Source organism: Bacteroides sp. 1001302B_160321_D4, assembly GCF_015667765.1.
GTDB lineage: Bacteria > Bacteroidota > Bacteroidia > Bacteroidales > Bacteroidaceae > Bacteroides > Bacteroides xylanisolvens.
This window is the reverse complement of sequence record NZ_JADPLO010000039.1, coordinates 1-57,671: the sequence shown is the minus strand read 5'-3', so window position 1 is coordinate 57,671 and position 57,671 is coordinate 1. Positions and strand designations below refer to the sequence as shown.

48 protein-coding genes and 3 pseudogenes (1 of these 51 running past the window's edge) are annotated in these 57,671 nt (G+C 40.9%); 12 read left to right on the top strand and 39 right to left on the bottom strand.

Translation table 11 applies throughout. The features are described from left to right. From KFO40_RS15540 to KFO40_RS15440, 21 genes and pseudogenes are all read right to left on the bottom strand, one after another. A protein-coding gene (locus KFO40_RS15540) for a CBS domain-containing protein (RefSeq protein WP_211146559.1) crosses the window boundary here: on the bottom strand, window positions 1-130 show its 5' end (the start). 359 nt of this gene lie to the left of the window's left edge; only the first 130 of its 489 coding nucleotides appear in the window; the start codon lies at window positions 128-130; its stop codon lies beyond the left edge, outside the window. A 97-nt stretch (window positions 131-227) separates the two neighbouring features. Further along, the gene (locus tag KFO40_RS15535; protein WP_211146558.1) at window positions 228-1,103 is read right to left on the bottom strand and encodes an N-acetylneuraminate synthase family protein; all 876 of its coding nucleotides are present in this window, start codon (window positions 1,101-1,103) and stop codon (window positions 228-230) included. Between the two features lie 11 nt (window positions 1,104-1,114). Next, window positions 1,115-2,230, bottom strand: a complete 1,116-nt coding sequence (locus KFO40_RS15530; RefSeq protein ID WP_211146557.1) for a glycosyltransferase — start codon at window positions 2,228-2,230, stop codon at window positions 1,115-1,117. After that, window positions 2,227-3,288 (bottom strand): sugar phosphate nucleotidyltransferase, encoded by a 1,062-nt coding sequence (locus tag KFO40_RS15525; protein WP_211146556.1) that lies wholly within the window; start codon window positions 3,286-3,288, stop codon window positions 2,227-2,229. The genes KFO40_RS15530 and KFO40_RS15525 overlap by 4 nt, the downstream gene beginning before the upstream one ends. Window position 3,289: 1 nt before the next feature. Further along, window positions 3,290-3,850 (bottom strand): hypothetical protein, encoded by a 561-nt coding sequence (locus KFO40_RS15520; RefSeq protein WP_211146564.1) that lies wholly within the window; start codon window positions 3,848-3,850, stop codon window positions 3,290-3,292. Then, window positions 3,840-4,376, bottom strand: coding sequence for an NUDIX hydrolase (locus tag KFO40_RS15515; protein ID WP_211146555.1), 537 nt, complete (start codon window positions 4,374-4,376; stop codon window positions 3,840-3,842). Before KFO40_RS15515 ends, KFO40_RS15520 begins: the two co-directional genes overlap by 11 nt. 5 nt (window positions 4,377-4,381) lie before the next feature. Beyond that, window positions 4,382-5,590, bottom strand: coding sequence for a UDP-N-acetylglucosamine 4,6-dehydratase (locus tag KFO40_RS15510; RefSeq protein WP_211146554.1), 1,209 nt, complete (start codon window positions 5,588-5,590; stop codon window positions 4,382-4,384). Between the two features lie 3 nt (window positions 5,591-5,593). Further along, window positions 5,594-6,862: an O-antigen ligase family protein gene (locus KFO40_RS15505; protein ID WP_211146553.1), complete on the bottom strand. Its 1,269-nt coding sequence runs from the start codon at window positions 6,860-6,862 to the stop codon at window positions 5,594-5,596. A 9-nt stretch (window positions 6,863-6,871) separates the two neighbouring features. Further along, window positions 6,872-7,834: a glycosyltransferase family 2 protein gene (locus tag KFO40_RS15500; RefSeq protein ID WP_211146552.1), complete on the bottom strand. Its 963-nt coding sequence runs from the start codon at window positions 7,832-7,834 to the stop codon at window positions 6,872-6,874. Between the two features lies 1 nt (window position 7,835). Further along, window positions 7,836-8,522: a LicD family protein gene (locus tag KFO40_RS15495; protein WP_211146551.1), complete on the bottom strand. Its 687-nt coding sequence runs from the start codon at window positions 8,520-8,522 to the stop codon at window positions 7,836-7,838. 28 nt (window positions 8,523-8,550) lie between these two features. Next, a complete protein-coding gene (locus KFO40_RS15490; protein ID WP_211146550.1) occupies window positions 8,551-9,135 on the bottom strand; it encodes a gamma-glutamyl-gamma-aminobutyrate hydrolase family protein in 585 nt (194 codons plus the stop codon). After that, a complete protein-coding gene (locus KFO40_RS15485; RefSeq protein WP_211146549.1) occupies window positions 9,132-9,857 on the bottom strand; it encodes a 2-C-methyl-D-erythritol 4-phosphate cytidylyltransferase in 726 nt (241 codons plus the stop codon). The genes KFO40_RS15490 and KFO40_RS15485 overlap by 4 nt, the downstream gene beginning before the upstream one ends. Window positions 9,858-9,866: 9 nt before the next feature. Continuing rightward, complete coding sequence (locus KFO40_RS15480; RefSeq protein ID WP_211146548.1) at window positions 9,867-10,583, bottom strand: sugar phosphate nucleotidyltransferase; 717 nt, start codon at window positions 10,581-10,583, stop codon at window positions 9,867-9,869. Window positions 10,584-10,595: 12 nt separating this feature from the next. Then, the gene (locus KFO40_RS15475) at window positions 10,596-11,516 is read right to left on the bottom strand and encodes a phosphotransferase (protein WP_211146547.1); all 921 of its coding nucleotides are present in this window, start codon (window positions 11,514-11,516) and stop codon (window positions 10,596-10,598) included. A 53-nt stretch (window positions 11,517-11,569) separates the two neighbouring features. Beyond that, on the bottom strand, window positions 11,570-13,105 hold the full coding sequence (locus KFO40_RS15470; RefSeq protein WP_211146546.1) for a hypothetical protein: 1,536 nt from the start codon (window positions 13,103-13,105) through the stop codon (window positions 11,570-11,572). A 334-nt stretch (window positions 13,106-13,439) separates the two neighbouring features. Beyond that, window positions 13,440-14,354 (bottom strand): annotated as a pseudogene (locus KFO40_RS15465) (3-hydroxyacyl-CoA dehydrogenase NAD-binding domain-containing protein); the annotation flags it as partial. A gap of 32 nt (window positions 14,355-14,386) precedes the next feature. Further along, complete coding sequence (locus KFO40_RS15460) at window positions 14,387-16,807, bottom strand: GumC family protein (RefSeq protein ID WP_211146545.1); 2,421 nt, start codon at window positions 16,805-16,807, stop codon at window positions 14,387-14,389. Window positions 16,808-16,817: 10 nt separating this feature from the next. Continuing rightward, window positions 16,818-17,651, bottom strand: coding sequence for a polysaccharide biosynthesis/export family protein (locus KFO40_RS15455; protein ID WP_004309251.1), 834 nt, complete (start codon window positions 17,649-17,651; stop codon window positions 16,818-16,820). Between the two features lie 47 nt (window positions 17,652-17,698). Further along, a complete protein-coding gene (locus tag KFO40_RS15450) occupies window positions 17,699-19,627 on the bottom strand; it encodes a polysaccharide biosynthesis protein (RefSeq protein ID WP_120080185.1) in 1,929 nt (642 codons plus the stop codon). Between the two features lie 326 nt (window positions 19,628-19,953). Continuing rightward, complete coding sequence (locus KFO40_RS15445) at window positions 19,954-20,544, bottom strand: UpxY family transcription antiterminator (protein WP_211146544.1); 591 nt, start codon at window positions 20,542-20,544, stop codon at window positions 19,954-19,956. Window positions 20,545-20,692: 148 nt separating this feature from the next. Continuing rightward, entirely contained in the window at window positions 20,693-22,201 is a 1,509-nt protein-coding gene (locus KFO40_RS15440) for a DUF3078 domain-containing protein (protein WP_004312723.1), read from the bottom strand. Between the two features lie 188 nt (window positions 22,202-22,389). Here KFO40_RS15440 and KFO40_RS15435 point away from each other — a divergent pair, with 188 nt between their 5' ends. The 4 genes from KFO40_RS15435 to KFO40_RS15420 all read left to right on the top strand — a co-directional run bounded on the left by KFO40_RS15435 (window position 22,390) and on the right by KFO40_RS15420 (window position 29,493). After that, window positions 22,390-24,015 carry a CTP synthase gene (locus tag KFO40_RS15435; RefSeq protein ID WP_004317909.1) on the top strand — a complete coding sequence of 542 codons (1,626 nt, stop codon included), beginning with the start codon at window positions 22,390-22,392 and terminating at the stop codon, window positions 24,013-24,015. Window positions 24,016-24,072: 57 nt separating this feature from the next. Next, window positions 24,073-25,926 carry a membrane protein insertase YidC gene (gene yidC / locus KFO40_RS15430; RefSeq protein ID WP_211146543.1) on the top strand — a complete coding sequence of 618 codons (1,854 nt, stop codon included), beginning with the start codon at window positions 24,073-24,075 and terminating at the stop codon, window positions 25,924-25,926. An 84-nt stretch (window positions 25,927-26,010) separates the two neighbouring features. Beyond that, window positions 26,011-27,342: a multidrug efflux MATE transporter BexA gene (gene bexA / locus KFO40_RS15425; protein WP_015530976.1), complete on the top strand. Its 1,332-nt coding sequence runs from the start codon at window positions 26,011-26,013 to the stop codon at window positions 27,340-27,342. Between the two features lie 48 nt (window positions 27,343-27,390). Beyond that, window positions 27,391-29,493 carry an alpha/beta hydrolase family protein gene (locus KFO40_RS15420; RefSeq protein WP_044130186.1) on the top strand — a complete coding sequence of 701 codons (2,103 nt, stop codon included), beginning with the start codon at window positions 27,391-27,393 and terminating at the stop codon, window positions 29,491-29,493. Between the two features lie 175 nt (window positions 29,494-29,668). Here the strand turns inward: KFO40_RS15420 and KFO40_RS15415 are convergent, their stop codons facing one another. The 4 genes from KFO40_RS15415 to KFO40_RS15400 all read right to left on the bottom strand — a co-directional run bounded on the left by KFO40_RS15415 (window position 29,669) and on the right by KFO40_RS15400 (window position 32,792). Continuing rightward, window positions 29,669-30,175, bottom strand: a complete 507-nt coding sequence (locus tag KFO40_RS15415) for a flavin reductase family protein (protein WP_211146542.1) — start codon at window positions 30,173-30,175, stop codon at window positions 29,669-29,671. Window positions 30,176-30,193: 18 nt separating this feature from the next. Continuing rightward, a complete protein-coding gene (locus tag KFO40_RS15410; RefSeq protein WP_211146541.1) occupies window positions 30,194-31,192 on the bottom strand; it encodes an MBL fold metallo-hydrolase in 999 nt (332 codons plus the stop codon). 154 nt (window positions 31,193-31,346) lie between these two features. Then, a complete protein-coding gene (locus tag KFO40_RS15405; RefSeq protein WP_008016256.1) occupies window positions 31,347-32,444 on the bottom strand; it encodes a PspC domain-containing protein in 1,098 nt (365 codons plus the stop codon). Between the two features lie 21 nt (window positions 32,445-32,465). Then, window positions 32,466-32,792 (bottom strand): PadR family transcriptional regulator, encoded by a 327-nt coding sequence (locus KFO40_RS15400; protein WP_004312715.1) that lies wholly within the window; start codon window positions 32,790-32,792, stop codon window positions 32,466-32,468. Window positions 32,793-32,957: 165 nt separating this feature from the next. On the opposite strand from KFO40_RS15400, the gene KFO40_RS15395 reads away from it, so the two are divergent. Then, the gene (locus KFO40_RS15395) at window positions 32,958-33,455 is read left to right on the top strand and encodes a GNAT family N-acetyltransferase (RefSeq protein WP_211146540.1); all 498 of its coding nucleotides are present in this window, start codon (window positions 32,958-32,960) and stop codon (window positions 33,453-33,455) included. Window positions 33,456-33,527: 72 nt separating this feature from the next. Here KFO40_RS15395 and KFO40_RS15390 read toward each other — a convergent pair whose 3' ends face one another. The 3 genes from KFO40_RS15390 to uvrA all read right to left on the bottom strand — a co-directional run bounded on the left by KFO40_RS15390 (window position 33,528) and on the right by uvrA (window position 38,678). Then, on the bottom strand, window positions 33,528-35,087 hold the full coding sequence (locus tag KFO40_RS15390; protein WP_008022801.1) for a peptide MFS transporter: 1,560 nt from the start codon (window positions 35,085-35,087) through the stop codon (window positions 33,528-33,530). 97 nt (window positions 35,088-35,184) lie between these two features. After that, window positions 35,185-35,664: a Cys-tRNA(Pro) deacylase gene (gene ybaK / locus KFO40_RS15385; protein ID WP_015530970.1), complete on the bottom strand. Its 480-nt coding sequence runs from the start codon at window positions 35,662-35,664 to the stop codon at window positions 35,185-35,187. A 188-nt stretch (window positions 35,665-35,852) separates the two neighbouring features. Continuing rightward, window positions 35,853-38,678, bottom strand: a complete 2,826-nt coding sequence (gene uvrA / locus KFO40_RS15380) for an excinuclease ABC subunit UvrA (protein WP_117809203.1) — start codon at window positions 38,676-38,678, stop codon at window positions 35,853-35,855. Window positions 38,679-38,836: 158 nt separating this feature from the next. On the opposite strand from uvrA, the gene KFO40_RS15375 reads away from it, so the two are divergent. Together KFO40_RS15375 and KFO40_RS15370 are read left to right on the top strand one after the other, a co-directional pair. Further along, window positions 38,837-40,603, top strand: coding sequence for a LysM peptidoglycan-binding domain-containing protein (locus KFO40_RS15375; RefSeq protein ID WP_055234755.1), 1,767 nt, complete (start codon window positions 38,837-38,839; stop codon window positions 40,601-40,603). Between the two features lie 7 nt (window positions 40,604-40,610). Then, window positions 40,611-41,345 (top strand): porin family protein, encoded by a 735-nt coding sequence (locus KFO40_RS15370; protein WP_004312709.1) that lies wholly within the window; start codon window positions 40,611-40,613, stop codon window positions 41,343-41,345. Window positions 41,346-41,633: 288 nt separating this feature from the next. Here the strand turns inward: KFO40_RS15370 and KFO40_RS15365 are convergent, their stop codons facing one another. The 5 genes from KFO40_RS15365 to KFO40_RS15345 form a co-directional block, all read right to left on the bottom strand. Then, window positions 41,634-42,077 carry a DUF4293 domain-containing protein gene (locus tag KFO40_RS15365; RefSeq protein ID WP_004312708.1) on the bottom strand — a complete coding sequence of 148 codons (444 nt, stop codon included), beginning with the start codon at window positions 42,075-42,077 and terminating at the stop codon, window positions 41,634-41,636. A gap of 106 nt (window positions 42,078-42,183) precedes the next feature. Next, a complete protein-coding gene (locus KFO40_RS15360; protein ID WP_004299989.1) occupies window positions 42,184-42,519 on the bottom strand; it encodes a DNA-directed RNA polymerase subunit omega in 336 nt (111 codons plus the stop codon). A gap of 14 nt (window positions 42,520-42,533) precedes the next feature. Further along, the gene (locus KFO40_RS15355; protein ID WP_004312707.1) at window positions 42,534-43,337 is read right to left on the bottom strand and encodes an outer membrane protein assembly factor BamD; all 804 of its coding nucleotides are present in this window, start codon (window positions 43,335-43,337) and stop codon (window positions 42,534-42,536) included. A 422-nt stretch (window positions 43,338-43,759) separates the two neighbouring features. Continuing rightward, window positions 43,760-44,185 (bottom strand): amino acid-binding protein, encoded by a 426-nt coding sequence (locus tag KFO40_RS15350; RefSeq protein WP_008022809.1) that lies wholly within the window; start codon window positions 44,183-44,185, stop codon window positions 43,760-43,762. Between the two features lie 130 nt (window positions 44,186-44,315). Beyond that, a complete protein-coding gene (locus KFO40_RS15345) occupies window positions 44,316-45,614 on the bottom strand; it encodes a phenylacetate--CoA ligase family protein (protein WP_008022811.1) in 1,299 nt (432 codons plus the stop codon). A gap of 135 nt (window positions 45,615-45,749) precedes the next feature. Here KFO40_RS15345 and uvrB point away from each other — a divergent pair, with 135 nt between their 5' ends. Continuing rightward, on the top strand, window positions 45,750-47,780 hold the full coding sequence (gene uvrB / locus KFO40_RS15340) for an excinuclease ABC subunit UvrB (protein ID WP_008643821.1): 2,031 nt from the start codon (window positions 45,750-45,752) through the stop codon (window positions 47,778-47,780). Window positions 47,781-48,123: 343 nt separating this feature from the next. Here the strand turns inward: uvrB and KFO40_RS15335 are convergent, their stop codons facing one another. Continuing rightward, window positions 48,124-48,825 (bottom strand): SGNH/GDSL hydrolase family protein, encoded by a 702-nt coding sequence (locus KFO40_RS15335; protein WP_008016251.1) that lies wholly within the window; start codon window positions 48,823-48,825, stop codon window positions 48,124-48,126. Between the two features lie 345 nt (window positions 48,826-49,170). Between KFO40_RS15335 and KFO40_RS15330 the strand changes: the two genes are divergently transcribed. From KFO40_RS15330 to KFO40_RS15320, 3 genes are all read left to right on the top strand, one after another. Further along, window positions 49,171-49,977 carry a KilA-N domain-containing protein gene (locus KFO40_RS15330; RefSeq protein ID WP_008022818.1) on the top strand — a complete coding sequence of 269 codons (807 nt, stop codon included), beginning with the start codon at window positions 49,171-49,173 and terminating at the stop codon, window positions 49,975-49,977. A gap of 3 nt (window positions 49,978-49,980) precedes the next feature. Then, window positions 49,981-50,457, top strand: coding sequence for a hypothetical protein (locus KFO40_RS15325; RefSeq protein ID WP_074705229.1), 477 nt, complete (start codon window positions 49,981-49,983; stop codon window positions 50,455-50,457). A gap of 271 nt (window positions 50,458-50,728) precedes the next feature. Beyond that, window positions 50,729-51,157, top strand: coding sequence for an Hsp20/alpha crystallin family protein (locus KFO40_RS15320; protein WP_004300008.1), 429 nt, complete (start codon window positions 50,729-50,731; stop codon window positions 51,155-51,157). 162 nt (window positions 51,158-51,319) lie between these two features. Here KFO40_RS15320 and KFO40_RS15315 read toward each other — a convergent pair whose 3' ends face one another. The 5 genes and pseudogenes from KFO40_RS15315 to KFO40_RS15295 form a co-directional block, all read right to left on the bottom strand. Then, the gene (locus KFO40_RS15315) at window positions 51,320-52,435 is read right to left on the bottom strand and encodes an ABC transporter permease (protein ID WP_087317737.1); all 1,116 of its coding nucleotides are present in this window, start codon (window positions 52,433-52,435) and stop codon (window positions 51,320-51,322) included. Window positions 52,436-52,523: 88 nt separating this feature from the next. Then, on the bottom strand, window positions 52,524-53,627 hold the full coding sequence (locus KFO40_RS15310; protein ID WP_055234764.1) for an ABC transporter permease: 1,104 nt from the start codon (window positions 53,625-53,627) through the stop codon (window positions 52,524-52,526). A gap of 2 nt (window positions 53,628-53,629) precedes the next feature. Beyond that, complete coding sequence (locus KFO40_RS15305) at window positions 53,630-55,099, bottom strand: ATP-binding cassette domain-containing protein (protein WP_211146539.1); 1,470 nt, start codon at window positions 55,097-55,099, stop codon at window positions 53,630-53,632. A gap of 17 nt (window positions 55,100-55,116) precedes the next feature. Further along, window positions 55,117-56,028, bottom strand: a pseudogene (locus KFO40_RS15300) (HlyD family secretion protein). 16 nt (window positions 56,029-56,044) lie between these two features. Continuing rightward, entirely contained in the window at window positions 56,045-57,304 is a 1,260-nt protein-coding gene (locus KFO40_RS15295; protein WP_141409353.1) for a TolC family protein, read from the bottom strand. Between the two features lie 173 nt (window positions 57,305-57,477). Between KFO40_RS15295 and KFO40_RS15290 the strand changes: the two are divergent. Further along, a pseudogene (locus tag KFO40_RS15290) lies at window positions 57,478-57,671 on the top strand (type II toxin-antitoxin system RelE/ParE family toxin); the annotation flags it as partial.

Sequence of the window (57,671 nt, the reverse complement as noted above, 5' to 3'; positions counted from 1 at the left end):
TTACACCAATCACGTTGCTTTCACTATTAACAACAACCAAAAAGCCTTTAGTGTTCTGATTGATGATTTTCAGTGCGTTCAGAATAGAAGTATTCTCCTGAACCATGTAGATTTTTAAATTCTCGTTCATATTTAGTGTCCTGTTTATAGTTTAAGTGTTGAACTGGCTGGTGGTATCGAACCACATACACACAGTACTACCTATACAGCCAGTTATCCGTTAGTATTTAGAAACCCTTAACCTGATTCTTCTTGAGCTTGTTACGCTGAACCATCTCAATATCAAGGATGTCGTTCTGCTTGTAGGTGAGTGCCTTTGCAACTGCACGACAGTCACGACAGAGCTTACGTACGCCATCAGGCTCGAGAGATGCTGCATGGTCAGTACCCTTCCAAGTACGATCGAGAGTGTAGTGACGCTCAACCCACTCTGCACCAAGTGCGACAGCAGCAGAGTCAACGGCAATACCGAGGTGGTGACCGGAGAAACCGATAGCCTTTACGCGATCAGCATAAGCCTGACGCATACGAGTGAGCTCGAGGAGGCAGATGTCTTCGAAAGGTACAGGGTAGCCAGAAGTACAGTTATAAAGAACAACGTCCTTAGCACGACCGTTCTTCTCAAAGAAACTTACAATCTCCTCTTCCTCTTCCTTGGTAGTCATACCAAACGACAGGTGAATCTCGCCACCGAAGTTGTCGCAGAGGTACTGGAGCATAGGTTTGTTGAGGTTACATGCTGAAGGAATCTTGATGAGCTTAGGCTGGAGAGTAGTAATCTCCTTAGCCGAAGTTACATCCCAAACAGATGTAGAATACTCAATACCGAACTCGTTGCACCAAGCCTGAAGCTGCCGATGCTGCTCGAGGTTGAACTCGAGGAACTCACGGTGTGCGCCATAAGTTGGGCCGTACGAGTTAGCAGGATTTGGGTGAGGAGCATTGTACTCTTCTGGGGTTAAAAGCTCTGTGTTACAACGCTTCTGGAACTTGACAACATCTGCCTTGCAATAGGTAGCAGCCGTCATGATTAACTCTTTGGCGATGTTCATGTCACCCTTGTGGTTGCAGCCAATTTCTGCAATAATCTTGGGAGCGTTCATAATTGATTGGATTATTTTTTTATGTTTGTATAATATTCTACTAATTGATTTGATATATTACGAATACCACAGAAAGCAATAAGCTTTGTAATATCAACTTTCGCTCTCTGGTCTGATGAAATAAGCAATTTCTGAATTTTATTAACCCAAACAGATGCATCATCAGTCAAATTTGCATAGTCAATGATTGATGTTTGTTTGGTTTCTTTAGGCACTGCACTTGATGCAAGTACAGGTAGTCCAGCAGCCTGTGCCTCTATTGCAACCAAGCCAAACCCCTCGCGTAAAGAAGGAAATAAGAACAGGTCCATTGCTGAGTAATAGGGTGATAAATCTGGTGCACTTTCAACAAAAACCACCTTATCTAACAATTTACAATCCTTGCACTTTTTAATAATTAGATCCTTAAGATCACCTTTACCGACTAAGAGAAGTTTTGATGTCGGATCTATTTTGACATACTCGCTAAAAACAGAAATGATAAAATCATGGTTTTTGTCAGTTGCGAATCTGCCAACATGTCCTATTAGATGACAATCCTCTTGTATTCCTAATGTTTTTCGAATCTCTAATCTTTTGGATGGATTAAATGCGAGAGAATTTGCATCTATGCCGTTTACCATTACATCAAAGTCGCGATCATTAAACATCCATTTTCCTGCCAAATAAGAATCTGCTAGACGAATATCGCAGTAATTGGACAAATGTTTTGCTGACCATTTGCATAGTCTTAAGAAATTCTTTGAACCATTTGCAACACCTTGTGCGTGTGAAGTTGCAACAACATTAGCTTTTGTAAACCATTTGCAAAGTAATGCATATAGCAAAGCAGTAGGATTACTTATATGAAGATGTACTACATCATAGTGATTTTTCCATACTGTTTCTACAAAAGCGAATGGTCGTAAAAATTTTCTCAAAGGGGATGGGCTTTGCGTAGGAAAACAGCAGGTGATAACGCCTTTAGCTGATTTAATTTTCTGGACATTGAAATTTTCAGAGGGTGGCGAATCTACTAAGAACTCAACATCGACCTTTGTTCTGTCCATAAATAAGAATTGTGATATTGAACAAGACTCAATACCTCCAGTTCCTATGCCGACAATATATAGTGCAACTTTTTTCATAACACATTAATTATTTTCAAATATTCTGGCCACTCACCCATATCGCGCCATGCCTTTTCTCCTACAGGAAAACAACCTACACGTCCACCTCGTGCTTTTACTTTCTCCATTAGATGTGTGATATGGAAGAATTCACCTTCCGGAATTTCATCAATCAGATTAGGATTAAGAATATATACACCTGTATTGATCATATACGTTGTCTCGGGTTTCTCTTTTAACCCCGTCATGATTCCTCCATCACCTGTTTCTATTACACCATAAGGAATACGGAAACTCTTGACTGCAGTAACAATTGTTATATCATTATGATTATCTTGATGATAATAGTAAACATCACGATAGTCCTGATCAATAATAATATCACAGTTAGTTACGAAGAACGGCGTGGTTATCTTTCCCTTCAAGAGCGACACACTTCCAATTGTTCCGAGCGGTTTGTCCTCTTCAAAGAATTCAATCATATACTTATGTGGAAGTTGATCAAGATAGAAACGCATCATGTCGCTCTTATAGTTAACAGACATATAGAATTGTTTACTACCCATCTTCTCGAACTGATCCATAATCTCTTCTAGGATGGTTTTGTCTCCTACAGGAATCAACGGCTTAGGTATGACATTGGTAATTGGTTTTAATCGAGTACCTTTGCCTCCTGCCATAATAACAACTGGCAATTCTATCCTTTCTCGTTCAGGTATCTCATCATTTCCAAAGAGGTCATTCCATAGAATGATATCCTTTAATGAACCAGCAGAATCAACCACTGGCATACATTCTATCTTAAGCCTGTACATTACTTCCTTTGTCTTCTCAATTGGATCAGATGGAGAAGCATATATTTTTCGCTTCTCAAGAATGTTGGTTACAGGAAGTGACAGATTGCTATTTTTGATAATAGCGCGTTGAATATTACCTATGGTTAGGATACCAATAAACTGTTCATCATCATAGACAAAGAGCATTTTGTGGTTTATTGCACCCATCAACTGTAGGGCCTCTATAACAGTCGCTTTTGAACTGATGGTTCTTTCCTTTATATGTTCTATATTATTCATACTACTTAACTACATCTGCGGGATTAATTTTTGTTTCGGCAGGAATTATTGTATCTGGACAGATTGTACTATTTGCACCTATATAAACATCGTTTCCTATATGAGCCCTCCCTAACACTACAACATTAGGTGCAATGATTGAAAAATCACCTACTTGAACATCATGCATAATGTTCGCATTGAAGTTGACTTTACAGAAATCTCCCAATTCTACATTTGATGAGATGTTGACACCAGATTGGATAACAACGCCCTTTCCAATCTTAGCGGTTTTAGATATAAATGCTCTTGGGCTAATAATGGATGCGAAATCAAATCCAATATTGGAATAATAGGATGCTATTTTTCTTTTTATCTTCGATGAATCTGGAGATATAACAATCTTACAATCGCTATGTTTCTCGAATATTTGTTTTGAATCAGCATCAGAACCTAATACAGGGTAGCCCATGTACACTGGTTCGGTAATACTGTCAATAACTCCAATAATCGTACATTGACAGAGCTCACACAACTCGATCGTTTCGTGAAATGCTCCAACAATTATTACCTTATTTTCCATATTTATACAAGTATTTCCATAATGGAGCAACCAAATCAGCTTCTATAATTTGTTCAGATTCAATCAACTCTCGGACTTGGTCTATAGAAACTAATATGATCTCAATATCCTCGCTTGACTCAAGGGTAGGTGCTGCAAATTGCACAACACCATCAGCGATGAAGCAATGAGCCATGTTATTCATCCCACTTGAATTAGGAGCAAAATGCCCAAACTCATACCATTTACCCCCACTGTAACCGGTTTCTTCAAGCAACTCCCTTTTAGCAGACTCAAGAGGCTGCTCGCCATCATCAACACAACCTCCTGGAAGTTCAACACATACTCGCTGAAGACCTTGTCTATATTGTCTTTCAAGTACAAACTTGCCTTCTGTAGTGATAGCAATGATACTTACCCAATCCCTTGATTCGATTATATAGAAATCATCCATTTCATGACCAGATGGCATGCGGACATGGTCCTGCCGCACTGTTAGCCATTTGGTCTTAAATGGATAAAAACTTGAGAGAGTTTCCCATTTCATCGGTATTACATCTTCTGATCAAGGTTCTTGCCCTTCTCTTCATGCTCAAAGTTAGGGATGAACTTCTTGATGGATTCTACAACTTGTGCTTTGGTGAAGTCTGCTGATGCAAAGATACCTTCAAGCTCTGCGAAGAACTGGTTGATCTCAGGCATAGGTCTGCGAGTGGTTTCCTCTACCACGCCAAGAGCAGAGAAACGCTCCATGTTGATCTTCTCGCCAGGGATATAGAACTCTTCGTATGCTTTCTCGCCAGTGGTATCAGACTTGAAGTAAATGACCGGATAAGAATCGCTCTCGTAACTCATGTTAGCTGCATACTGCTTTGCCTCAGGGTCGTTGCTGCACTCCACCTTGGTGAAGCCTTCTGCCTTGACGAAATCATCGCAAATAGCTGAGAAGGTGAGCATTTGATCTTCACCAAGTTTTGGGAAGAATACCTCACCACCATTGCCGAGGATACAAGCGAGCATACAAATCTGACCAGATTCCTCAGGTGAGACGAAGTAGCGCTTTACATCAGAAGGTGCTGCCAGAGGCTGCTTCTTCTGGAGGCGATGAATCCAACCGTCAGGCAATGAACCGTTGGAAAAAGCTACATTGGCGAAACGTGCGGTTGTGACCTTGAAGTGCTGGTTGTATGCCATCACAAGATCCTCCATGACGCGTTTGCTGGCACCCATGATGTTCACAGGGTTTGCAGCCTTATCGGTTGACACGCAGAAGAAATGCTTTGGTGGATATACTGTGAGCAGATCCATAAGTTTCTTTGCCTTGATATCGTTGTTCTCAATGAGTGCCTGAACGGAATACTTGTCCTTCTCCGAACGAACATGCTTATGAGCTGAGAAGTTGGCAACAATGTCGAAACCTTTCTCCTCACGGAAGATACGCTCGAAGATTGGGTCAGCAAAGTTGAGTGTGTAGCAACGGAACTCGTCAGGACAATAGAGTCCTTCGGTAGAGCGCACGTCACGCACGAGTTCTGCAAGACCATTCTCGTTGAGGTCAACAACCACAACCGAAGTTGGTTCGAATCGCAGAACTGCCTTGATGAATGACGAACCGATGGAGCCTGCCCCACCAATCACACACACCTTCTTACCCTTGATTTCCTGAGTAAGCTTCTCCTTGTTTGCCTCGATATCTCCGGCAAACATGCTGATAGCACGCGAAGTGACTGAGTCAGCAATAAATTTATCTAAGTTGAACATGACTTATGATGTAATTATTTGTTTCTCATTATTGATATCTAAATATCCAGCAATTGCTACTACAACCAAACAAGACCATAAAGCAGGAAAAGAATAAGCACTCAGATTGAACATCATTGCAGCAAATAATCCAAAGAAAAGGAATGATTTGAACTGAGTATGTCCTATACTAACTTTAATATTCTTAAAAGACACATATATAAGATAGGCATCAACAAGAGTTCCAATTATGCCAAATTTGTAAAGCAATTCGAGATACGTATTATGTGCAGCATCCATTCCCTTCTGCATAACAGCTCCATGACCTATAAGAAAACTGAAGGAATCTCCAAAAATTAATTCTTGATAGTAACGCCATAAGTCAGAACGACCTGTAGTTAAACTACTTGCATCTTGTCCGCTCTCTAATCGTTGGAACATAATATTAAGCATAGGCATTATTTTATCAAGAAAATAAGGTAGAACAGCAATGAATACTATACCTAGAAATAATCCATATTTCATCTTGCTCTCTGCTGCTTTAATTGAATACAATACTAGAACAACTGCACTAATATAGAATGATTTTGAAAGTGTTTGCATACCAAAAAACAGCACAATCAATAAAAGTACATAGTTTATTATTCTTGACTTTTTTCTCATTAAATTTATTATCAGGAATATTGCAATAATGGATATTACTGTATAAAAATTTGGGTCGTATGATAATCCAGAAAAACGTATTGTTTCATATACCTCATCAGCAGTAAGCATTTCCGCAAGCCTTGTTCCTTCTTTAAACATACCTAATATACTAGATAATATAAAAGAGATAATAAAACTATGCTGCACCAACAAACCTATCTTATAAGTCACTTGCAATGATGCACAAAATATACTAAGCAAAGCGAGGAACATTGACATCAATGCAATATTAATTCCCGAACTAGTAGCAATTAGATGCGTAATAAAATATATAATTAAAATTCCAACAAACTTGTTTTTTGGGAAAACAGGTGATTGGAAAGATCTAAATAGATAGGCGCTCGTAACAAAAAATAAAAGGTTATACGAATTATAGTTAAATAAATATGCGAACAACGACATATAAATCATTGATGGTAACAAATAATCATTCTTGCACTTGAATATATATATACAATAAGAAAATGTTACCGCTAAAGCGATTATGTCGCTACCTGTAGCAAAATTGTAAAACAAAGCTAAAGACATAATAACCATTGTTAAATAGTATATTATATCCGATTTATATTCCGCAAATTTAAAAGTCATAATTATATATTAATGTATGATACGATCCTTCTTTCTTGGGAATAGTCCAATATATGTAAGCAAAATTCTAAACTTTTCCACACATGAAACCTCATAATTTGTGAATAGACGCCACTCAACTCCAGGATAAGTTTGCTTCCATTGCTTAAAGTATTCTGGTTTATACACTAATCCCCATATCATGAAGCGTACACTCCATCTAACGTAATCTAAGGCAGATACTATATCTTGATCAGTTGCATGTTCATGATAGAATTTGCAAACTAAGTCTGCATTTTCCTTATCTTGATCATATTTACGGAGCGTCTTCACTTCTGTAACATCATGAGTCATAGATAGTGGGTTGATATAATATTTATAAAAAGTTTCGGGTATATAAGACATTGTTTTACAAAAATAAATTAATTGCAAACAAAGCCCCATATCCTCTCCAACCCCATATTGAGGGTATAATATTGTATCATCATAGACTGAGCGCTTGAACATCTTATTTACTACAGACCATGAACTACGCATATACATCATATCTTTTGTGAACTGATGCACGTTCTCGGTCTTAGCAGCCTTTATTACAGAAATCGGGTGTTCACCGTCCGTACACTCTATGTCAAATACTACCACATCTGAGTTGTTTGTCTTTGCTTTATTGTATAGCAATTCACATGTTCTTACATCTAACCAATCGTCCGAGTCACAATGAAGAATATACTCACCTGAAGCTGCTTGCAATCCTGTATGTCGAGCAACTGGCAATCCACCATTTTTCTCATGATGTATAATATTAGTTTGCTCCTTACGATTTGGATAATTACTAATCACATCAAGCAACACTTCAATAGAATTATCTGGAGTGCAATCATCTACAAAGATGAACTCCAGATCATCAAGAGTCTGTTCAAAAAGACTACGAGCGCAACGTTCTACGTATTTTTCGACCCCATATATAGGGACAATTATGCTAACTTTTGGCATACTAAGATTTTAATAGCATTTCAGCAGGTCTTTCCTCGTAGGAATATGTTGTAAGATTGGTTGCTTCTTTATCCCTGTTAAAACTTGCATTTGGTATCATAAAGTTTGGACCGTAGTGAAGAGTCAAATAAGAAGCTGTATCTTCTGGTATTAGGACATCTATACCTTTAAATTGAATCTTTGTAAACTGTGTGTCAGGTACGGTAATCTTTTGTACCCAGGCACGAAGTTTTACATTAAAATTCTTTTTATCTAACAGATGGTATAAGTAGCAGTATCTATTGCTACCCTCCTTCTGAAAGTAAAAAACATCTATGGAGGTGTTTCCATATTTATAGCATTCTTCTCTACTTCCATCAAAAGGACAGTTAAATTCTCGAATTAAGCTAAAACCGGCCTTTGTTAACGCAGAATTAATTCTCTTTGCGTCATCAATATATGCACCCGTATCCAAATCGCAATCATGTGCTATGAAATCATGCTCCCTATAACAGCCAAGCAAGGTGCCAAAATCTAGCCAAAAAGTAATTCCTTCCCGATTTAAGGTTTCTGCGTAATGCTTTAAGAGACTGACAGCCTCAGCCTTAAAGTATGCATTTCTTTCCTCTTTGCTTTTTCTAAGTTTTTCATCTTGATACTTTCGCCACAGTTTGTAGCAATAAGTTTTTTTTAATATATTTTTCAACATAGTTATCTAAATTAGTAATCAATAATTGCTACACCACTCTTTCCGGATGCCATTGCACCCCATAAATATTATTACCTTTATAGGCTTCAATCACCCCATTCTCCTCATCCCAAGCTAATGGCTCAAGACCTTGGGCAAGACCATCCGCAAATATACCATCTTCGTGGTAGGAGTTGACCATAATGTTTTTGCCGTCCATCACAACTGGATGCAGCTCGCGAACAAGTCTTGCGACTTTGAGATTGTCAAACGAGCTGGTGTGACCACCAAGATAGGCATTGATCTTCTGCATACCCCTGCAGATGCCCATGAGAGGGATATTGCGTTCGAGAGCAATGTGAATGAGATCATCTTCGACTCGATCGCGATTGTCCTGACGCTTTCCTTCTTTCTCAAAGTCGTATGCGGAAGGCTTTAGGATGCCACCACCAGAGAGAACCACCATGTCAATATGCATTTCAAAGAGCGGTTCTACATCGGTAATGTAGTTGGACACAGGCATAACCAAATATCCTTGCTCTGTAAAATAACGCACATAGTTTGCTTCGAGCGAATCTATTGCATCACCATGTTGATTGACATCTTCGCGTTGGGAAATTAGAAGTCTTTTCATTTGAGTATAATTTCGCCTTTTTTCAACTTCTCTTGGAGCACAAAACCCGTGAAGAGGTCAATATCCTCTTTGGTAGTTATCTTGATATTGGTCTGATCTCCTTTTGAGAAATAGATTGGGATATTGAGTGCAGCCATGAAGTTTGTGGTGTGAGCCTCCAATTTCTCAAACAAGCCTTGCTCTTCACAATCAGCATACATTTTTGTAATGTGCTTGTATAGGAATGAGTGAGGAGCCGTAATAGATATGAAAGAATCACGATCTATCACCCCATCAGCATGGTCGCCATCGTTAGTGCCATACAATAGAAATGGTTTGCATGATGAAATAGCATTGCCATTCTCTTTGCATACTCGTATATTATCCTCAATAATATCTTGGCTAACAAAAGGAGCCGCAGCCCAATGAATCTGAATAACATCATCTGGATTAGCTATACCCTCAAACCCCTTCACACCATTGATGATAGAGTGTTCATAATCATGTCCACCCTCAACGATCTTTATTACCTTTGTGATACCAGCTTTACAAGCAATCTCTGCCAACTGATCTTCAAACCCCCTGACACAAACCAGTTCAATGCCGTCAATCAAAGGACATTCCTGGAAACGTCTCATGGTATAGGCAATCACTGGTTCACCAAGGACTTCGATGAACTGCTTAGGGATACCAGCACCAACACGGTTGCCAACACCTCCAGCCATTAATAATAGGTAATTCATTTCTGTTCCTTAATAATTAGCGTGATGAATTTGTTGTGCTTTCAGCAAGTCGTCAACAGTATCAACTTCGCTCCATTGCTTGCCAGCAATATCTTCACTAAACAATTGGAAATCGTTGAACATGATCAATTGAACAAGCGAGTCTTCAAAGAACTGACCATACATGTTGTTTTCAATCATGCTGTCAATCTCTTGTTTCATAAGTCGAGCTGAAACAGCATCAAGTTTGGTCATACAGCAATACTGTGCAGAGAAATTCTCAAGCTTCTTGCTCATAACCAGAATCCGCTTATCTCTGATAACAGCATTGTAGTTACCTGGAACTGCACATGATGAGTCTGTCAGTACATACGGATAATTCGTAGGCTTAACAAGGTAATTCTCTATGATATCATTGTCATATACCACATCGCCATGAACGATAGTCACGTTCTCCCTCTCAAGGTATTGACGAGCGAACCACAATGATGAGATTGAGTTGGTTACCTCATAGAATGGATTGAGTACAAACTTGCAGTTCTCCTCACTCAAGTCCTGCTTAACCATATCGGCAAGATGACCAAGAACTACAACAATCTCTGCATCCTTGTCATGCTTGCGAATGGTACGCTCCATTCGTTGCAATACAGTTGTATTCTCATCGAGACGGAACGATGTCTTTGGGTATTTAAGAGTAAGAGGTTGAAGGTTACTACCCTTACCTGCTGCTAATATAATATATGTCATAGTGTAGCCTCCTTATTTTTCATTATACATTTCAAGTGCAAGTTTGCTGAAATCGCGGGCATAGGTGTACCACCATGTTTTGTGAATTCCGACCTTCTGTCCCTTGGATTCCTTAAGCATAGTCCAATGCATATAGAACCAACCTGTTAGTGCAATATACGCATAGAAATGGCGCTTCTGCTTGTTGGTAGGCTTATGACGATAATAGGTAAAGAGAATTCTGTCAATATCTTCAATTGTATGTTCGCCACCACAAACATAACTGCCAATATCAAATCCAGGGTCGCCAAAACCACCATACTCCCAGTCGATGAGATATATTTCCTCATCATTTATCAAGAAGTTGACATCACGTGCATCACCATGGATATTGCAGAGCTTGATGCCATCGGTCTTTGCTAACTCATGAAGTTGATAACACCTATCACGAACTGCTTCGAATTCGTCAAAATGTCCATACTTGTCAGGATCTATTTGAGCCTTGATACCTTCGGCTTTTTGAATCACGTCAAAGTTCCAACGAACCTTACAAGGAGCATCGTGCAACCTGCGGAAGAGCATGACAGCACGCACCATATCATTGAGATTGTGATAATCAAAATCTCGATGCTCCACAAATCGGCCAATTCTCCAACCTTCATCTACATCCATAGCTACAAGGGTTGTATCAATGCCAATGTCTGATACCACCTTCTGCATGATTGTCTCTCGCCCACGTTCCACAAGGGCATCAGAGCCCAAACCAGGATGACGATAGATGTACTTGCCTCCTTTCAGTTTGAAAGAAAGCACGATGTTTGTCATTCCTGCTTGCACAGGAGTGAGGTCTTCGATGTCTTCTGCATTGCAAGAAAATACTTTTATTATATTCTCGAATACTATCTTCCGCATTTCTTGTGTGAAAATACCACCAGTTGTTTGAATATTATCCATAAAATACTTATTTACTTATCAAAATATAGATAATTACGTTGCGATTCATATAACTATTTGTGTCTTGCACTAGTGACCATAGATTTAATCAAATTCTTTTCTGTATTATTTAAACCTAAAAAATAGACTGATATACACACAGCCAGAACGGAAGTAACTCCTTCAATGAAGAATCGCATAAAACCTAGTTCAATATTACTCTTTATTATGTATGGTATCCAGATCGTTGATATTATTACAAAGGTGATAGGACACAATACTTTAGTTATATAATCTTTTATTGAGTACTCGATCAAACCCTTTAGGATTACCAAGGCAGCAATTTGAGCAAGAGTCATAGATAAAAAGACCATCCATAACGCGAACTCAGGGCATAGACCTAATTGCAATCCGAAATATGCCAATGGTATTGAAGATAACACAGTGACTGATGATATGAGCTGATACTTTCGCATAATACCAGTTGCATGAACTACTGCTGATATTGCCCCGTTAAGGTTGTTCATCATAGATGTCATAAGGATAATTACGACAAACACAGAAGCATGTTCTGGTACATTATTACCTAACCATAAATGTAACACATAATCTATCTCGTAACAAATAGGTAATGCTAGTAGATATAAAAAGAAACAACTCAATTTACTTATACTATAAGTTAGGTTCATTACCCTTTTTGTATCACCTTTTGAATAGGATTGAACAACTTGTGGCCTTACAGGAATTGTGATATTTGACACGAATCCCAAAATACCAGAATTAACTTGTGCAGCTACCCCTCTTGCTGCATTTACTACTGGCCCAAAAAATGCGTTCAGAACTAAGTTTATTCCCTGTTCCTTCATAACACCACTTAACGAACCAAATATATTCCATCCTGAAAACCCTATCATTGACTTAAACAAATCCCTATGAAATGTTTTGTCAAATTGAATTTCTTCAAATTTCCGTTTTGAATACCCATAATATAATAAGAAATTAACAATACTGATAAGCATAACTAATAACCCGTATATTATCAATAAATCTGCTGAAATGAATGGTAACACCAAAACTATGGCAAGTTTCAAAAATGCATCCAATACACTTACAATAGCATAAAAATCCATGCGTTCATGGGCCATTATAGCAGCTGCATACGGAGCTTGCATTATTACGAAGACTAAACTGATGATTGAGAATTGGAAAATCCATTGGGCTGCGACAAAGCGCTCAGGCGGTATAACCATCTTATAATGCATATACCATAATCCGAAACTCTCAGTGAGGATTACGATAATAATGGTGAGAAGGAATTGTATGAGTAATGAAGTATTATAGACTTTCTTTGCTCCTTCAACTCCATTTTTTCCAAGTTCAAAATTGAAGAAACGCTGAATGCCATTAGACATTGATGTATTGAGGAAGGCAAACATGCTCACAAAACCGCATACAACATTGTACACACCGTAATCCTCCACACCTAGTGCATTAAGAAGCACTCGTGTAGTGTACAGCGTAATACATAGCACTATCACCATACGTATTGACATAAATATGGAATTGCGTGCTATGCGTTTATTTGCCGATGTATTATTTGATTCTACCATTTGTAGTTATGTTTATGTATCTTTAGACCCTCACCAACAAATTATTGTGAGAACTCCGCTTGCACCTGAACGCAATGAAGAATTATTCATTTATGAATGTTAGTGTAGTTTTTTGGACGCTCATTTGTTGTCAAAATTGAATTTGTATCTCAACGGGAGATCGAACCCCAAATCACATGGATTTTACCTGAAATTGAGTGTAACTGCAAAAAATGTCCGCAGAATCGAAAAATATCCTATTTTATGGTACTAAATTGGTACTAAATCAAAAATCGAACGTATTTCTATGTTTGTAATGTATTGATAATCAGGCTGCTTTTATAACTGCCCAAATCTGGGGAACATCCTGATAGTTGGCAAGAAGTTGTTTGGTATCTTTCGGCAGGCAATAACCGCCATAACCGAATGAGGGATTGTTATAATGTGTCCCGATACGGGGGTCAAGACCTACGCCCTCAATGATGGCTTTACTGTCCAATCCTTTCATTTCAGCGTATGTGTCAAGTTCATTGAAATAGCTGACACGGAGAGCCAGGTAGGCGTTGGCGAAAAGCTTGACTGCTTCAGCCTCTTTCATGCCCATGAAGAGTGTATCAATATTTTCTTTGATAGCCCCTTCCTGCAAAAGGGCGGCAAATATTTTAGCTGCTTCCTCCAACATAGTGACATCCGTAACGGAGCAGATCGCCTCATTTTCTTCCGCAAACTCCGGACGATCGATGATCTTCGGATAACCTACGATGATACGGCTCGGATAAAGGTTGTCATAAAGAGCCTTGCTTTCACGAAGGAACTCCGGTGAGAACAGCAGGTTGAACTTATTTACTCCTTTTTGGGCGTACTTTACATAAAGGTTACGGGTATAACCCACAGGAATCGTTGACTTGATGACCATTACGGCATCCAGATTCACCTCAAGCACAAGGTCGATGACCTCCTCCACACGACTCGTATCGAAATAATTCTTCACAGGGTCATAGTTTGTGGGGGCGGCTATTACCACAAAGTCGGCGTCAGCGTAGGCTGATCTCCCGTCCAAAGTGGCTACAAGGTCAAGCGGCTTTTCAGCCAGATACTTCTCGATATAATCATCCTGGATAGGAGAAACCTTATTGTTCAGTTTCTCCACTTTTTCCGGGATTACATCCACAGCGGTTACATGATGATGTTGTAATAGTAACGTCGCTATGCTCAGTCCCACATAGCCCGTGCCGGCTACTGCGACCCGAATCTCTTTGAAATCACGCATATTATGTTTGATTTGGATTTATCAATAGTAGTTTATTCCTGACCAGTATGTTTTTCTCCATAACCGTAGCCATAACCATAACGCTTACCATAGCCATAATACTTGCCATATTTACCATAGCCATAATAATAGCCGTACTTCTTTTTCTGAAGATCCAAGCCGTTAATGGCGATACAGAGGTTAGGCAGTTTGTTGTTTTCCATAAGCTCATTGATCAAAGTAAACTCTGCCTTACGAGTATAATCGGCACGGCATACGTATACCGATAAATCAGCGGTACGTCCTATCAGCAAGGTATCAGTTACCATACCCACGGGAGCCGTATCCAGAATCACATAGTCAAAATTAGCCTTCAATGTTTCGATGGCTTTTTCCAAGCTGTCACGGGCCAATAATTCCGTTGGATTGGGAGGAACTGCTCCACCGGGAAGAATAAACAGATTCTTGTTGATATCAGAAGGCTGTACCCAATCCATCAGATTAACAGCTGGATTAATCAAAAATTGGGTGATACCTTGTTCTTTTCTGGAAAGATTGAAAACTTTATTCAATCCCGGTTTGCGAATGTCAAGACCTACTATCACAACCTTTTTCCCTAACAAAGAAAGACTAATAGCCAAATTAGATGATACAAAAGACTTACCTTCACCACTGATAGTAGATGTCACCAAAATCACATTCTTGCCATTTTCAAGCATAAACTGAAGATTAGTACGTACATTACGGAATGTCTCGCTCATCAGGTTATTCTGATTCTCAAATACAGCTATAGAACCGGACTTTTCATCCGCCAACGGGATATCGCCAATAACAGGAAGAGAAGTTAGTTTTTCAACATCAGCACGGCCCTCAATCTTGAATTTGGTCAAGCCAATCAGATAAATAATACCTACCGGAAATCCTACTCCTAATACCAAGGCGGCAAGATAGACCATCATCCTCTTAGGAGAAACCGGATTGTCGTCCGCTAACGCTTCATCAATAATCTTGGCATTATTTGCTGTAGCTGCCAAAGTGATGGCATTCTCTTCACGTTTTTGAAGTAACATCAAATAAAGACCGGCCTTAATTTCCTGCTGCCGGGCGATACTTACGAACTGGCGTTCCTGGGTCGGAGCGTCATTAATGCGACGGGAATAGCGGTTCGCCTCACGGGCAAGGTCTTCTTTGGTTATCTGCAATCCTTTCAATGTAGCATCCAGCGTAGCCTGTACATTGCTCCGCATCGCACGGATACTAGTATCCAAATTTATGATCGTCGGATTATTCTCGGTTGATGTACGGAGCAAACGCTTTCTTTCAACCAACATTTCATTATATCTGTCTATTGCACCAGCTGATGCCGCATCCTGTAATCCAATATTACTTGGTAAGACCTCATATTCATTACCTTGCATATAGCGTTGCAAATCCATCACCAAATTGATTTGAGTCTGGTTTTCCACACGCTTCTTTTCATATTCAGCATTACCGGTTAAGGCTATTTGTGCCTCACTGCTCAAATCTGTAATTCCGGCACTACGCTTGAAGTTCTCCAAGTCTTGTTCTGTACTTCCAAGTTCCTTGGAAATAATGCCGATACGTTCGTCGATGAATTCTGCGGTTTTTTGGGCTACCTCATTCTTGTCATTATTGGCATTGATATTGTACATTTCAAGGAGTTTGTTGATGAAGTCCTTGCCACGTTGGGTATTTGAGTTCTTTAACGAAAGAACAGCTACAGAAGTGGTTTTTGATGTAGGGGCTATCGACAAGGACTGGATATATCCTTTGGCCACAGACATCGGCCGGTTTATAAAAGCTTTTATATGACGCTCTTTACTTTCCTCCTTAGCCTGATTGGTCGTCAATGTATCCTTGCTTTCAAAAAAGGCGACCGTCCCCTCATCGGTCGGGAAAACAGCAGGTAATTTATCGAATTGTTTCCGATACTCTTTGTCTTTCACCGTTATCAACGCATCCATCCCACCATTGGGAAATAAAGTCATCTCCACTTCCATTGGTGCAGACAGTTTTTCCGCCTCCTGTGGAGTCAAGCTCACCACTACGGGCGAGGTACGGTAAAGTTCCCTATTAGGAAACTCATCTTCATCCTTATAAGTCACAAACAGTCCCAGATTGTTGACCACTTCACGGGCAAGAGACTTTGATTTCAGCACCTCGATTTCATTGTCTACATTGTTCGACGAGGAAACGAAGCCGTCCAGTCCCATCTTTTCCAGTTCGGAGGACATGCTCGCACCACCGCCCTTCTTATCATCCTTGATTAAGACTGTGGCAGTTATATCATAGACAGGAGTGGCCAAACGCAGGTAGCCCCATGCGCAGGCGATACAGATTATTACAGAAACCACAAACCAAGGCCAATGGATCAGGTAACGGAAAAGGATTTCCTGAATATCCACCTGCTCTTCCGGTTGCTCACCCCGGTTCTCTCTTTTTTCCCCAATCATATCTATATTACTATTTGAAAATTGTTACTAATAAACTTGCCAATGATACCAGAATAGAAGTAGCGGAGAACCACAAGCTGGTACTGTTACCTATATCGGAGTTACGAGCTTTTGCTTTATTAGGAGTCACATAGACTATATCATTCTGCTGTAACCAATAATAAGGAGAAAGAATTGTCTCCGCCTTGTTTAAATCCAATGTCACAATTTCCTGTTTGCCATCAGCACCTTCACGAATCAGTTTTACATTGTCACGAACTCCCCAGACCGTCATGTCACCGGCCATGGCAAGAGCTTCCAACAAGTTGACTTTCTCATTGTTGATAGTAAATGTACCTGGACGGGCAACCTCACCTAATACAGAAATTTTATAGTTTACCATACGGACAGTAACTATCGGAGTCTCCTTTATGTAAGGTTTCAGTTTGTCTATTATCAGTTGTTCAGCTTCTCTTTTCGTCAGTCCACCTATTTTTAATTCACCCAGAACAGGAAAATTGATCTTGCCTTCATTATCTACCAGATAAGGTTGTAAAACAGGCTGGGTAGTCAATTGGGTGCTGGCAGTAGCCGCATTAGCAGGAGTTGCCACCGTCAAGTTGAACGGAACTGCAAGTTCCGGACTAGTACATGAGACTACGATAGTAAGTAAGTCTTTAGGCATTATCTTGGCATCATATAAATTTTCCTGTTGATTGGTGTCCTTTACAACTCCCGCATCCTGCAAATAAGGTACTTTCTTATAGGACTGACAGGAAGCAAACAGAAATACCGCTATCAGACAGGAAAACAAACTTCCATACAAGCTTCGTACATTCAAATGCGTGCGCAATGATTTATTCATAATAAATGATAATTTATTTATAGAATCTTTTGTTGATTATTCCCTATTTATTCTTTATCCAGTACTTCAAATCGCGGAGAATTTTTTGATTTGAACTCCGGAACTATTTTCTTCATCAACCGCACGGTATCCATGATCTTTACCGCACGCGACAACCTTTCAAACTCTGCATAAGTATCAAGAATATCAGCATATTCATACCGACGAACTTTGGCGATCATGATTTTCTTATTCTCTGTCGGAATCGTATTTTCTTTATCGCTCAACACCTCTTCATACAATTTTTCACCCGGACGTAATCCCGTGAATTCTATTTTGATATCTTCACCCGGACGATAGCCAGCCAATTCGATCATACGAGTCGCTAGATCAACGATCTTGACAGCTTTTCCCATCTCAAAAACAAAGATCTCATTGCCCTCACCCATTGTGGCGGCCTCCATTACCAAACGGCAAGCTTCGGGAATGGTCATGAAGAAACGAATAATATCGGGGTGAGTAACAGTTACCGGCCCACCATTCTCTATCTGTTCTTTAAAACGAGGAATGACAGAACCGTTACTACCCAATACATTACCAAAACGGGTAGTGATAAATTTTGTATGACCTTTCACTTTTCCTTCACGGATAGCGCATCCCAGACTTTGAACATAGATTTCTGCCAAACGTTTGGAGCAACCCATTACATTAGTAGGATTTACAGCTTTATCCGTAGACACCATAATCATCTTTTCTGCATCATATTCCACAGCCATGTCAGCCACCTGACGAGAACCGGTTACATTGACAAGCACAGCCTCACAAGGATTTTCTTCCATCAAAGGCACATGTTTATAAGCAGCAGCATGAAAAACAATTTGAGGATGATACAATTCGAATACCATACGAACGCGTTCCTTCACACGCACATCACCAATCACCGGAACAAAATCTATATTTGGATATTTTTTCTCAAACTCAAGACGGACATTATGCAAAGGTGTTTCTGCAGAGTCGAACATGATAAGTTTCTGAATTCCCATCTGCACTAATTGACGGCAAAGTTCACTGCCAATACTGCCTGCCGCACCAGTCACCAACACCACTTTTCCCCTGAATTCTTCTGCAACCTGACGAAGGTTGATATTAATTTCGGCACGACCCAACAAATCCTCAATCTTAATAGGACGTACCCACTGATGAAAGTTTCCATCAGAATCCGCCTCACTGATAGTAGGAGCTATCAATGTCTTAAGTTCATTGTTTTTACAATATTCCAGAAGGCGTTTTTCTTCCAGGCGGGTATCTTCATAACGGGCAAACAGAATCCCCTTAATTCCGCGCTTCCGCATGATATAATCAACATCCGATTCATTTTCAAAGTAATAAACGGGAAGATCTGCCAATCGGCGTCGGCTGTTATTTTTACCATATACATAAAAACCGGTTACTTTATAATGTGCACTATCCCTAAGACGTAACTTCAAGGCTACACTCTCTTCATTAGTACCATAAATAAGAATACGTGTGTTCTTTTTATTCACCCAATCCAATAAAAAATCATAGACGATTATCAATGATACACGAAAGGTCGTCAAGATCACTAAAGTCAATAAACCATCAAATAGAAGATAGGATATTTTATAATTATATGGCAATTGGGTCTCATATATAACTCCAAAAGAAATAATGACCAAACAGGTAATTTTAAATAAAACGGCACACATGATACGCCAAAGTTCACGTGCCTGTGAGAAACGAATTGTATTACGATAAGTATGGAATAATAAAGAGCCCGCAACACTTGCTACCAAAGAAACGCAAGCAAACTTACAAAGCATCCAGTCGGTCATTGGAACATGCGCCATATAATGAATTACCGCATAAGCGACCAACGAACATAATACAGAAATTGCCGTGTCAATACCTAAAATAACCCAATAACTGAAATAATTTTTGCGGGCATATTGCACTATGCCCTTCAATGTTTTTTCCATTATAGTATAAATGAATAAAATAATATTTCGAAATTTGATTTATCTGATTGATTATGATCAGTACAAGGACTATGACTACGATTTCCATGTTGGTGTAGCCCAACAAAGAATCCCTTCATCTTTCGATACGTACATACATTTCTACACTATATCTTTTGTAAAGATATAATTCATAATACTTTATGGATTTTTATTTTTGAGAGAGGTCATCGATAAATATATCCACTGTTTGGTTACCGATGTCAGATAGACTGCCTGCTATTTTACAGACTTTCATTACATTTTTGCAGTAAAATCCCCATACCCCTATAAAATAGATTGATTACTCAATCACGTAAATCCCCATTTTCAGATACCGGCTCTACACACCCAGCCGGTATATCTACACATGCACACCCTAACATTGTCAATCGAACAGCAACTTTCGATTTCCCATTCACATGTACTAATTCCCCTTCCAATCCTGCCAATGGTCCCTTGATTACCCGTATTTTCTCTCCCGGAGCCAATGGCGATGTACTCATGCTAATCGTCTCATCCGAGTAGTCGAGCATAAACTTAAATCGCAACATTTGTTGGTCAGGGACAACAGCCGGAGTACTCTCCCCACGTAATACCATGTAACGGCTGATAGAAGATAAAGTCAGGACTTCTTTTTGCTCTTGCGGATCAACGTGAACGAAAATCATCATCGGAAGCAGTACCCGGTCGACAATTTTACGGCGGTCGCTCCATTGATGAACTTCTTGTTGAATTGGAAGGAAATTTTCGATCCCCATTTTCGTAAGCCGCTCACCCGTTTTTTTCTCGTGACAAATACGTACGATTGCCACCAACCAACGTTTTGAGCGCGCTACGCTGCTGCCAATCACATCTGTTGACAGAAGATCCCGATCGTCATTTTTCTTAATGATCATGTATTTTTACCCCTCATTTCTCCGTCACCTTTAAGGTAATGGATTGAATTCAGTGGCAAAGATAGATAAAAATATAAATAGTAAACAAGAAAAAACTTTTCTTTTTTTACAGACAGACTGAATTGTGCTTTTTCTGTATCTACTTTGATTACCACTTATAGTTAATACCGAAGCTAAGCAATTCTTTCAACTGGAAGAAGCTGTCGCCTTCAGTCGGTTTCGAGCTGTCGTCAAAACGGGTATGTATATAGAGCTTGGTAGAAAGATAACGGTTTAATACGAAATTGAACGTATTTTCCCATTCTACACGTGCCCAATGGTAGTTGGTCAGATAATTGAGACGAGACTCTAAAGTCACTGCAGAAATGATGGTCCAGTTCAATGTCGATTGCAACTGGGAACCGAAATCGTTTTTAGAACATTTTCCTTTTTCTAAGCCAAACTTAGTTTCATCCACTTCAGAATTGCCTATATAACGTAAGTTGTAAGTCAACGGCGCCATAAACACGGAAAGATTAAATTTCTTCTTACTCAATTTATAATCCATACCGACACTGACCGCCAAATCTGCCGGAGACATGAAAGATGAAACCAATTCTTCACTGTTAGCTTTATATCCGTTGAAGAACTGTGTCTTAAACTCGGAAGAAATGGTATAATACCAATTTTTGAGGGCTCTCAAACCTAATTTGTTATATAAGCGGAATTGGTCGGTATTAAAAAGATATTTATGATATTCATCTGACGGAGTGGAAGTCATACCCACTTTAGCTTCCAGCTGGTTCTCAAACAGCACCTTTTCATTGTCATTATAGTTGGCGAAAATCTGAAAAGTGGCTAATCCGGAGAAGTTACTTTCACCTCCCTTATACCAGTTATCCGAAAGGTGGTTCTGGCTAATCTGCAACGATCCGTTACCTCCGGTCACCCACCAGTTCGGCCGACTAATCTTCATATTGGCTTTCCCTACATTATCATCCATATTTTCCGGTTGAAACAGATGAATAACGTTTGCTTTGGGAGATATTTTCGGCTTCACATCGTGACGGAATACATCACGACTCATGATGCGGTCTTCTGTAGTGACAACCAAGTTCGGACGTTCCAAATAAAGATCCATCAATGCACTGTTCACTATTTTCTCGGCACGCTGGGTTTTGGTAAATGCCAGGGTATCATAAGGCAGAAGTTCCGCTGTCAGTTGAGGAGTGGTGTCCCATTGCATAGGCTTCCATTCCAATTTCGAATATTGTGCCATCGGAGCATAATAATATGCCAATGGTGTGAACAGACGAAAATAATCGGGATCAGACGGAATATAACGTGGCGGCACAGACAGATCGTTCAAATAATCTAATTGCGCGACATACTTATTATATAAATAAGAAACGGTATCCAGTTTCGGAGTCGGCCCCGACATATTCAGTTTGAGCATCAAATATTTCTGAAGCTCCGCCGAAAGCGTATCTGCTTTCACGACTCTGGCTTTTGCCACAACTGTTGAAGATTTAACCGTTTTGGCAGGTTTAATCGCTTCAGGAGCAGGCTGCAGAGAGTCAGTCGGAAGTGGAGAGGGATCGACAGATTCCTGTGCAAAAAGCGATAACGATAAGATTGACAGAATAAACGCTGAACATAAAGTAGTAATTCTCATCATATTTGTCTATGGTTTAGAGTGCAAAGCTACATTATTTTGTTCAGAAATCATAGGATTCTTTTAAAATTGCATTTTTTAATAAAATTGTGGAGACGAAAGACTGTAATCTTCCTCTTTTTTTATAATTTTGCGGTTTTTAAGTTCGTAAGAATACTACTAAGTAAACAATTATTAAAACAGTTATAGCTGTGGGAGAAACAAAGTATATTTTCGTCACCGGTGGTGTTGCCTCTTCTTTAGGAAAAGGGATCATCTCATCATCCATCGGTAAGTTGCTGCAAGCAAGAGGTTATAATGTAACCATCCAGAAGTTTGACCCGTATATCAACATCGACCCGGGAACATTGAATCCTTATGAGCACGGAGAGTGCTATGTAACCGTAGACGGACACGAAGCCGACCTCGACTTGGGACACTATGAGCGATTCCTGGGTATACAAACGACAAAGGCGAACAACATTACTACGGGACGTATCTACAAGAGCGTCATTGACAAGGAACGTCGTGGAGATTATCTGGGTAAAACGATCCAGGTGATTCCTCACATCACAGACGAGATCAAACGGAATGTTAAACTGCTTGGTAATAAATACAAGTTTGATTTTGTGATTACTGAAATCGGTGGTACGGTAGGTGACATCGAATCACTCCCCTACCTCGAAAGTATCCGTCAGTTGAAATGGGAACTCGGTAAGAACGCTCTTTGCGTACACTTGACCTATGTTCCTTATCTTGCTGCTGCCGGAGAATTGAAAACAAAACCGACGCAACATTCTGTAAAGGAACTCCAAAGTGTGGGTATTCAGCCGGATGTACTGGTACTGCGTGCCGAGCATCCGCTAAGTGACGGACTGCGTAAGAAAGTGGCACAATTCTGTAATGTAGACGATAAAGCCGTCGTGCAGTCTATCGACGCGGAAACAATTTACGAAGTACCTATCCTGATGCAGGCGCAAGGGCTGGACAGCACTATCCTCGAAAAGATGGGACTGCCGGTAGGAGAAACTCCGGGACTCGGCCCATGGCGTAAATTCCTGGAACGTCGTCACGCTGCAGAGACTAAAGAACCGATCAATATTGCACTGGTTGGAAAATACGATTTGCAGGACGCTTACAAGTCTATCCGTGAAGCTTTATCGCAAGCGGGTACTTACAATGACCGCAAAGTGGAAGTTCATTTCGTAAACAGTGAGAAACTGACAGACGAAAATGTAGGTGAAGCTTTGAAAGGCATGGCAGGTGTAATGATCGGTCCGGGATTCGGCCAACGGGGTATTGACGGCAAGTTTGTCGCTATCAAATATACACGTACGCATGACATTCCGACTTTCGGTATTTGTCTGGGTATGCAATGCATCGCCATCGAATTTGCACGCAACGTACTGGGATACGCTGATGCCAACTCACGTGAAATGGATGAAAAGACTCCGCACAACGTGATTGATATCATGGAAGAACAAAAAGCAATCACCAACATGGGTGGTACGATGCGTCTGGGTGCTTACGAATGTGTATTGCAGAAAGGTTCGAAAGCATATCAGGCTTACGGACAAGAACATATTCAGGAACGTCACCGTCATCGCTATGAGTTCAATAATGACTATAAAGACCGATATGAAGCTGCCGGCATGAAATGTGTAGGTATCAACCCGGAATCGGATTTGGTAGAAATCGTTGAAATCCCGGCTTTGAAATGGTTTGTCGGTACACAGTTCCATCCGGAATATGGCAGTACGGTACTGAATCCTCATCCGTTGTTCGTGGCATTTGTGAAAGCTGCCATCGAAAACGAAAAAACAACGGCAAAAGGCTAACGATACGCGGTAAACGACCGGTAGTTTGTAATTTTATAATTTGTAATTAAAATAAGAATGGATAAAAACACCATCACAGGTCTCGTTCTAATAGGCATATTATTGGTAGGATTCAGCTTTTTGAGTCGTCCAAGCGAGGAACAGATAGCTGCACAAAAAAGATACTATGACTCTATTGCCGTAGTACAGCAGCAGGAGGAAGCGCTGAAGGCGAAAACAGAAGCTGCGCTGGCTAACAGCCAAAAAGAGGTTGCATCGGCTGCCGATTCTTCTGCTTTGTTTTTCAATGCCTTGCATGGGACCGATTCTAAAATCAGCATCCAGAATAATGTAGCGGAAATTACTTTCGCAACAAAAGGCGGACGTGTCTATTCAGCCATGCTGAAGGATTATATGGCACAGGACAAAAAGACACCGATTATGTTGTTCGACGGTGACGATGCTTCGATGAACTTCAACTTCTACAACAAAGCAGGAGCCATCCAGACCAAAGATTATTTCTTTGAAGCTGTAAACAAGACGGATAGTAGTGTTACCATGCGTCTGGCTGCGGATAGCGCAAGCTATATCGATTTCATCTATACGCTGAAACCGGATAGCTACCTGATGAACTTTGAAATCAAAGCGACAGGCATGGAAAACAAGTTGGCAAGCACCAAGTATGTGGACATCGACTGGTCACAACGTGCCCGCCAACTGGAAAAAGGATTCACTTATGAGAATCGTCTGTCGGAACTGACTTATAAAGTAACAGGTGACAATGTGGACAACTTATCTGCTGCCAAAGATGACAGTCAGGATTTGCCGGGACGCATTGATTGGGTAGCTTTCAAGAATCAGTTCTTCTCGTCTGTATTTATTGCTGAACAGGATTTCGACAAGGTTTCCGTAAAGTCAAAAATGGAGCAGCAAGGAAGCGGATATATCAAAGATTATTCTGCTGAAATGAATACTTTCTTTGATCCGACAGGCAAAGAACCGACAGAGATGTATTTCTATTTCGGTCCGAACCACTTTAAGACGCTGAAAGCGCTGGATAAAGGCCGCGACGAGAAATGGGAACTTCACAGACTGGTTTATCTGGGCTGGCCGTTGATTCGCTGGATTAACCAGTTTATCACAATCAACGTATTCGACTGGTTATCCGGTTGGGGATTGAGCATGGGTATCGTACTGTTGATTCTGACCATCATGGTGAAAGTCGTGGTTTATCCGGCTACCTGGAAAACGTACATGTCTTCTGCCAAGATGCGTGTATTGAAACCGAAAATTGACGAAATCAGCAAGAAATATCCGAAGCAGGAAGATGCAATGAAGAAACAGCAGGAGGTGATGGGTCTTTACAGCCAGTACGGGGTAAGCCCGATGGGCGGCTGTCTGCCGATGTTATTGCAGTTCCCTATCCTGATGGCTTTGTTTATGTTCGTGCCGAGTGCTATCGAGCTGCGTCAACAGAGTTTCTTGTGGGCGGACGACCTTTCTACTTATGATGCGTTCATCACATTCCCATTCCATATTCCGTTCCTGGGTAACCACCTTAGCTTGTTCTGCTTGCTGATGACGGTGACCAACATCTTGAACACGAAGTATACGATGTCTATGCAGGATACCGGAGCGCAGCCACAAATGGCGGCTATGAAATGGATGATGTACCTGATGCCGATTATGTTCTTGTTTGTCTTGAACGACTATCCGTCAGGTTTGAACTATTACTATTTCGTGTCAACGCTGATTAGCGTGGGTACTATGATTCTGCTTCGTAAAACGACCGACGAAACTAAATTGTTGGCTATTCTTGAAGCGAAAAAGAAGGACCCGAAACAAATGAAAAAGACCGGATTTGCTGCCCGCCTGGAAGCGATGCAAAAGCAACAAGAGCTACTGCAGCAGCAAAGACAGAATAAAAAATAAGGAATTATTCCTGAATCATATTCTAAGAAAGCCGGACACCCTATTTTGGTTGCCCGGCTTTCTTTCTCTAAACAATATAATAAGATGAAAACTAAATATTCGTATAAACAAATCTGGACGATCACCTTCCCTATCCTGATCAGTCTGATTATGGAGCAAATGATCGGCATGACGGACACGGCCTTCCTGGGACGTGTAGGAGAAATCGAGCTGGGTGCTTCTGCTATCGCAGGGGTATACTATCTTGCTATCTTTATGATGGCATTCGGTTTCAGCATCGGCGCACAGATCTTAATCGCCCGCCGCAACGGAGAAGGAAACTACAAGGAAATCGGACCGATTTTCTATCAGGGCATTTATTTCCTGCTTGCCATGGCAGTGATTTTATTCACATTCTCCATCGTATTTTCACCATATATCTTAAAGAATATCATTTCGTCTCCTCACATTTACGATGCAGCCGAAAGTTATATTCACTGGCGTGTGTACGGGTTCTTCTTTTCTTTTGTCATGGTCATGTTCCGCGCCTTCTTTGTAGGTACGACACAAACCAAAACACTGACGCTGAACTCTATCGTAATGGTGCTTTCGAATGTGGTATTCAACTATATCCTGATCTTCGGTAAATTCGGTTTCCCGCAACTGGGAATTGCCGGCGCTGCCATCGGTTCGTCACTGGCCGAAATGGTATCGGTGATTTTCTTCATCATCTATACATGGAAACGAATTGACTGCAAGAAATATGCGTTGAACATATTGCCCAAATTCCATGGAAAAACACTGAAACGCATACTGAATGTTTCTGTGTGGACAATGATTCAGAATTTCGTTTCTTTGTCTACCTGGTTCATGTTCTTCCTGTTTGTGGAACATTTGGGAGAGCGGTCATTGGCGATTGCCAACATCATCCGCAACGTGTCGGGGATACCGTTTATGATTGCAATGGCATTTGCTTCCACCTGCGGTTCGCTGGTAAGTAACCTAATCGGTGCAGGCGAACAGGATTGTGTACGGGGAACTATCAAGCAACATATCCGTATCGGATATATCTTTGTATTGCCGATCCTGGTGTTTTTCTGCTTATTCCCGGATCTGATTCTGCGCATTTATACAGACATCCCGGATTTAAGAGCGGCATCCGTACCTTCACTGTGGGTACTATGCTCTGCCTATCTGGTACTGGTGCCTGCCAATGTGTATTTCCAATCGGTATCAGGAACAGGAAATACGCGGACTGCATTGGCTATGGAACTTTGTGTACTGGCTATCTATGTCACATACTCTGCATATTTCATCATGTATCTGCGAATGGATGTCGCATTTGCCTGGACGACAGAATGTGTGTACGGTACTTTTATACTGTTGTTCTGCTACTGGTATATGAAGAAAGGAAACTGGCAGAAAAAGAAGATTTAAATCCTTTTTTCACTATCTTCGCAAGAAAATAAACATTTTATAAAATATATGAGACAAGCTAATTTATTTATGATGTCGGCAGCAATGTTGTTAGCTGCCTGCGGAGGAACCAAAGACGCAGGCAAAACAGATCAGGTGCTTATCGAGAAATCGGATATTAAGATCGAAGGGAAGCGCATGACTCCCGAAGCACTTTGGGCTATGGGACGTATCGGCGGATTCGCCGTATCGCCCGACGGAAAGAAAATTGCGTATACGGTAGCGTATTACAGTGTACCGGAAAACAAGAGTAACCGCGAAGTTTTCGTAATGAACGCAGACGGAAGCGAAAACCAGCAAATCACTCATACCCCGTATCAGGAAAATGAAGTGACATGGATTAAAGGAGGCACCAAACTTGCATTCTTAAGTAATGACAACGGAAGCAGCCAGCTCTATGAAATGAACCCGGACGGTAGCGGACGCAAGCAATTGACCAACTACGACGGAGACATCGAAGGTTATTCCATTTCGCCGGATGGTAAAAAGCTGCTGTTTATTTCACAAGTAAAGACGAAAGAAAGCACTGCTGATAAATATCCGGACCTGCCGAAAGCCACAGGTATCATCGTGACCGACCTGATGTACAAACATTGGGATGAATGGGTGACGACAGCTCCACATCCTTTTGTTGCCGACTTCGACGGTAACGGTATTTCCAATATCGTGGATATCCTGAACGGAGAACCGTATGAAAGTCCGATGAAACCCTGGGGTGGCATTGAGCAACTTGCCTGGAATACAACTTCGGACAAAGTGGCTTACACTTGCCGTAAAAAGACAGGATTGGAATATGCGATTTCCACCAACTCCGATATTTACGTTTATGACCTGAACACCCAAAAAACGGAAAATATTACTGAAGAGAACAAAGGATATGATACCAATCCGCAATACTCTCCGGACGGCAAGTATATCGCCTGGCAGAGTATGGAACGTGACGGTTACGAAGCCGACTTAAACCGTCTGTTCATCATGAACCTGGAAACCGGAGAGAAACGTTTTGTCAGCAAGGCGTTCGAATCGAATGTAGATGCCTTTGTTTGGGGAGCAGATGCAAAAGTGATCTATTTCACAGGTGTATGGCATGGAGAGTCACAGATTTATGCGCTTGACCTGGCAAATGATTCGGTAAAGGCCATTACTTCAGGAATGTACGATTATGAAAGTGTAGCTCTTTTCGGGGATAAACTGATCGCCAAACGTCATTCAATGAGCATGGGTGATGAAATTTATACTGTGGCACTGGATGGCTCTACTACTCAACTGACGCAGGAAAACAAGCAGATCTACGACCAGTTGGAAATGGGTAAAGTGGAAGGTCGCTGGATGAAAACAACAGATGGCAAACAGATGTTGACATGGGTAATCTATCCCCCGCAGTTTGATCCGAACAAGAAATATCCGACTTTGCTGTTCTGTGAAGGAGGTCCGCAAAGTCCGGTAAGCCAGTTCTGGTCTTATCGCTGGAATTTCCAGATTATGGCAGCCAATGATTATATCATTGTTGCTCCGAATCGTCGCGGCTTGCCGGGATTTGGCGTGGAATGGAACGAACAGATCAGTGGTGACTACGGTGGCCAGTGTATGAAAGATTATTTCACTGCTATCGATGAAATGGCAAAAGAGCCGTATGTAGACAAAGATCGCTTGGGATGTGTAGGTGCCAGCTTCGGAGGATTCTCTGTATACTGGTTGGCGGGACATCATGACAAACGATTCAAAGCCTTCATCGCCCACGACGGTATCTTCAATATGGAAATGCAATATCTGGAAACTGAAGAAAAATGGTTTGCCAACTGGGATATGGGAGGCGCATACTGGGAAAAACAAAACCCGGTGGCACAACGTACGTTTGCCAACTCTCCTCACCTATTCGTGGAGAAATGGGATACGCCTATCCTCTGTATTCATGGAGAAAAAGACTATCGTATTTTGGCTAATCAGGCAATGGCTGCTTTCGATGCTGCCGTGATGCGTGGTGTTCCTGCAGAGTTGCTGATTTATCCGGATGAAAACCACTGGGTATTGAAACCGCAGAATGGGGTTCTATGGCAACGCACATTCTTCGAATGGCTGGACAAATGGGTGAAGAAAGCTCCATCTAAGTAAAATTTTAAAGCACGGATTATACGAATCTCACAGTCATTTGATTCACTAAAACTGCATATTTCATATAATCTGTGCTTAACGACTTTCCAATAAAGTAAAATAAAAGAAGGCTCTGTTCTCAATCTACTTGAGTTCAGAGCCTTCTCCATTGCATCCATCATAAATCGGCTAAATCTTACTCCGAATAAATATTTTCAATTTCTACAATATACATCTTGTGGAAACCGCCATGAGCACCACCGTACCACTTTTCCAATGATTCCTTATCCAGAAAACATTCCGGTTTGATACCGTCAGCATAAAGCTTCTTACACTCCAGGCTCAATCGTGCCTGCTCAAACAACACATTGCCATTTTCTGTAAACACTGGTTTCAATCCAGTTTCTTTTACTTTATTTATATTACGTCCCGACTTGGAACCACAAATAGCGTGAATCTTCTTATTTTCTTCCCCTAAGAAAGAAAGAGTCAGGTGATCGTTCTTCTCTACAAATTCATACGTATACCGTTCGGGACGGATAAAAACGAAAGCAACAGGCTTGTTCCACAGCCAACCGATGCCACCCCAACTTGCTGTCATCGTGTTAAACTTCTCTTTTGTTCCGGCCGTAACCAGCATCCACTCTTTTCCGATCGCTTCGAAAAAGTTTTCTTTCAGGTCTTTTACTTCTAATTTCTTCATCTCTTTATTCGTTTCTAATTATTTCTGTTTTTTCAATTTTACAATCTCTCCCAAATAGGGAATCTCCACTGGAATCTTCCGTTTCTTTGCTTCTGCTGCAAAAACTTTCGGAGGATCGTGCAAAGGCTCGTCAGACAAGTCGAATGTACCATAATGCATGGGAATGGTAAGACCTGCATTCATTTCTTCGGCAGCAGTCAATGATTCGTAAGGCGATATATGATTGGGACGCATAAACCAGCGGGGTTTATATGCTCCGATGCCCAACAAAGCATAATCCGGTGCTCCGAACAGATCGGGAATCTCACGAAAATGGCTGGAATAACCCGTATCACCACTATAATAAAGAGAAATCCCATTTCCTTGCAGCATAAAAGCTCCCCACAGTCGCTGCCCACCATCACGTACGGAACGTTTGCTCCAGTGTTGTGCCGGCAGAAACGTGATCTTCAATCCTTCATCTTCCATTTGTTGATACCATCCGGCTTCAATCACTTTCATTTCAGGGAACCATCCCTGAATCAGTTCACCGGTTCCCAAGCCGCAGAAAAGTTTCATTTGCGGGTTATTCTTCAGTAAGCATGCTATACTCTGTTTATCCAAATGGTCAAAATGGTCATGGCTGACAAGTAGATAATCAATCTCCGTAAATATATCAGGATTAGCAGGAAATTCGCTCTGTCTTTTCACAAAAGGAATACTGCCGAACACCGGATCGAACATGATTCGCTTACCTGCTAATTGAAGAAAGAAAGAATTATGTCCGAGCCATATCAGAGAATCTCCTACCACCGCATCCAATGAGCGAAGATAACAAACTTTCGGGTCCCATTTCACCGTCTTCTTCTCTTTGCGTTGGGGATTGGGCGAAAGACGCCATTTTAACACGCTGCCCATCCCCGGACGGAAGCGATGCTGCCTGTTAAAAAAACGTCCGCGCACCATCGGATTTCCTCTCCAATAAGGATTGACTGTCGCTAAACGTTCGTTTCTCCTAAAACATATATGTTCACCCATTTTTATTTCCTGAATACGTATTTACAAACTTACTAAAAATTTCTCGATTTACGATGAATAAGGGAAAACAAAAAATGTACCCCGGACACACTATCGGGGTACATTTACTTATAAAAGAATAAATATTATCCTTTTTTAATAGAATGAGGCTTAGTTAACAGCAGTGCAGCCCATACAGAGGCAGTTGCCAGCCAAGAGCAGAAAGATTGATAACCATAATGACCGCACCCAATATCCATAAAATCAATAGCGACCATTTCAAACCTGTTCCCATTGGTGACCAATGGAATAGCTGGCGCAAGATGGTATACAAAAAAGCTCCTAATGGAATACCGATGAGGGCAACTCCGGCAATCGTACCTAATAATGTCATCATAGGAGAGACGGAAGCAACCGGCATCCAGTCGATGGCAGGCAACAACTCATAAAGTAAAGCTCCTCCACTGACTGCCACGGCAATTGCCGCAAATACCAACGCTACCAATACGACAGCCAATACGAACAAGACAGGACAACAAAGAATGACAAGAGCTACCAGAAATATCTTAAAGAGAACGGCAGCAATGGAAACAAATACATCGCCTATCTTTTGAAGAAAGGTACGAGGTTTACCGGAGTTCACATAATTATTAACCCCATCTGCTACCCGTTCGAAGCCGTCTGTCACTGTTTTGCCAATATTCTCAATGGTTACCGCTTCTCCACGCATACTTAACTTTTCTGCGGCGGTACGGGCTTCCGGAATAACGAGCCATCCGATAATATAAAGGATAATCATCGGACAATAAGGCACAAACACCAGAATAATCATCAGGATACGCACCAATGTGATATCCCAACCGAAGTAAGCTGCCAGTCCTGCTGCCACACCACCCAACAATTTATTATCCGGATCACGGAACCAGCGACGTTGGGCAGAGGTTTGCGTATTACTTTGATTAGCGGACGATGCTTGTTCCGTTCTTTTCTGTGAATCTGTATCCTCGTCAGCAATACCAAAATCTTCCGGTTTGCCTACGCGGGCGATAATTTCTTCTACATCCGACACTGTGATGACCTGTTTTCCTTCAGTTACTTTCTCGGCAAACAGTTCGGCAATACGCATCTCAATATCGTCTACGATCTCTTCCGCACCCTCCTGTTTACGAAAGTAATGTTTCAAATTAGACAGATAATTGTCTAACAGTCGGTAGGCATCGTCATCTATATGATAAACTATTCCTCCTAAATTTATGGTCAATGTCTTTTTCATTTTTATTTCTTCTTTTTCGGATTATCTATTGGCTATATGATTCACTGTGTCGTTAAGTTCTTTCCAGGAAATTTCCAGTTCTCCCAAAAAGGTTTCTCCTTGTTCAGTGAGTTTATAGTACTTGCGGGGAGGTCCCTGGGTAGATTCCACCCATTCATAACTTAACAAGTCGTCATTTTTCAGACGGGTCAGCAACGGATACAAGGTGCCTTCCACTACAATCAGCTGGGCTTCTTTCAATTTCTGAATAATATCAGAAGCATAGGCAGGCTCTTTGTGCAGCAAAAGCATGATGCAATATTCAAGCATGCCTTTCCTCATCTGTGATTTTACATTGTCTACTTTCATTATTCACTTCTTTTAGATAGCACAAATATATGCATTACTTAAGTACCTTGCATTACAAAGTACTATAAATTAATAATAATTAAAACATTAGAGAGTGCTTACCTTATTATAAAAAGAAATAATGGCTATATTTGTGCCCGTTAAACCATAAAATAGAAAATACGTATGTTTACAATTCGAAAAGCAACGGTAGCCGATTGCGAGCTTATTCATACGATGGCAAAGGAGGTATTCCCCGCCACCTACAAGGATATTTTATCTCCTGAACAACTGGATTATATGATGGACTGGATGTATGCTCCTTCCAATGTGCGCAAGCAAATGGAGGAAGAAGGGCATGTGTATTCCATCGCCTATAAAGAGAATGAGCCATGCGGATACGTCTCTGTGCAGCAACAGGAAAAAGATGTATTCCATCTTCAGAAAATCTATGTTCTCCCCCGCTTTCAGGGTACGCATTGCGGCAGTTTCTTATTTAAGGAAGCAATCAAATGCATCAAGGAGATACACCCGGAACCTTGTCTGATGGAACTCAACGTGAATCGTAATAATAAAGCCTTGCAGTTTTACGAACACATGGGAATGAGAAAGTTACGGGAAGGTGATTTCCCGATTGGCAATGGGTATTATATGAATGATTATATTATGGGATTGGATATTTAATAAACCAAAATGCCCCGGAACAAGTATCGTGAATGTTCCGGGGCATTTTGTTATTTAGTCAATGACGGGATTCTATTTCGCTACGCGTTCCAGCCATTTTACCATTGAAAGCATTACAATCATAGAAGCACCTGTTGCGCCTACAAATACTAACCAGCAAGCCCAGATAGGAACAGTGGTATAAAGAATACCACCGATAAACAGCAGTGAATTACCCACAGCTGTTGCAGCTAACCAACAACCTTGCATTAATCCCTGCAAATGAGGAGGAGCCACCTTAGATACAAACGATAATCCCAGAGGAGAAATGAACAATTCGGCAACTGTAAGGATGAAATACAGACCGATCATAATCCACGGAGTCACACGAATAGCATTTATTTCAGCAGCACTCATAGTACCCAACACCTCTTTCGAAGGCAATGTAAAGGAGAATACCATCAAGAATACATACGCTAATGCGGCAATACCCATACCGATGGCAATCTTCATCGGGGTAGAAGGTTCTTTACCATTCTTTTTCATTGAGCCGAACATCCACATGATAAATGGAGTCAGGAATACAACGAAGAACGGATTAACGCTCTGGAATATTTCAGCTCCCTTGATCTGCGTAAAACCTAAGTCGATATTAATAACACTCAAATCCACATAGTCACGGGCAAAATAAGTCAAAGAATAACCATTCTGGTGGAAAGATAACCAGAAGAAAATAACAACACCGAATACTGCAAACAAAGCATAGATACGTTGTTTGATTTCAGTAGCGCTCATTTGGATTTCTTCCTTATTCACAGTCGCAGTACCTTTACTGGTTTCCAATTTAGTCGCAGGATCCGGGAAGCGTTTCTTATTTGCCATATAAATAATCAGCGAAACAAGCATAGCACCAATAGCAGCCATAAAAGCATACTGAAAACCACGGTTAAACACATCAAGGTAGTTATTAACAAACATACCCATATCTGTTACAGGAGTCCCGTCAAGAACAACACTCTTAGCCAAAGTTGTCAGATTCTCCATTGCTTGTGGAGCCATATCATTTCCTTTTTCTAAATATTGATGGCACAATTCAGGTAAAGTGGCATCATAATCAAAGTTGTTCACCTTCAACCACCAGTTGCGCACACCAATAGCAATAAACGGTGCAAAAACAGCTCCAATATTGATAAACATATAAAATATCTGGAAACCGGCATCACGTAGGTTTGAATATTTAGGGTCATCGTACATCTGGCCTACCAAAGCCTGCAGATTTCCTTTAAATAAACCATTACCAAAAGCAATCACCAAAAGTCCGAAACAGGTTAATCCCAAGTAAAGAGCCATACTAGGAACAGGGGTCGGAGTAGGAATGGCAATAATCAAATAACCGATAGCCATTAATATCAGCCCTACTAAAATAGTGCCTTTGAAATTTTTCGTCTTATCAGCAATAACACCTCCCGCCAAAGCTAAAATATAAATGGAAGCATAGAACGCGGAATAAATGTATCCGGTAGTTGTCTCGGACAATCCAAATTTCGCTGAAATAAACAATGTCAAAATCGCCATCATAATATAGAAGCCAAAACGCTCTCCCATATTAGCTAAAGCTGCAGCAATCAGACCTTTAGGGTGTTTACTGAACATAGATATAAGTTTTTAGAATTAATAAATGATTGATTTAAATAAATATTTCTTGCAAATATATACTTTTTCTTGAGTTTTTGCACAATGATTTGTTAAACTACTCCTCAAATAAACGACAAATTTCTGCTCTGGATTCACGAATCAAATCTTCCGGAGCTATTTTTATCTGAAGTCCCCGTACCCCGGCACTTACATAAATATACGGAAATTCCCGGCTGGTTTCATGAATATAAGTAGGAAAATGTTTCTTCATGCCGATAGGCGAACACCCTCCCCGGATATATCCGGTAAGTGGCAGAAGTTCTTTTACGGGAATCAAATCACACTTCTTATTACCCGATGCTTTAGCTGCCAGTTTCAAGTCAACTTCATGTTCTCCCGGAATGATACAGACAAAATATCCGCTTTTATCGCCATGCAGGACAAGAGTTTTAAACACTTGCTCAATGTTTTCTCCTAAATCTGCTGCTACATGAACAGCACTTAAGTCGTTTTCATCCACTTCGTAGGGAATCAGTTCATAGGCTATCTTAGCCTTATCTAACAGCCGTGCGGCATTTGTTTTATTGATTTTCATTTTCGTTGTATTTATACTTTCTGTATCTGATAAATAAAGAATTAGTGGGAGACAAAGTCCTCTATGACTTTTATTAAGGCACGGATTACACGGCTCTAATTAAATAAAAACCGTGTAATCCGTGCCTAATTAATATAGCTAGGGATAGTTGACTTTATTAGGAGAACGCCCTCACTCTATGCTTCAAATTAAAGCCCCAGTTCTTCGCGAAGAAACTTAGGTGTATATCCCTTAGGGCTCTTCGCAACCTCTTCTGGTGTTCCGTAACTAAGGAGTTCTCCCCCGCCCTTACCACCTTCAGGGCCCATGTCGATAATATAATCCGCTATTTTAATCACATCCAGATTGTGTTCGATGACAATAACTGTATTACCTTTATCCACAAGCTTATTCAGTACTCCCATCAGCACACGGATATCTTCAAAATGAAGTCCGGTAGTCGGTTCGTCAAGGATATAAAGAGTCTTGCCTGTATCTCTTTTCGACAGTTCCGTTGCCAGTTTCACACGCTGACTTTCTCCACCGGAAAGTGTGGTAGAAGATTGTCCCAACTTTATATATCCGAGTCCGACATCCTGCAATACTTTTATCTTATTCAAGATTTGCGGAACGTTTTCAAAGAATTCTACGGCACGGTTGATTGTCATATCCAATACATCGGCAATCGACTTTCCTTTGAAACGTACTTCCAGTGTTTCCCGGTTATAACGTTTGCCGTGACATACTTCACAAGGCACATATACGTCAGGAAGGAAATTCATTTCAATTGTCTTATAACCATTTCCTGTACAGGCTTCACAACGTCCGCCTGAAACATTAAAGGAGAAACGCCCCGGCTTGTAACCGCGAATCTTAGCTTCCGGAAGACCTACAAACAGATTACGAATATCAGAAAACACACCGGTATAGGTAGCTGGATTGGAACGTGGCGTACGTCCCAAAGGTGATTGATCGACATTCACTACCTTATCGATGTTTTCCAATCCTTCAATCGAATCGTATTCCAAAGGATCCTGCAAAGAACGGTAGAACTTCTGCGATAGAATCGGCTGCAGAGTTTCATTAATCAAAGTAGATTTTCCGCTTCCTGATACGCCTGTCACGCAAATTAGTTTACCTAACGGAAACTCTACATCAACATTCTTCAGGTTATTCCCTTTTGCTCCTTTCAGCCAGATAGATTTCCCGTTTCCTTTTCTACGCTTGGCGGGGATTTCTATCTTCATCTTTCCATTCAGGTATTGCGAAGTCATCGTATCGGTCTTCAGCATCTCCTGGGGAGTTCCTGCAAAAACAACCTCTCCACCGAGACGTCCGGCTTTTGGTCCCATATCGATGACATAGTCAGCAGCCAGCATCATATCCTTATCATGTTCCACCACAATCACGGAGTTTCCCATGTCACGGAGTTCTTTCAAGGAGTTGATAAGACGTAAATTATCACGCTGATGCAGACCGATACTCGGCTCGTCGAGAATATAAAGCACATTCACCAATTGAGAACCAATTTGTGTAGCCAAACGGATACGCTGGCTCTCACCACCGGAAAGGCTGACAGAACTACGGTTCAACGCCAGATAATCCAAACCAACATCCAGCAGGAACTTCAAACGTGTACGAATCTCTTTCAGAATCTCCACTGATATTTTCTTCTGCTTATCGGAAAGGAACTCATCTACCTTCATCAACCAGTCATACAGCTCGTTGATGTCCATGTTTGCCAATTCATTAATATTCTTATCGTGGATGCGGAAATGCAGAGCTTCCTTATTCAGGCGAGCCCCTTTACATTCAGGACAAACCGTTGTTTTGGCAAATTGTTCCGCCCATTTCTGCGCTGTCGCAGAAGCATCTTTCTCCTGCAACATCTGAATATACTTCACCACTCCTTCATAGGTAACAAAGTAATCGGATGAAGTGCCGATCAGCGAACTCTTGATTTTAATCCGTTCGTCAGAGCCATACAACACTTCATCAATCGCATCGTCCGGCAACTCCTTAACCGGTGTTTTCAACGTTACATCGTACTTCTCAAGCAAAGCACCGATTTGCCAGAAAATCATCGCATTCTTATATTTTCCCAAAGGAGCTATCGCACCTTCGTAAATGGAAAGTTCACGATCGGGAATCACTTTGTCCACGTCAATCTGATTGACTACTCCCAACCCTTTACACTTCGGACACGCTCCTTGCGGTGAATTGAATGAGAAATTATGCGGAGCCGGTTCACGATAAGACAACCCGGTGACAGGACACATGAGTCGCTTACTATAATGCCGGATACTTTCGGACTGGGCATCCAAAATCATCATCAGCCCGTCTCCCTGACGCATGGCAGTTGCCACACTCTGTTTCAGGCGCCGGTCGTCTTTCTCTGCAACCACTAATTTATCGATAACCACTTCTACATCGTGGTTCTTATAACGGTCGAGCTTCATACCATGCGTGATTTCACGCACTTCTCCGTCTACTCGTACATATAAATATCCTTTTTTACGTATCTGTTCAAAAAGTTCTCTATAATGTCCTTTACGTGAACGCACCAATGGCGCCAGCAGATATATTTTCTTTCCTTTATAATCTTTCAGAATCAAATCCAGAATCTGCTCTTCGGTGTATTTCACCATTTCTTCCCCCGACAGATACGAATAAGCGATTCCCGCACGGGCATACAACAAACGGAGATAATCGTAGATCTCGGTAGTTGTTCCTACGGTAGAACGGGGATTTTTATTCGTTGTTTTCTGTTCAATGGAGATAACCGGGCTCAAGCCTGTTATTTTATCGACATCCGGACGTTCCAGATTGCCCAGGAAATTGCGGGCATAGGCTGAAAAAGTTTCGATATAGCGGCGCTGTCCTTCGGCAAAAATCGTATCGAAGGCTAAAGAAGATTTTCCACTACCACTCAATCCGGTGATAACAGTCAAGCTGTTACGGGGAATCTCGGCATCAATGTCCTTCAAATTGTGCACGCGCGCACCGTACACATTAATATATTCTGTTTCCTGCATATTCATATCCTTCCATAAATGTTGCAAAATTAATGTTTCCGCCCGAAATATGCTCCTAAAAAAGCACAATATTATTTTCTTAACTCAAATCTTATGAAGATATAGGGCATTATTTGTACCTTTGTTCCTTGATTTCAAGAACCAATAGTTATAATTTGATGAAACCGATAAACCGAATATTCTTATTTCTGCTTTTTATAAGCGTTTCATACGCTATCAGTTATGCACAGGAAAACCAATCTTATTTCTTGCATACCATCGAAAAAGGACAAAGCTTATACTCCATTTCCAAGATGTATAATGTCACTACGTCAGACATCATACGTCTGAATCCTGGTTGTGACGAAAAGATCTACGCCGGACAAACTATCAAAATTCCTACCGGGAAAGAAAGCCAGAAGGGAGAAACATTCCATACGATCCAAGCCGGAGAAACATTGTACAAACTGACAACGATGTATAATGTGTCCGCCAAAGATATTTGTGAAGCAAACCCAGGTTTGAGTGCCGAGAATTTCCGTATCGGACAAGTTATTCTGATTCCGCAGAAAAAAGAAGAACAAACTGACGCCGTAGTTCAAACGCCTACTGAACAATCGACTATTCAAGGTCCTGTCGTTCCGAGATGCAAAGATATGCATAAGGTAAAGCGCAAAGAGACTATATTCAGCGTGAGCCGTGAATACGGAATCAGCGAGCAGGAGTTGATTGACGCTAACCCGGAACTGAAAAAGGGCATGAAAAAGGGACAATTCCTTTGCATCCCCTACCCGGCAGCAACCACCGTACAACCTACACAGAAGGAAGATCCATACGCTGTTCCTCCCAGCAATAGCGAGCTTTTCCGCAAAAATAAGGAGACTCCCCAAAAGCTGTCTACTATTAAGGCTGCCTTGTTGTTGCCTTTCCAGGAAGACAAACGCATGGTGGAATATTACGAAGGTTTCCTGATGGCAGTAGACAGTCTGAAACGTACGGGCGTTTCTCTTGATTTATATGTATATGACAGTGGAAAAGACATTTCTACATTAAATACGATTCTTGCCAAAAACGAGATGAAGAGTATGAATATCATCATCGGTCCGATGCATCAGAATCAAATAAAACCATTGTCAGACTTCGCGGAGAAGAACGATATACGCCTGGTGATCCCTTTCTCTCAAAAAGGAGAAGAGGTATTCAAAAATCCTGCTATTTATCAGATTAATACGCCTCAATCTTATTTATATTCAGAGGTTTATGAGCATTTCACCCGCCAATTCCCTAATGCGAACGTTATTTTCATCGAACCGTCGAGTGCTGACAAGGAGAAAGCAGAATTTATCAGCGGCTTGAAACAAGAGTTGAAGAGCAAAGGAATTCCTATGAGAACCGTCAGCGAAAGCGCAACTAAAGAAACATTGAAAGCAACACTTCGCAGTGATAAAGAAAACATTTTTATCCCGACATCGGGCAGTAATGTTTTACTGATTAAGGTACTTCCTCAACTAACGTTGTTAGTCAGAGAGAATCCTGCAGAAAAAATTCACCTGTTCGGCTACCCGGAATGGCAGACTTACACCAGAGATCATCTGGAAAATTTCTTTGAGTTGGATGTATATTTCTACTCTTCATTCTATACGAATACATTGTTCCCGGCAGCCGTGCAATTCACCAACGCTTATCATAAATGGTATAGTAAAGATTTGGCAAGCAAATACCCCAATTACGCAATGCTTGGCTTCGACACCGGTTTCTTCTTCTTGAAGGGATTATCGCTCTATGGCTCGGAATTGGAAAACAATCTGCCTAAGATGAACCTGACGCCAATCCAGACAGGATTCAAATTCCAGCGCGTGAACAACTGGGGAGGATTTATTAATAAAAAAGTGTTCTTCATACGTTTCACTAAGAATTTTGAATTAGTAAAACTTGACTTCGAATAATACGAAAATGATAAAGATAAAACCATTTTTGATTGCAACACTCCTACTTACGGGATTTGCTCTTCCTGCCACTGCCCAAATTGGAGAAGCACGCAGCAATTTATCAGTAGGTGTCAATGGAGGTGTCAACTTAAACAGTGTTTCTTTCACTCCCAGCATCAAGCAAAATAGCTTGATGGGAATTACCGGAGGGTTGACGGCACGTTATATATCCGAGAAGTATTTTGCCATGATTTGTGGTGCACAAGTCGAATTGAATGTATCACAAAGGGGTTGGGACCAATTGTTTGAAACGGTATCATTGGACGATAACGGATATGAAGTCACCTCGAAGGATCCGAGCAAAACTTATACCCGCAAAATGACCTATATTGATATTCCTTTTCTAGCCCATCTTGCTTTCGGACGAGACAGAGGATTACAATTCTTTGTTCATGCAGGTCCTCAAATCAGCTTTCTGATAAGCGAATCGGAAACAATAAAAGGTATTGATATGAACACCTTATCCAATACACAGAAAGCCGTATACGGAGTTAAGATTCAGAATAAATTCGACTACGGTATTGCCGGTGGCGGCGGTGTAGAACTCCGAACAAAGAAAGCCGGCAGCTTCATCGTTGAAGGCCGTTACTATTTTGCGCTGTCCGACTTTTACAGCACCACAAAGAAAGACTATTTCGCCCGTGCAGCGCATGGAACAATTACCATAAAGCTCACGTACCTATTTGACTTGAAGAAATAAAATCCTCTCCCTCCTCCCTTTCGAGAGAAGGAGCTTGAATATCTACAAAGCATCGCTTTAGGGATACTCTTTAAATAAATAAGGCAACTAACTCGCAATGAATTAGTTGCCTTATTTGTATCTTTAAAACAGGGATATTCAGTAAATGCACCGTTTTAGGGATGCTAAAGCATAGCTTTAGAGAGCAAAAAGCATAGCTTTAGAGAGCAAAAAGCACCGCTTTAACTCTTATAAAGCGATGCTTTTCATTAATCATATTAACGAATTACCCAGATATAGGGAAAAGTCTTATCTCAATCTATCCGCAGCCTTTACCATCACCTCATCGCGTCCAATAGCACGAACAGCCAATATATTCAGAATGATGGAAATAAGTGGTAAACACAATGCCCAACCTACCCGGAACATATTTGCATCATTCTTCAACGCAAAATAAAAAGCAAGGGCAGCAATGTAATAACCGACCAACAACAAGCTATTGAAAATCGTCATGCGAATCTGCAACATACGGTTCTTATATAAAAAAATGGTAGCCACGGCAACGATAGTACTAAGCATCAGAATCCCGAATAACCCCCATGTAGACTGAAAAGCGTCGTTTATTTCCAATCCTAATGCCTTAAAAGGATGTTCGCCCATTGTATCAATGAAGTAACCTATCGGCATACACATAGCTGTAATCAGTAATCCTGCAACAATCAATAAATAAACAGTTTGAATTCGTTGAATCATAAGTATTCTAAAGTAGTTGAGTTAAACAATAATAGCCAAGCAATAAGGAGTAGGGATAATCATCCCACTTACTACTTGACTATCAAATTCTTCGTCAGAAAATAAATTACTGAAGTTTTTCTTTCTCCTTAGCCGGATTTCTATAATATATTTTCCCTTCGATGTATTCTTGCGTAGCAATCAAGTCCGGTTTCGGCAATTTCTCATAATAACGAGAAATTTCGATTTGCTCTCTATTTTCAAACACTTCTTCCAAGTTGTCATTGTAAGAGGCAAACTCTGCCAATTTCTTTGAAAGATCGTTTTTGATTTCTACACTGATCTGATTAGCACGCTTGCCAATAATGGCAACAGTTTCATAAACATTACCTGTATCAGCACAGAGTTCCATCATGTCACGGGTTACTGTTGTAGCAGGAGCATTCGTTTTTTTGTAGTCCATAAATCTATTTAAATTTAGTCTTTAATTACTTTCTGTGATTCATTGAATATTTTCTCGGCTTCTTTCAAATATTTACTTTCAGGAAATTCATTCTTGAAAGCATAATATTCGTCCACTGTTTCGCGATAACGATCCATCTTCTTGTCTTCTACACTATAGATAGCCATTTCGTGTCTTGCACGCAGAATCAAGATAGAAAGTTCTTCACGATAGTCAGTATAAGGATAATCTTTCAGTGCATTTTGAGCTGTGATTACACAAGACTCATAGTTATTGCCTAAATAATTACCCAGATTATAATATAATCTTGCAGAATAAAGTTCTTTCAAAACCAGCTTATCCTGCAAAGCAAAAATCATATCCTGTGCTTCCTGCTTCTTTGTGCTGTTCGGGAAATACTCCATGAACATCTGCAACTGCTGGATAGCCTGATAAGTGCTTGATTGATCCAAACGTGGTTCCGGGGTATCCAGGAATAAAGCTTTACCTGCATGAAAACGTGCCAGTTCGGTAAAAGTGCCACGGGGATACGTATTGAAATAGGTGATAAATGTCTGGGCAGCTGTCTGATAATCTTTCTGATTATAATAACTCATTCCCAACATATACAAAGACTCTTCCGCTTTATCGGTTCCTTTCAGAATGGTTATCAACTCATTCAGCAACGTAGCTGAACGATTATACTGTCCCTTCGCAAAATAGTTTTTAGCGGCTTCGTACTTGTATTCGTAATCGGTGCTTTTCAGCAATTTATTGTACTCTCCACATGATGTCAGAGTAGCCGCCGCAAGCAAAGTTATAATGATATTTTTCTTCATCCTATTTAAAAATAATGCGCAAAGTTACTTATTCGCTGGGAATTTAGCAATTAATCTGTGTTTTTTAATACATAAAAGGCGTTAAACATCGACAAAAGGAGAGAAAATGACGTCGAATTGCAAACGCCAAACTGTAAACGGCAGGTAATAAACGAATCACACAGAAATCATGATTGACATAAACCTGACGAACAAACGTCAGATTCCTTGTTATAAGACAGAAAAAAACTTGTTATAAGGCAGAAAAAAAATAGTGACGGTATATGCCCGGGATAGTGACGGTATCGGTGAAGTATACCGTCACTATCCACATCGGATAGCGTCACTATTTTTTATAGCAAAAAAACGGCAAACAAATGTGTTATCCCATTCAAAGACAACGCAGCTATTTACCGTTCCCTGTTTATCGTTTACTGCTATATCTACAGCTTATACAAATCACTTGCAGCCAGCAGATCGACTTTCTTTTCTTTCAGTACCTCGATACATTTATCCAGATTGCTGGGGCGAATTACCACATTTGCAATATTGTTATTGGCAAACGAATACATATATTCAATAAATACACCCTCGTCTGATAAATATCCCAGCACTTTTGCCAAAGCACCCGGTATATTGGGACAGCTTATACCTACTACATCAGTCACATTCACTGCAAAATGATTATCTTTTAAAGCTTTGTATGCTTTATCCGGATCAGATACTATTCCACGCAAAATACCAAAATCAGCATTTTCGGCAATGCACAAAGCAGAAAGATTGATATTTTCTTTCGCCAGCACTTCAGTCACTTCCGTCAAACGGCCTGACTTATTTTCCAAAAAGATAGAAAGTTGTTTTGCTACCATATTTATTAAAGTATTAAGTAATAAGTAATAAGTATTAAGTAACAAGCATTAGGTATTAGGCAACAAGTATTACCGTAGTTCCAAGATCACCCGCATGGTTAATACTTAATACTTAATACCTAATACTTATTTATATTTTTCTATTATCAATCACACGTTTTGCTTTACCTACGCTACGCTCAATGCTGCGAGGCTCTACCAGTTTCACGTTGACTCCCAATCCAAGTACGCTTTGCAAACGTCCTCCCAGCTTTTTCTTCAAAGCCAGCATTTTGTTGATCTCATCAGAATAGAATTCCGGACGTACTTCAACCTGGAGCTCCATCGTATCGGTATTATTTTCACGACCCACTATCAACAAATAATGCGGTTCAAATTCTGCCATTTCAAGGATAACGGATTCAATCTGTGTCGGGAATACGTTTACACCACGGATAATCATCATATCATCACTGCGTCCCAAAATACGATCCATACGTACTAATGTACGACCGCAAGAACATTTATCATGATGCAAGGCAGTCAAATCACGCGTACGGTAACGGAGCAATGGCATACCCTCTTTGGTGAGGTGGGTAAACACCAGTTCGCCCGTTTGTCCCGGTTCAACCGGTTGCAAAGTATTCGGATCGATAATTTCCGGGAAATAATGGTCTTCATTCAAGTGAGTGCCGTTCTGACATTCGCACTCGTAACCGACACCCGGTCCGGCAATTTCACTCAACCCATAAATATCGTATGCTTTGATTCCCAGTTTCTCTTCAATTTCATGACGCATATTTTCCGTCCAGGGTTCCGCACCGAACGCACCGACTTTCAGTTGAAATTCTTCACGTGGCAAACCGGAATCTTTGATTGCATCTGCCAGGTAGAGCGCATAAGAAGGGGTGCAACAAAGCACTGTCGATCCGAAATCATGCATCAAGGTAATCTGTTTTTCAGTGTTGCCACTGGACATCGGAATAACAGAAGCACCAATATTCTCGGCTCCGGCATGTGCTCCCAGTCCGCCCGTAAACAGTCCGTATCCGTATGATACCTGAAAAATATCAGAACGGCCCGCTCCGTAAGCGGTAAAAGCACGTGATATACATTCCGCCCAAGAGGCCAAGTCCTTACGGGTATATCCGACAACCGTCGGCTTTCCGGTCGTTCCGGAAGAGGCATGAATACGTACAATCTGGCTCATCGGCACGGCACAAAGCCCGAACGGATAATTATCTCTTAAATCATGTTTCGTGGTAAACGGCAGTTTTACAATATCATCGATACTATTGATATCATCGGGGGTTATTCCCATTTCCTGCATCTTCTTTCGATAGAAAGGAGTGTTGTGATAGACGTAATCTACAATTTTCTTGAGTCGTATGCTTTGAATCTTGCGAAGACTTTCGCGGTCCATACACTCAATGCTCTCATTCCAAATCATGTGTTTCTGGTATTACTAGTTGTATGAATCTGTTTTTTGATATTAATATGTTGCAAAGTAAAGGATTTATTTGGAAAAATGATTTGTTATCTCGATTATTTTACCGAATATTGCTCCACTTTTTAGGATTTAACTATGAATTATGAACTAACATCAGCTTACAAACCTACCGGGGATCAGCCGGAAGCGATAGCACAACTGACTGAAGGGGTACTTCAGGGAGTTCCCGCACAGACTTTACTGGGAGTGACCGGATCGGGAAAAACATTTACCATTGCCAATGTGATCGCCAATATCAACAAACCTACGTTGATTTTGAGCCATAACAAGACATTGGCTGCCCAGCTTTATAGTGAGTTTAAAGGTTTCTTCCCCAATAATGCGGTAGAATATTACGTTTCTTACTATGACTATTATCAGCCGGAGGCCTATCTCCCGAGCAGTGATACTTATATAGAGAAAGATCTTGCCATCAATGACGAAATCGACAAGCTTCGACTCGCAGCCACTTCTGCCCTACTCTCCGGACGAAAAGACGTGGTAGTGGTTTCTTCCGTTTCTTGTATCTACGGTATGGGAAATCCTTCGGACTTCTACAAAAATGTCATTGAAATAGAACGGGGACGGATGATGGACCGCAATGTCTTTTTACGTCGTCTGGTAGACAGCTTGTATGTCCGCAATGACATCGACCTGAACCGTGGTAATTTCCGCGTTAAAGGTGACACCGTGGATATCTATCTGGCTTATACCGACAATCTGCTCCGTGTCACCTTCTGGGGAGATGAGATTGATGGTATAGAAGAAGTAGACCCGATTACAGGAGTCACCATTGCTCCATTCGACGCCTATAAGATTTATCCGGCCAATTTGTTTATGACGACCAAAGAGGCTACTCTCCGTGCTATCCACGAAATAGAAGATGACCTAACCAAACAAGTGGCATTCTTCGAGTCTATCGGTAAAGAATATGAAGCCAAACGACTATATGAACGGGTGACTTACGATATGGAAATGATCCGGGAGTTAGGGCATTGCTCCGGAATTGAGAATTATTCCCGTTATTTCGACGGTCGTGCTGCCGGTACCCGTCCTTATTGTCTGCTCGATTTCTTTCCGGATGATTTTCTGATTGTCATTGACGAAAGCCACGTAAGTGTACCCCAAATCCGTGCGATGTACGGAGGAGACCGTGCACGTAAAATCAATCTGGTGGAATATGGTTTCCGATTGCCTGCGGCTATGGACAACCGTCCATTGAAATTCGAAGAGTTTCAGGAAATGGCGAAACAGGTAATTTATGTCAGTGCCACACCGGCAGATTATGAATTGATTCAGTCTGAAGGTATCGTCGTAGAGCAGGTGATTCGTCCTACGGGACTGCTTGATCCTGTCATCGAAGTGCGCCCGAGCCTTAATCAGATTGACGACTTAATGGAAGAAATCCAGCTCCGCATTGAAAAGGAAGAACGCGTACTCGTCACCACACTAACCAAACGAATGGCAGAAGAACTGGCAGAGTATCTTCTTAATAATAATGTAAGATGTAACTATATCCATAGTGATGTCGATACATTGGAACGTGTGAAGATTATGGATGATCTCCGGCAAGGAATCTATGATGTGCTTATCGGAGTCAACCTGCTCCGTGAAGGACTCGATCTTCCGGAAGTGTCGCTCGTTGCTATTCTTGATGCCGACAAAGAAGGATTCCTCCGCTCCCACCGTTCACTGACGCAAACCGCAGGACGTGCTGCCCGTAATGTAAACGGCAAGGTAATCATGTATGCGGATAGGATGACGGATAGCATGAAACTGACGATTGACGAAACCAATCGCCGCCGGGAAAAACAGTTGGCATACAATGAAGCAAACGGAATTACTCCTCAACAGATTAAAAAGGCCAGAAACTTGTCGGTATTCGGTAATGCAAAAGAGGCGGATGAACTGCTAAAAGAAAGACATGCTTATGTAGAACCTTCTACTCCGAACATTGCAGCAGATCCGGTAGTGCAGTATATGAGTAAAGCGCAAATGGAAAAGAGTATCGAACGTACTCGCAAACTGATGCAGGAAGCAGCCAAGAAACTCGAATTTATTGAAGCTGCACAATACCGTGACGAGTTGTTGAAACTGGAAGATTTGATGAAAGAGAAATGGGGGTAAAAACTCCCCCTCTTCATATATTACATGAGAATTGCCAAGGGATAAAACTCTTAACAAACCTGTAACACAGGATTTAATCTATTAATTAGTGTTATAAAAACACCAATTAGCAGCTTATAATTTGCAAAGTTGCCAAAACTCCGTATCTTTGCACTGTGTTTTTCATAGTATTAGATTTAAGGTTAACAAAGGTTGGAGCAAGGCGTTGCTCCTTTTTTTATGTCTATACGTCATCTAAAACCTTTTCAACAACTATATCCATTAGAAGTGCACATTCACAATAAATGCTGCCTAACTTGATTATCAGACAGCATTTATATTTCAAAATTTACATCAATAAACCTTAGAGTGCTTTCTCAATAGCAGCTTTTATCAATGGCTCCATAATATCATACCCCTCGCCTGTCGGATGAACTCCATCTTTAGTATATTGGGGATTCAAGGCCTGATTTTCATCCACCATTGCCTTATAATAATTAACAAACGGAATTTTATTAGCTTTTGCATAAGCCTCTATCCGATCATTTAAAGATTTAATTTTCTGTGGAACATCTTTTATTTCCATTCTCCATTTAAATGCAGCGGCAGGCAATACGGAAGTCAGAATCACTTTTATCTTATTTGCTTTTGCCAATTCTGTCATAGAAACGATGTTTCCAAATGTATAATCTTCATTATAAGTTTGTGTATTTTCGGCGACATCATTGGTTCCGGCATTAATCACCACTAAAGCAGGAGAAAGATTAATCACATCTTCCCGAAAACGCAACAAGAATTGGTAAGAAGTCTGCCCACTGATTCCACGGCCGATATAACCGTTTGATTTGAAAAAGTCCGGATGAGTACGTACCCAGCCCTCCGTAATGGAATTTCCCATAAAAATAACTCGTTTGTCTTTCTTCGTCGCCTTTGGAAGTGCAGCATTTTGTTTTGAATAACGAGCTAAATTTCCAAAATCATTTTTCTGTGCATAGCTTTCTCCTATTGAGAAACTCAAGCAAACAACAGCCAATAACATCCATTGGCTTAATCTTCTTTTATCCATGTTTATATTAAGTATTAGTAATATGATATTTTGCACAAAGATAGAAAAAACTCCATACATAGACGCCCAAAATATCGAATAACCGTTAAGACGAAAGATGTTTTTCTTAATCTATGTTATATAACATGCTATTTTACTTGGATTATTTGCTAATTTCCCAGGAGTCCGTATCTTTGCAATGTGTTTTTCATAGTATTAGATTTAAGGTTAACAAAGGTTGGAGCAAGGCGTTGCTCCTTTTTTTATGCCTATATATTAGAAGTGAGTTTAACATACCTTGAATAAAAAGTGATATACATTTCTTTATTCCCAAATATAACTTTACCTTTACTGAAAAATCAGAATATGGCAAAGATTACAGTTCAGACCACAGACGTTACTATCTTAAAGATCAACGATACAGATTATATTTCTTTAACCGACATAGCTAAATACAAGACAACAGATGCTAATACTGTTATTGCCAACTGGCTACGTAATAGAATGACTATTGAATATCTAGGATTATGGGAAATATTATATAACCCCCATTTTAAACCCCTCGAATTCGAGGGGTTTAGAAAAGAAGCAGGTTTAAATGCATTCACTCTTTCTCCTCAAAAATGGATAGAAACGACCTGTGCTATTGGACTCATATCCAAATCCGGAAGATATGGCGGCACTTTTGCTCACAAAGATATTGCTTTCAAATTTGCAAGTTGGATTTCTGTTGAATTTGAGTTATATATAGTAAAAGAATTCCAACGTCTCAAAGAGCAAGAGCAAGCTCAAATTGGTTGGTCAGCGAAGCGAGAACTATCTAAAATTAATTATCATATTCATACTGATGCAATCAAGCAGCATCTTATCCCTCAAGAAATCACCCCACAGCAAGCATCCATGATTTATGCCAGCGAAGCTGATATCCTTAATGTAGCTATGTTTGGAATGACAGCCTTAGAATGGCGTGATACACACCCTAATTTAAAAGGTAATATTCGTGATTATGCCTCAATCAATGAACTTATCTGCTTATCAAACATGGAAAATTTAAATGCCGTTTTCATAAATGAAGGTTTGACACCCAAAGACAGACTTATCAAATTAAATCAAATAGCAATTCAACAAATGAGCATACTAGAAGATATCAAAAATAAAAAGTTATTGAAATAATTTATGGAACAACAAATTCAACTCAACGACCACAACAAGCAGGAGTATCCTCCTATGCATACAGCAGAGCATTTACTCAATGCAACCATGGTAAAAACCTTTGGCTGCCCGCGTTCTCGCAATGCCCACATCGAAAGAAAAAAGAGCAAATGCGACTATATACTTTCTTCATGTCCGACAGCGGAACAGATCCAATCCATTGAAGAGATAGTAAATGAAGCAATTAGTCAAAACCTACCTGTGACTGTTGAGTATATGACACATGAACAGGCCAAAGACATAGTAGATTTAAGCAAACTACCTGCTGACGCAAGTCCTACCCTTCGCATTGTCCGCATTGGAGATTATGACGCCTGTGCCTGTATCGGATTGCATGTATCAAATACTTCTGAAATGGGAACTTTCAAAATCATTAGCTATGACTATGACGAAGAAAGGCAAACATTAAGAATGAGATTCAAACTAATCGAGAAGAAATAGACATATTATCAAATTAATATCTATCTTATATAAAATAAATAAAAATAGAATACATTTTGTCATCATTATTGCAAAATTGGCATTATTATAATGACAAATAGACAATTTTAGTCTCAAAAATCACTTGGCATAAGGTTTGCACTTATAGAAGCGAACAACGGTTCGAGAGCAGACGATGGAAACCGGGACAACCGGTACCATCAGAAGTGAAAATACCGAAGTTCAAGAATAATTAACTGAATGTTTAACTTAAAGATAGGAGACTAAAATTATGATGCCTGTTAGAAGAACTCAAAGTTGGTTACCAAGTATCTTTAATGATTTCTTTGATAACGATTGGATGGTAAAAGCAAATGCTACTGCACCTGCAATTAATGTTTTGGAAACAGAAAAAGAATACAAAGTGGAATTGGCTGCTCCGGGTATGACGAAGGATGATTTCAATGTTCGCATTGATGAAGACAATAACCTCGTTATCAGCATGGAGAAGAAGACAGAAAACAAGGAGGAAAAGAAAGACGGTCGCTATCTGCGTCGCGAATTCTCATACTCTAAGTTCCAGCAAACAATGATTCTACCGGATAATGTAGACAAAGAGAAAATTGCTGCATCTGTAGAACATGGCGTTCTAAATATCGAACTTCCGAAACTCTCTGAAGAAGAAGTGAAGAAGCCAAATAGACAAATCGAAATAAAGTAATACAGTAACCACTTACTATTCACCGGAGACGGTGATGAAAAGGATCAAAAACAGCTCTCTCCCTTAAAGGGAAACGAGCTGTTTTTTTATTGTCTTTGCAGGCAATGCCGCCTTATTAACATAACATACCCACAGGGTTTTCGGACTGCCCCCTTATTATCTTCAGTTGTTCTTCCGATAGCTAATTACCGCCCAACTATTAAACACGACTGCAAAAAGCAACAATATTCCGAACTGCGGCAGCAAATCAAAGAAACCACTCCCCTTCAGATATATCATTCGCATCACCTCCATAAAATACTTCAAAGGATTGAATATCGTTATTATTTGTGCCCATTCCGGCATGCTGCTAATGGGGGTAAACAAACCGCTCATCAAAATCACCACCAACAAACAGAACCACATAACAAACATTGATTGCTGCATCGTTGCTGAATAGTTGGAAATGACTAGTCCGAAGCCGGACATCACCAGAACAAAAAGAACCGCGAAAAAGTAAATCAACAGAAAATGCCCGACAGGTACTATGCCATAAATTAACCAGGCTAATATGAAACACACCGTCAGCACCAGAAAACCAATCAGCCAATAAGGCAAGAGCTTTGCCAGAATAAAGACAAACTTCGGAACCGGAGTCACATTGATTTGCTCTATTGTCCCCACTTCCTTCTCGCTAACCACATTCAACGCAGGCAAAAAACCACAAATCAAAGTCAACAACATGACCATCAATGCCGGAATCATATAGAGCTTATAGTTCAGATTCGGATTAAACAATCCCTGCATATCAACCTGTATGGAGGGGAAAGCGCCGGAAACGGTAGCTGCTTCGGGATGTTCCGAACGTAGTTCGGCTGCATAATCATTAATGATAGAAGACAAATAAGAACTGCCCAGACCACCTTTCGTTCCATTCACGGCATTGGCCGCTATCAATACATGAGCATCCTCTCCATTCATCCAATCCCGTTCCAAATGCCTTGGAATTTCCATCACAATATCAGCCGTTCCAATTTCAATGTTTCGAAGACCTTCTTCATACGAGGCCGGTACTTCTACCAAACGAAAGTAAGTGGAGGCAGCAATCTTATTCACTAAACGTTGTGAAATAGCCGAATGGTCATTATCCACAATATTCAGCTGTATATTCTTGATTTCCAGATTTACCGCCCAAGGCATCAATAGCATAATCATGCATGGAAATACAAGAATCAATTTCGGAAGAAACGAATTGCGAAGCAATTGTTTAAACTCTTTTTCTATCAGAAACTTTATCATAAATAATTCTTCAATTTGCTGATATGCTTATATGTCAATGCCATGTAGTATAACACAGCCAATTGGCACATTAACATATTATTCTTATCTACTCCAATCTATACTTGAATTTCTTGATACTGATCGTAATAAGTACCGTCGCCATTAATAATAAGATGCCAATCTCCTTATATACCAATACAACAGGTACTCCTTCAATCATCAACTTTCGCACAGCCTGAATATACCAACGTGCCGGAAGTATATCCGAAATCCACTGAAGTATCAACGGCATACTCTCAATAGGGAAAATCATCCCCGATAAAAGCATCGTGGGCATCATCAACATCAAACCGGAAACCAGCATGGCTGCAACCTGTGTACGCGTGACTGATGAAATCAATAAACCCAACGCCAAGGATACGAAGATAAACAACAAAGAGACGGTTATCAACCAGAACAAACTTCCTACTACCGGAACATCCAGCACAAAGACCGAAAGTAAAAGAATTGTTATCAGATTGACAAACGACAACACAAAATAAGGCACAGCCTTTGCCAAAATAATAAATAGTGGCTTCACAGGCGAAACCAGTAATACCTCCATGGTCCCCGTCTCTTTTTCACGAACGATGGAAATCGAGGTCATCATAGCGCAAATCAGCATCAAGATCAACCCCATTACCCCCGGAACAAAGTTATAAGCACTCTTCATTTGCGGGTTATACAACAGTTTTATATCCGACGTTAAACGGGCAGCCGACATATTGGGCGGCATCATTTCCTGACCTACCATAGAAACAATTCCCGTTGCATAATTAACCTGCGAAGTCGACATATTCGGATCTGTCGCATCTACTACCAGCTGCACACGAGCATCACCCGTATAGAGATCATCTATAAAACGTTCGCTAAAAACAATCGCCATATCAACCTTATTCTTCAGAAAAGCAGCTTCCATTTCCTGGGGCGAATGAAAACGCGTGGTAACAGTGAAATATTCACTGGCGTCCAAACGATCAATAATCTTTCGTGTCACCACATCATTAGAAGGATCGAGTACCGCCAACCGGACATTTTTCACCTCTGTACTGATGGCAAAACCGAATAGTATAATTTGTACAACCGGCATCCCCAACAAAATCAGCATGGTTCGCCGGTCACGGAAAATATGATAAAATTCCTTCTTTACAAAAGCTATAAACTGTCTCATAATCAATCTGCTTTGCGCACCGCACCGCGGGCTAATTGCTGAAAAACATCATCCATCGTTTCTGCACCGAATTGTTGCTTCAGACGGGCAGGTGTATCAAGAGCTTTAATCTGACCGTCCACCATGATAGATATCCGGTTACAATATTCCGCTTCATCCATATAATGGGTAGTGACAAATATGGTGATTCCCTGGTCGGCTGCCTGATAAATCAATTCCCAGAACTGCCTTCTCGTAGCGGGATCTACTCCACCCGTCGGCTCATCCAGAAAAACAATTCTCGGCTCGTGGAAGATTGAAACTGAAAAAGCTAATTTCTGCTTCCACCCCACCGGAAGGCTCTTCACCAAAGTATCCCGCTCGTCAGCAAGCCCCAGGCGATCCAACAATTCTTCTGTCTTCCGCTCTATTTCTTGCTCTTTCATCCCATAAATCCCGGCAAACAGACGGATATTCTCCCACACTTTCAAATCTTCATACAGCGAAAATTTCTGGCTCATATAGCCGATATGCTTCTTTACTTGTTCAGCTTCCCGGAAAATATCATATCCTGCCACCTTTCCTATGCCTGATGTCGGTTTGCTCAATCCACAAAGCATGCGCATGGCTGTAGTCTTTCCGGCACCGTTAGCACCCAGGAAGCCAAATATCTCTCCCCGGTTCACCTGAAAGGAGATATGATCTACCGCTGTAAAATTACCAAAACACTTTGCCAACTGCTCCACTTCAATGACCGGAGCGGTTTCATGTCTCACCTCCTCCCGTTCCAAAGAAGGAGGACAAAGGATGGATGCAAATTGCTGAAGAATACGCTCGGGGGTATCAATGCCATGAATCTTTCCATGATTGATAAAAGCAATCCGGTCACATTGCCGGGCTTCATCCATGATGGGAGTAGAAACAACAATAGTAATACCCTGTTCCCGCAAGTTACGAAGCATTTGCCAAAATTCCTTGCGCGACACAGGATCCACTCCGGTAGTGGGTTCATCCAGGAATAAAATATCCGGTTTATGAATCAAAGCGCAACTCAATGCCAGTTTCTGCTTCATACCACCCGACAAAGCCCCTGCCCTTCTTTTCCTGAACGGTTCTATCTGCTGATAGATATCTTTAATTAAATCATAGTTCTCCTGAACAGTCGTATGGAATACGGTAGCGAAAAACTCCAGATTCTCCTCTACTGAAAGATCCTGGTAAAGTGAAAAACGACCGGGCATATATCCAACCTTCGTACGAATCTGTTTATATTCTGTTGCCACATCCAGTCCGCCAATCGTGGCCGTTCCCTTATCTGCCAGCAGCAAAGTAGTCAGAATACGGAATAAGGTACTCTTACCGGCACCGTCAGGACCTATCAGCCCAAAGATCTCTCCCCGTTCTACCACAAAAGAAACCTCTTTCAGCGCTTCCACCGTTCCATAGCTCTTGCCGACTTCTTTCACAACCACTATGGGTACATCCTTCTCCATCTCCCTGACTTTAATTTTTAATCTTCATTCTTTAATTTTACTCCGCCATACATACCAATCTTCAACGCTCCGTCATTCTTCACCGCAATCTTCACTGCATATACCAGATTAGCACGTTCATTCTTCGTCAAAATTGTTTTTGGAGTGAATTCCGAACGATCGGAAATCCAAGTCACTTCCCCCGGATAAGCTTTCTGCTCCGAGTTGCCATAGTCAGCATACACAGTCACTTGATCTCCCAGTTTCACTTTTGATAACTGTTCGGAAGTGATGTAAGCCCTCAAATACATACGATCCACTTCGCCCACCTTAAATAAAGGCTTGCCGATAGCCGCCAATTCACCGGCTTCCGCATATTTAGCCAATACTGTACCTGCGATAGGTGACTGAACATGACATTTAGCTAACTGATCCTCCACTTGCGCTACCTGTATAGCAACCGAATTGCCTTGTTCTGTAAGGCTATTCGTACTATTACGCAACGATGATTCCTGTGCAACGAGCTGCCGTTCGAGTAATTTGACTTGCGCGTCCCAATCATCCAGTTGTTTTTGATTGGCCGCACCTGCAGCAAGCAAGTTTTCCACCCGTTTCCTCTCACGCTCTGCCGTGACAATTTGCTGTTTGGTAGCGGCAATCTGTTTGGCAAGATCAGGACGCTGGTTTTCTACCGATTTCATACTGGCTTCCAATTGCAGTTTCTTTAAATACAATTGTACCGTATCTACCAACCCGATCTCCTCACCCGCTTTCAGCTTTGTTCCCTCTTCTACTTCCAGTCGTAGCAATTTTCAGGCAGCCTCGGCGGACACTATTACTTCCGTAGCTTCAAATGTACCGGTTGCGTCATAATCAGGTGTTCCATTTTCACAGGCAGATAACATCATCAGCGTTATCCCCCACATTCCTATTTTTGTTATTCTTTTCATATCCGGAGAAGTTATATTAATCATTTATTGTATATTTCAATTGATAAATTCCCATTAACCGTTGAATCTCATGCATAGTTTTCGACTGACGCGCCAAGCTCTCATTAGTCAGTTCACGTAACATTTCAGTCACGGTCAATGTTCCATTTGCCACCTTTGCTTCGGCAGCTTTACGGATATTTGTACGCAACCGGATTATTTCATCATCATCCCGCATTTGCTTCTCCAAAGAATGGATAGCCTGATCCTGCTGCGTCATTTCCAGTCTTGTATTGAAAAGGAATACATCCCGGTTATTATCCAGTTGCTGCCTTTTCTTCTCGATCACCCGACGGTCATTTTTCAAAGTATACAGACTACCGAAATTCCATGAAAGCCGGACACCTGCCATATAATAAGGAGAGAATTCATTCTTCAGCATATTCAATCCGGGATTTCCGTATGCCCCCTGTACAAACAGTCCGAACTGCGGAAGATGACGCACATTCAAAGCCTTCTCCTGCACTTGCAGTCCGGCTCCCTGTGCATCAAACAAAGCCAACTCCGGCCGACGAATCTCACTGACAGCCGAAACCGTACTTTGAGGTACAGGTTTCTCCAGCACCGTCTCCGGAGACAGTGCTTCTCCTACCAACAGCGAAAGCATTTTCAAATAAGCTGCCCGTGATGATACTAAATCAATTCTTTTCTGTTTTGTATTCAACTGCTCCACTTTCACTGCATCCAAATCAGCTTGATTGGCTATTCCATTTTCCACATAAGCAGTAATCTGACGATAATTTCTCTCTAACTCATCTTGTAACAATGTATTCTGTTTGATTTGCTCGTCCAGCAGGAGAATTCCAAAATAAAGATCATTCACACGGTCATTCAGCGCATACATATCTACATTCAGTTTTTCTTTCTCCACTTCAGCCTCTGCAATCGTCTGCTTCTTCTGCATACGGATTCCTCCCCCGTCCCATATCTTCTGTTGCAACTCCAACATGACCTGATATTGGTCTTTGGGCAATCCTTTTAAATCTACTCCGGGAAGTTTTACCGGAATTTCTGTGACATCACTTTGATAAGAGGCCTTAGCCGAAAGAGCAAATTGAGGTAAATATCCCTTGGCTGCATTTTCCAGATTATATTCCTTTGTCTTCTCCACTAAACCATACTGATGTACCAGCGGATAATTGTCCTGCGTCTTCCGCTGACATTCTTCCAATGTTATCTGCGCATACGCTCCTGCTACATACAGTAAAAAGGAGAAACTGAAAATCATTCTTTTCATATCCATTATTTCTTTGGTTTCTTCGAAAGACAAAGATAGGGATTTCCTGAATACAGTCACTCTCTATGAGTTGGCAAAATGTTCTGAAGAGATAATGGATAAAATGATGAGAAAAATTAAAGAAAAAGTAGCCTAAAATTGCTTTTATGTAATTTATAAGTTACCTTTGTAAAATGAAAGTAAGAGAAGTCATAACATATAAAGAATATTTTGATGATTTTTTCAAGAAACAACCACAGAAGGTTCGCGATAAAATCATCAAAGTGCTAGATATTATCGAGCAGATAGACCGAATCCCAACGACATATCTAAAATACATAGAAGGTACTAATGGACTATTTGAGGTTCGCGTGCAACTAGGCAATAA

Coding starts and splice junctions, on each gene's coding strand:
- KFO40_RS15495 (WP_211146551.1), bottom strand. CDS start 8,522: ATGTTGAAAAATATATTAAAAAAAACTTATTGCTACAAACTGTGGCGA.
- KFO40_RS15390 (WP_008022801.1), bottom strand. CDS start 35,087: ATGTTCAGTAAACACCCTAAAGGTCTGATTGCTGCAGCTTTAGCTAAT.
- KFO40_RS15450 (WP_120080185.1), bottom strand. CDS start 19,627: ATGGAAAAAACATTGAAGGGCATAGTGCAATATGCCCGCAAAAATTAT.
- KFO40_RS15490 (WP_211146550.1), bottom strand. CDS start 9,135: ATGAAAAGACTTCTAATTTCCCAACGCGAAGATGTCAATCAACATGGT.
- uvrB (WP_008643821.1), top strand. CDS start 45,750: ATGAATTATGAACTAACATCAGCTTACAAACCTACCGGGGATCAGCCG.
- KFO40_RS15305 (WP_211146539.1), bottom strand. CDS start 55,099: ATGGAGAAGGATGTACCCATAGTGGTTGTGAAAGAAGTCGGCAAGAGC.
- KFO40_RS15505 (WP_211146553.1), bottom strand. CDS start 6,862: ATGACTTTTAAATTTGCGGAATATAAATCGGATATAATATACTATTTA.
- KFO40_RS15360 (WP_004299989.1), bottom strand. CDS start 42,519: ATGGACTACAAAAAAACGAATGCTCCTGCTACAACAGTAACCCGTGAC.
- KFO40_RS15400 (WP_004312715.1), bottom strand. CDS start 32,792: ATGAAAGTAGACAATGTAAAATCACAGATGAGGAAAGGCATGCTTGAA.
- KFO40_RS15485 (WP_211146549.1), bottom strand. CDS start 9,857: ATGAATTACCTATTATTAATGGCTGGAGGTGTTGGCAACCGTGTTGGT.
- KFO40_RS15475 (WP_211146547.1), bottom strand. CDS start 11,516: ATGGATAATATTCAAACAACTGGTGGTATTTTCACACAAGAAATGCGG.
- KFO40_RS15355 (WP_004312707.1), bottom strand. CDS start 43,337: ATGAAGAAAAATATCATTATAACTTTGCTTGCGGCGGCTACTCTGACA.
- KFO40_RS15470 (WP_211146546.1), bottom strand. CDS start 13,105: ATGGTAGAATCAAATAATACATCGGCAAATAAACGCATAGCACGCAAT.
- KFO40_RS15415 (WP_211146542.1), bottom strand. CDS start 30,175: ATGAAGAAATTAGAAGTAAAAGACCTGAAAGAAAACTTTTTCGAAGCG.
- KFO40_RS15295 (WP_141409353.1), bottom strand. CDS start 57,304: ATGAAAAGAATGATTTTCAGTTTCTCCTTTTTACTGTATGTAGCAGGA.
- yidC (WP_211146543.1), top strand. CDS start 24,073: ATGGATAAAAACACCATCACAGGTCTCGTTCTAATAGGCATATTATTG.
- KFO40_RS15310 (WP_055234764.1), bottom strand. CDS start 53,627: ATGAGACAGTTTATAGCTTTTGTAAAGAAGGAATTTTATCATATTTTC.
- KFO40_RS15320 (WP_004300008.1), top strand. CDS start 50,729: ATGATGCCTGTTAGAAGAACTCAAAGTTGGTTACCAAGTATCTTTAAT.
- KFO40_RS15365 (WP_004312708.1), bottom strand. CDS start 42,077: ATGATTCAACGAATTCAAACTGTTTATTTATTGATTGTTGCAGGATTA.
- KFO40_RS15500 (WP_211146552.1), bottom strand. CDS start 7,834: ATGCCAAAAGTTAGCATAATTGTCCCTATATATGGGGTCGAAAAATAC.
- KFO40_RS15455 (WP_004309251.1), bottom strand. CDS start 17,651: ATGAATAAATCATTGCGCACGCATTTGAATGTACGAAGCTTGTATGGA.
- bexA (WP_015530976.1), top strand. CDS start 26,011: ATGAAAACTAAATATTCGTATAAACAAATCTGGACGATCACCTTCCCT.
- KFO40_RS15525 (WP_211146556.1), bottom strand. CDS start 3,288: ATGAATAATATAGAACATATAAAGGAAAGAACCATCAGTTCAAAAGCG.
- KFO40_RS15335 (WP_008016251.1), bottom strand. CDS start 48,825: ATGGATAAAAGAAGATTAAGCCAATGGATGTTATTGGCTGTTGTTTGC.
- KFO40_RS15440 (WP_004312723.1), bottom strand. CDS start 22,201: ATGATGAGAATTACTACTTTATGTTCAGCGTTTATTCTGTCAATCTTA.
- KFO40_RS15405 (WP_008016256.1), bottom strand. CDS start 32,444: ATGAAAAAGACATTGACCATAAATTTAGGAGGAATAGTTTATCATATA.
- KFO40_RS15410 (WP_211146541.1), bottom strand. CDS start 31,192: ATGGGTGAACATATATGTTTTAGGAGAAACGAACGTTTAGCGACAGTC.
- KFO40_RS15370 (WP_004312709.1), top strand. CDS start 40,611: ATGATAAAGATAAAACCATTTTTGATTGCAACACTCCTACTTACGGGA.
- KFO40_RS15345 (WP_008022811.1), bottom strand. CDS start 45,614: ATGATTTGGAATGAGAGCATTGAGTGTATGGACCGCGAAAGTCTTCGC.
- KFO40_RS15445 (WP_211146544.1), bottom strand. CDS start 20,544: ATGATCATTAAGAAAAATGACGATCGGGATCTTCTGTCAACAGATGTG.
- ybaK (WP_015530970.1), bottom strand. CDS start 35,664: ATGAAAATCAATAAAACAAATGCCGCACGGCTGTTAGATAAGGCTAAG.
- KFO40_RS15515 (WP_211146555.1), bottom strand. CDS start 4,376: ATGAAATGGGAAACTCTCTCAAGTTTTTATCCATTTAAGACCAAATGG.
- KFO40_RS15530 (WP_211146557.1), bottom strand. CDS start 2,230: ATGAAAAAAGTTGCACTATATATTGTCGGCATAGGAACTGGAGGTATT.
- KFO40_RS15460 (WP_211146545.1), bottom strand. CDS start 16,807: ATGATTGGGGAAAAAAGAGAGAACCGGGGTGAGCAACCGGAAGAGCAG.
- KFO40_RS15350 (WP_008022809.1), bottom strand. CDS start 44,185: ATGGTAGCAAAACAACTTTCTATCTTTTTGGAAAATAAGTCAGGCCGT.
- KFO40_RS15315 (WP_087317737.1), bottom strand. CDS start 52,435: ATGATAAAGTTTCTGATAGAAAAAGAGTTTAAACAATTGCTTCGCAAT.
- KFO40_RS15395 (WP_211146540.1), top strand. CDS start 32,958: ATGTTTACAATTCGAAAAGCAACGGTAGCCGATTGCGAGCTTATTCAT.
- KFO40_RS15325 (WP_074705229.1), top strand. CDS start 49,981: ATGGAACAACAAATTCAACTCAACGACCACAACAAGCAGGAGTATCCT.
- KFO40_RS15510 (WP_211146554.1), bottom strand. CDS start 5,590: ATGTTCAACTTAGATAAATTTATTGCTGACTCAGTCACTTCGCGTGCT.
- KFO40_RS15330 (WP_008022818.1), top strand. CDS start 49,171: ATGGCAAAGATTACAGTTCAGACCACAGACGTTACTATCTTAAAGATC.
- KFO40_RS15520 (WP_211146564.1), bottom strand. CDS start 3,850: ATGGAAAATAAGGTAATAATTGTTGGAGCATTTCACGAAACGATCGAG.
- KFO40_RS15480 (WP_211146548.1), bottom strand. CDS start 10,583: ATGACATATATTATATTAGCAGCAGGTAAGGGTAGTAACCTTCAACCT.
- KFO40_RS15420 (WP_044130186.1), top strand. CDS start 27,391: ATGAGACAAGCTAATTTATTTATGATGTCGGCAGCAATGTTGTTAGCT.
- KFO40_RS15535 (WP_211146558.1), bottom strand. CDS start 1,103: ATGAACGCTCCCAAGATTATTGCAGAAATTGGCTGCAACCACAAGGGT.
- KFO40_RS15375 (WP_055234755.1), top strand. CDS start 38,837: ATGAAACCGATAAACCGAATATTCTTATTTCTGCTTTTTATAAGCGTT.
- uvrA (WP_117809203.1), bottom strand. CDS start 38,678: ATGCAGGAAACAGAATATATTAATGTGTACGGTGCGCGCGTGCACAAT.